The sequence below is a fragment of the Bacteroides sp. An51A genome, assembly GCF_002161565.1.
GTDB classification, from domain to species: domain Bacteria; phylum Bacteroidota; class Bacteroidia; order Bacteroidales; family Bacteroidaceae; genus Phocaeicola; species Phocaeicola intestinalis.
Genome location: NZ_NFIC01000001.1, coordinates 85001 through 142671, shown reverse-complemented (window position 1 = coordinate 142671; position 57671 = coordinate 85001). Strand labels below are relative to the sequence as shown.

Sequence of the window (57671 nt, the reverse complement as noted above, 5' to 3'; positions counted from 1 at the left end):
TGATATGGTGGATGCTCAAGAATGGATGACATTAGCCAATGAAATCAGTATGCATAAAGTAGACGGAGGAGGTTTGACTTATACAGATGCTGATTTTGAACCTTACCGTACTGGAGAGAAGCAAAGTACAGACTGGAAAGGAGCCGTAATGAAAAATACTGCTCCGCAAACGCAGCATGCTATCAATATCAGTGGTGGAACTGAGCGTACTCAGTATTTCACAAGCTTTGGATATCAGTATCAGGAAAGTTTCTTGAAGACGGATGATATGAATTATAAAAAATTCAATATCCGTAGCAATATCAATACAAAAATCACTGATCATTTAAGCGTGGATTTGAAATTGTTTGGAATGATGGATGAAAGAAATACTCCGACATATTCTTCTTTTGATATCGTGAGAGCCATGTGGTTGATGACACCGCTGGATCCGATTTATCAAGATGAAGCGGCAGGGAAATTTTATCAACCTTCCAACACTACCTTGATGAATCCTGTAGCCATTATGAATTCTGATAATGTGGGTTATTGTGTATATAAAAGTAAATGGTTTCAGTCCAGTATGGGAGCTACTTATGAAGTGCCCTGGGTCGAAGGACTGAGCATTAGCGGATTGTTCAGTTACGATTATATCATGAATGAGAACAAGCAATATCGTCAAACATGGTATAGTTATCGGGATAATCAGGAATATACTTGGTTGGATCCTTCTTATGTTCAGCGTAATTATTACGGAAAAGATAATATCCTGTGGCAGGCGAAGATTAATTATGCACATGATTTTAATGGGCACAATGTCGGCGGTATGCTGGTTTATGAAGAGTCGCATAAAGAAGGGGATAATTTTTGGGGTAGAAGAGATTTGTCATTGCCTATAGATCAAGTGTTTGCCGGTATGTCAGAAAATCAGCAGTTCAATCAGAGTACAGATTCTGGAGCTTTGTACGAACGTGCAAATAAAGCATTGATAGGTCGTTTTACGTATGATTATCTGTCTAAATATCTGTTCGAAGTGGCTTTCCGTTATGAAGGCTCTTCCATGTTTCCTTCTGATTCACGTTGGAAAGCCTTCCCGTCTGTTTCTGGAGGTTGGAGAATTTCGGAAGAAAAATTTTGGAAAAATTCAAAATTAAACTTCATTGACAATTTCAAGTTAAGAGCTTCTTATGGTATTTTGGGAGATGATAGTGCGTTGGCTTATCAATTTCTGCAAGGTTATACGTATCCCAGTGGAGGTAGCGTATTTGATGGAGCTTGGATTGGTGGTGTAGTCAATAAAGGTCCTGCAAATAGATCTATTTCTTGGGTAAAAGCGAAAACCTTGAATGTCGGTTTGGATGCAGATGCCTGGAATGGGTTGTTAGGAATGACAGTAGAGTATTTTCATCGGGAACGTACAGGTATATTGACAACAAGAAATGCTAGTTTGCCTGGATTGGTTGGTGCTTCTTTGCCTCAAGAAAACTTGAATGGAGATATCTCTCGTGGTTTTGAAATAGAATTAAGCCACCGTAATCGGGTTAATGATTTTACCTATGAAGTAAAAGGAAATTTGGCTTTTACACGTACATTAAATACCCATGTTGAAATGGCTCGTAAAGGAAACTCGTATTTGAATTGGAAGGAGAATACGAATGATCGTTTCAGTAATATCTGGTGGGGATATGAAGCAGGGGAACGTTTTACATCTTGGGATCAAATTTATTATAATCCTATTTATGTGGGAAGAGGGTCAGTTCTTGGTGATTACAATTATGTGGATTGGAATGGTGATGGATGGATAAATGATTTGGATGTTCATCCTATATCTTATAGCGGAGACCGTCCGATGTTGAATTTTGGTTTTACAATTAGTGCCCAATATAAAGGCTTTGATTTGAACATGTTGTTCCAAGGTGCCGGAATGCGTACCATTTCATATACAGAATTGTTATATCAACCTTTATGGGCGAACACCAATGCACTTGACCAGTTTATGGATCGTTGGCATCCGGTAGACTCAACTGCTGATCCTTACGATCCGTCTCAGCCATGGGTAGAAGGGTATTATGCTTATACAGGTTCATTACCCAATCAGAATTCGGAATTTAATATGCAAAATGCTTCTTATTTACGATTGAAAAATATCGAATTGGGTTATACATTCCCGAAAGCATGGTTGGAGAAAGTGAATGTAAAAGGAGCTCGTATTTATTTGAGCGCTTATAATTTACTGACATTCACAAAACTGAAATATTGTGACCCGGAATTCCCGTCCAGTAACTACGGATATAACTATCCGTTGAATAAAACAATAACAGTTGGTTTAAATCTTAAATTCTAATGTCATGAAGATGAAGAAAATAATATATTCTTACGTATTTATATCTTTATTTGCGGCTGCAATGGGGGGTAGTATATCGTCTTGTGTGGATTTGGAAATTCCACCGTTGAATATTGTTACAGATAATGAAATTCTGACCTCTCGTGATGGAGTGACTGCTTATATGGCACGTCTTTACAGCATGTTACCGATGGAAGATTTCCGTTATGTATATAATAAGGGATTCGGAAGTGGGGATGCTCCCCGTGAACAACCTTCTTGCTGGAGCGGAGAAGCTATAAGCCGTGATGTTACAGGAGTGAGATACGAAAGTTTCAATGCCTGGAATCATGCTTATACATTGATTCGTGAAGCTAATTATTTGATGGAAGAGTTGCCCAATTATGCATCAAATCACGATGCGGCAGATATACAGCATTGGATAGCTGAAGCTCATTTTGTTCGGGCTTATGCTTATTTTGCTTTGGCAAAACGTTATGGTGGAGTTCCTAAGGTGGATAAGTTTATTGATTATCCGGCAGAAGTGACTATTGAGGAAACACAACTTTATCGTGATTCGGAAGAAACTATTTGGGATTTTATTTCTTCTGATTTGGATTATGCCATAGAGAATCTTCCTCTTGTCAGCGACCAAAAAGGACGTGCCAATAAATATGTAGCTGCTGCATTCAAGTCACGCGCCATGCTGTTTGCTGGTTCTATTGCTAAATATAATGAAGTAGAATTAGAATATAATGGGGCTAGAGTGTGTGGTATTCCTGAAAATAGAGCCGCGGATTACTTCAAGCAAGCTTATGATGCTTCGTTGATAGTGGATGAAGGTGGTTATGCATTGTATAAAGGAGAATGGCAAGAAGGTAATTTGGAAGCTCAGTATAATAACTATGTGAATATTTTCTTGAAGGATACAGAAGAAAATATATTTGTGCGCTATTTCTTGTATCCGGATAATGTACATTCATTTGGAACGGTAGGACAATCTGTTCAGACATCTACAGGCGGAAGCCATTCAGAAATTTGCCCGACTTTGGAGTTTGTTGAAATGTTTGATGGATTTGATAAAGATGCAAACGGACATTTTGAGTGTTTTGACGAGAATGGTCATTATAAATTATATAATACGACGATGGAACCGTTTGCTCATTGTGAACCCCGTTTGCGTGCGACGGTGTTGCTTCCGGGTGATGAGTTTAAAGGAGAATCTATCGAACTGAGACGAGGTATTTATGTCGGTGAAGTGGAAGGAGGCATTGATCCTTTATTGGCTGTAGGGACAACAGGTTTTTATGACGACCAGCCTCAATACAGTAATGATGCAACCAGTTTGTTGAAACTTTCAAAAAATGATGTGAATAACAATGATGAAAGTACGTGGATTACTTTATCGGATGGAACAAGAATGGCCCGTTCTGGTAAGAGTGGTATGATGTACAATCCTTCTACGGGATGTGGTATTTCTGGTTTTCTTATCCGCAAATATATGGATCCTAATCAGACGAATACGGATTGGAACCAGTCATCAACGAATTGGATTGATTTGCGGTATGCAGAGGTTCTGCTGAATAGAGCTGAAGCTGCTGCGGAACTTGTTTCATTGAATGCAGAAAATGGTTCTGCTTATAAAACGGAAGCATATCGTTGCATTAATATGATTAGGGAACGTGCCGGTGCTGACTTGATGACATCTGAAAATGAGTTGACGATTGACCAAGTAAGAAAAGAAAGACGCAAGGAGTTAGGTTTCGAAAATAAAACCTATTGGGACTTAAGACGTTGGCGTATTTTGGATGATGAGCAAAATAGCAAGACTTATCGTACTTTACAAGCATTTATGGCTGCAAAAGCTACAAAATATTTTATGGATGTCAAATTGGTCGAACAGAATTATGTATTTACTTATGATAGTCGTTATTACTATCAACAGATACCTAACGATGAGATTCAAAAAGACCCTAACATCAAACAAAATCCTGGTTTTTAAAAATAGTTTATTATGAGATACATTAAAGATTTATTTATATTGTTTTGTGTGGCAATTTCATTGACCTCATGCAGATATGACAATTATGATGAACCTTCTGAAACGCTGAGAGGGGATATTGTGGACAAGGTGACAAAAGAACCTTACCAGACGGCTATCGGTCCTACAGGAGTGCGTCTTCGTTTGATGGAGTATAGTTGGAGCGATACACCGACTCCTTACGATTTTTATTGTAAAATGGATGGAACATTTCAAAATACAAAGTTATTTCCAGGAAGATATGGAGTAACTCCTACAGGGGCATTTGTGCCTATTGAAGAACAAATTGTAAATATTGAAGGTGAATGTGTGTTACATTATGAAGTAGAACCTTTCCTGCGCTTGGAATGGGTAGGTGAACCTGTGGTAAATGCAGAAGGAACTGCTGATATTCAAGTGAAAATTACAAGAGGAACAGATAATCCTGATTATCAGGATGACATAGCAGAAGTGTGGTTGTTTGTGAGTGAAACAAGTTATGTGGGAGATTTTAGCTATAGCCCTCGTTTTTCCACTCATTTGCTTGGCGAAAATGTAAGTGATATCTTGGATAAGACCATTACGATTCGTACGGGACAACCTCAAGGACCGGGTGAGGGTAATGCTCAAAATTTGTTCCCTACTTATGCACGTAAATTCTTTTTACGTGTAGGAGCCAGAATCAACAGACAAGTAGAAGGACAGAATGTATATAATTATACTACGGTAAAAGAGATTCAGACTGTTGACCGGGAATAACAAACAATTACAAAACTAAAATGTAAGATAAATGAATAAGAATCATATAGTTGTAACGTTATTTTTGATGGCTTGCATGGGTAGTACGGCTGCCCATGCAGCACATCACCTTTGGACGATTGGGAACAGTGACAATTCGGCTGAAGAGTTTGCCTTGGCACCTTCGGGATACAAGCAGTTCCTGGCTCATGACTTTGGGTATGAGGACCGCTATTATTTAATCAATCGTTCTGCTTTGAAATCAGATTTCCCCTATGTCTTGCCTGGACCGGATGATACGTGGGGAGGAACATGGGGAACTTCCGGATGGAGAACACACGATGTCAATATCTTGTTTAACTTGGATAAGGTACAACGTGGGCAGTGGAAACTGGTACTTGATTTGGTCGGTTCTGCTCCAAGCCGTTCGGTAGTGAAGATAAAGGTGAACAATAAGGAACAGAAGTATGAAATCAAGGGAAACTCGAAGGAGGTACTTGAAGGCAAATGGGCAACAGCCGAAGAGCGTGTGTTGGAATTGCCTTTACGTGCTGAGGATTTGAAAGCTGGAGGGAACCAGGTAACGATTTCGGTACTGGAAGGTGGCTGGATTGTGTTCGACCAAGTCCGTATGGAAGCACCTGCTTCTGCTCGGTTGGGAACGGACAATGAATATGCGTTTTTACGTAATGTGGCTCCTGCTGCCTATGAAGTGGAACAGGAAGGCAAGAAGTTTCAGCCTTTGCTGGTAGATGTCGAACACTTGTCTGGCAATCCGGAACTTTCTGTGAAATTGGACGGTGAGGATATTTTGTCTGCCCGGTTGGATACGGCACGTTATGTGTTGGAAGCTCCTATGCCTGCGGTCTTGAAAAGTAAGAAGAGCAAGTATCAGGTATTCGTTAACGGTCAATTACTGGAAGAAGGTAAGGTGACCCGTTCTGCACAACCTTTGCAGACGGCTGCGGATTATGTGGATACGCAATTGGGTACGGCTCATTCACGTTGGATGATTGCACCGGGACCTTGGATGCCTTTCAGTATGGTAAAGTTAAGTCCCGACAACCAGAACATGGGGTGGCAGGCTGGCTATCAGCCTACATTTGAGACATTGGGCTGTTTCAGCCATATTCATGAGTGGACGATGGGAGGATTGGGCATGATGCCGACCAACGGCAAACTGTTTACGAAAGTAGGAGACCAGTTCAGACCGGATGAAGGTTATCGTTCGCGTATTGATAAGACGACGGAAGAAGCACCGTTGGGCTATTACAAAGTATATTTGAGCGATACGCGTATTTGGGCGGAAGTAACAGCTACGGAAAGAGCCAGCTTCCAGAAATATACTTTCCCGGAAGATGAAGACGGGCGCGTGATGATTGATTTGCATATTCAGGCGGAGTATGATTATCTGTTGAAGGATGTGCAGATCCGGAAGGTCGGTGAAAACCGGATTGAAGGATATAGTCATCAGTTGTCTCCTCGTCCTACGGTATGGAGTAACGATGCCGATCAGGAGTATGTGGTGAATTTTGTGATAGAGTTTGATGCGCCGATAAAAAAGATTGGAGGTTGGAAGAACAATGAAGTGCTGGATGTGGATGCAATCAGTGGAAAAGACTTAAAGGACGCCGGACTGTTTGTCGAGTTTGATACGAAGTCGCATCCGGTGGTGCAGGCAAGAACCGGCATATCGTTGGTCAGCGTAGACAATGCGGCTGAAAATCTGAAAACGGAAATAACCGACCGATTCGGTTGGGACTTTGAGGCAGTAGTGCAGAACCAGAAGAATGTCTGGAATGAAATATTCTCGCGGGTACAGATTACATCGAATGACAGGATGGAAAAAGTACGTTTCTATTCGAATATGTATCGTGCAATGTGCCGCAACACATGGAGTGATGTCAATGGCGAGTGGATGTCACCTGATGAGAAGGTACGCAAATTCTCCAATCCCAATCATGTTGCGTTAGGTTGTGATGCTTTTTGGAATTCTTTCTGGAACCTGAACCAGTTCTGGAATCTGGTGACCCCTGAATGGTCATCCAAGTGGGTCAATTCACAATTGGCTTTGTATGATTCCAATGGTTGGCTGGCGAAGGGACCGGCAGGAATGGAATACATTCCCGTCATGGTGGCAGAGCACGAAATCCCTCAGATTGTATCCGCCTATCAAATGGGGATCCGTGATTTTGATGTCATGAAAGCGTTTGAAGCTTGTAAGAAGATGCAGACTACTCCTGCTACTCATGTGGCTGGTGGTTTTGCTGGCAATCGGGATTTGATACCTTATCTGAAGTATCATTATGTGCCGATGGAAAAAGGACGCTTTTCCAATACGATGGAATACTCTTATGATGATTGGACCGTAGGACAGTTTGCCAAAGCTTTGGGGCTTTATGATGACTATAAAACGTATAGCGAGCGGGGAGAGTGGTGGAGAAATGCCATGAATCCGGAGAATGGCTTTTGTCAGTTAAGGGATACATTGGGGCATTTTGTTCCGGATTTTGACCCGTTCAAGTCGGGAGCTAACCAACATTATGTGGAAGGTAATGCCTGGCAGTTAAGTTTGTTTGTTCCTCAGAACCTTCCTGCTTTGGTTGACTTTATCGGCAAAGACAAGTTTGTGGAACGGTTGGAATGGGGATTTCAGGCAAGCGAGTCGTGGAGGTATAATGCGCCGAACGACCAATATTGGGATCACCCTGTGGTACAGGGAAACCAGCAATCCATGCATTTCGCCTTTTTGTTCAATTGGGCAGGAAAGCCTTGGCTGACCCAAAAATGGTCTCGCTCCATCATTGACAGATATTATGGATATGGAATAGCCAATGCTTATCTGGGTGATGAAGACCAGGGGCAGATGAGTGCCTGGTTCGTGATGGCTGCTTTGGGACTGTTCCAGACCGATGGGGGTTGTCGGGTAGAACCTATTTATGAAATAGCCAGTCCTCTTTTTGAGAAGGTTGTTATCGATTTGGGCGGTCGCTATCATAGAGGTAAACAATTTGTGATAGAAGCCAAGAATGTTTCGAGGAAGAACAAATATGTGCAAAGTGCCATGTTGAACGGCAAACGTCTGGATACGTTCTTCTTTCCTGCATCCGAATTGTTGAAAGGTGGAGAACTGATTTTGGAAATGGGGGATACCCCTAATACTTCCTGGGGAGTTAAAACATTATATATAAAATAAGAGACCTATGAATTGGAAATATTTATTAGGTGTCATATTGGGAGTTTTATGTTTGCCGTTATCGGCAAACATAAAACATACCGAAATATATGTGCCAATTAAAAAAGAATTGATAGAAGTGAAAGCCAGTAGTGAGTTTAAAGGCTTTCCTGCTATAGAGACGATTAATGGGAGTGGATTAGTAAATCGTTATCATCATTCTCATAATTTGGGGCATATGATGTGGATTTCTGTTCCTTCTACTCAAGCGGTATCTGCAACAAAAGATACTCATAAAGGGGTCGTTTGGTTAATGTATACTTTTGATAAACCGCAGTCCGTTGATTTGTTGGAGATTTGGAATCATAATCAAAGTGACCATACAAATCGTGGATTGCAGAAAGTTTATTTGCAGTATTCGGAAAATGGTGAGAACTGGAAGACCTTGAAAAACGGGAGTAAAGATTATTTTATTATACCTGAATCTAAAGGCAAGAAACTGGAACCTGCGGATTTTGCTTTGGACCTGCATGGTATCACAATGAAATCGTTTGTGATTACAGCTGATTTGGAAAAAGGTAATTACTATCATGATGGTAATGAAAAGACGTTACAGGATGCCCGTCATAGTAATCAAAATATAGATTATTATGGATTAAGTGAAGTGCGTTTTTATAAGCTGAAGAATTGTAGTGTTAACACGTTGCCTCGTATCAATGATTTTCGTTTTACGGCGGCGCAGGCTTATGTACGTTCTTCTGAGGGACCTTGTAGAGAGTTTACGGTTGAGTGTGAGCAACCGATTTATGCAGGAGGAAAATTGATTGTTGAGTGGGAGGGAAAAAAGAAAATCTGTGAGATTCAGCCCTCTAAAACAGGTATTACTACATATACTTCTACTTTCCCGGCAGGTATGATGGAAAATAAGGCAGATGTTAAAGTGACATTTGTTTCTCCACAGGGTACTTGCGATAAGTTTTTTTCTGTTGAAGGAGCTAGAAAATGGACGGTATATTTTTTGCCTCATTCTCATCTTGATATTGGTTACACTCATAGACATGAAGATGTTTTGGCTTTACAGTGGAGAAATTTGGAGCGTGCTATGGATTTGGCAGAAGCGACAAAGGCTTATCCACAAGGTGCACAATTCCATTGGAATTCAGAGACAATGTGGTGTGTGGCTGAATATTTGAAAAAGCATCAAGGGACTCCCAAAGCAGAACGTTTGAAAGCTGCAATAAAAGATGGAGTAATTGGCCTGGATGCTTCATTGGCCAGCATGCTTACGGGAATTTGCAAACAAGAGGAAATGACCCATTTGTTTGATGATGCTTACTTGTTGGAAAAAGAATTAGGGATTACTATTAATACGGCGATGATGTCGGATGTCCCTGGTGCTTCTTGGGGTATAGTTACGGCAATGGCACAAAATGGAGTTAAATATTTTTCAATGGCTCCCAATTATGTTCCATTTTATCCACCTGTAGGGGGAAGTAGAGTGGGAAATGTGCATCGTGAATGGGGAGATTATCCTTTTTATTGGGAGTCTGCTTCTGGTAAGGAACGGATTCTTTTTTGGTCTGCAGGTAAAGGCTATTCTTTTTTTCATAGTTGGTTGACTGATAAGTTGTCGTCTTGTGGAACAGAACCTATTTGGGAATATCTTACTGAATTGGAAAGGAAGCCTTATCCATATGATATTGCGTATTTCAGATATACAATTCAAGGAGATAATGGTCCGCCTGATGATTTGATGCCGGAAATTATAAAAGAATGGAATGAAAAATATGAATATCCTAAATTCGTTATAGGTACGACAAAACAATTGTTTACTGATTTTGAGTCCAAATATGCGGATTGTTTGCCTATATTTAAAGGAGATATGACTCCTTATTGGGAAGATGGTGCCGCATCTACAGCAAAAGAATTGGCAATGAACCGTCAAAGTTCTGACCGGTTGAATCAATCAGAAATATTATGGTCGTTATTACGAAGAAATGATTGTCCGGTTCAGGATATGATAGAAGGTTGGAGAAATGTGGTTTTGTTTTCAGAACATACATGGGGAGCATCTGCCAGTGGTCCGGAGCCAGAGTCTGATTTTACGAAATTATTATGGAAACAGAAACGTGATTTTGCTGTAAAAGGTGATTCATTGTCTTCGTTAGTGTATCATAAGGCATTGAATACATTGCAGTCGTTCGGGAAAAATGATTTTGTTCAGGTTTTTAATACGCAATCTTGGACACGTTCAGATGTGGCTTTCCTGATTTCTGATGATGATTTGTCACAGAAGATTTTAGTAGATGAGCAGGGAAATCATATATTTCTTCAAAAAACGTCAGAAGAGAATAGATGGGCATTCATCGCTCAAGATGTACCTCCGTTAGGATCGAAGGTTTATAAAATTGAGAAAATGAATAAGAAAATGGAGTATCCGAGTCTTTTTTCTTTTCATGGAGATACATTAAAGAATGATGTGCTGGCTTTGTGCATAAACCGTAAATATGGTACAATTTCTTCTTTGAAGATGAAAAATTGTGATTGGAATTATGCAGGTGGAAATGGGCTGAATCGTTATTTTCATTCATCACGGAATGCGGAAAACTTGCAAATGGCTGAGGTGAAGGATGTGAAGCTGATACAGAAAGGACCAGTTTTTGCAACGGTGCGTATCCTGTCGGTGGCACCTGGGTGCAATTCCTTGACTCAAGATATAACGATTTATGCAGGACTTGATAAAGTGGACATAGTCAATACCTTGGACAAGAAAAAGGATTACGAGTATGAGAATATACGTTTTGAATTTCCTTTTAATGTAGAAAATTCTCAACTTCGGATGGATATTCCTTTTGAAGAAGTAGGGCCGGAACGAGAACAATTGGCAGGAGCGAATAAGAATTTTTATTCTGTAAATAATGGAGTGGCAGTAGAAGGTATGAAGCATGGAGTCTTTTTGTCCTTGATTGATACTCCGATTATGGAAATCGGTGAAATGACCGGGGAGGCTTGGTTGAAAGATTCTAAAGAATTTTTGGAATGGAGTAACTCGGCAAAATTATCTCCTGTGATTTACTCGTGGGTAATGAATAATTCTTGGAGAACAAACTACAAAGCTTCTCAAGAAGGTATTTGTTCTTTGAGATATACGATTGTACCTTTTGATCCGAATGTGCGTGACTTTAGAAATAAAGGTATTGAGATATCTCAACCATTGGTAGCATCTTGTTCGTCGGTTGGCAAGAATTTTGATAGTATGTTTACGTTGCGTGGCAATCATCATATAACTATTTCTACGATACGTCCGTGCAATGATGGAAAATCTTTGCTAATTCGCTTGATGAACCCTTCTCGTATGGTAGCTCATTCTGGTTTTGAATGGGGGAGTATAAAGCCAAAGAGAGTTTTTAAGTGTGATAATAAAGGGAATTTCAAGGATAATATCCCAGAGACGTCTTTCTGGATGAAACCTTTTGAAACATTGACTTTAAAACTGGAATTAGAATGAAACTGAATTTAAAAACATTTATAGCTGTAATTGGGATGTTTAGCTTGACAATAGATGGCTATGCAGAAGAAAAAGAGTTGATTGATTATGTGAATCCCAACATAGGAACGGCTCATTGTCGCTGGTTCTTTTATACTCCTGCTGCCGTGCCTTTTGGAATGGCAAAATTGGCACCTTCCACTGATGCTCATTTAGGAAATCCTGGGGGGTGGCAGGCTGTAGGATATGATTTTCGTCATACATCGATAGAAGGATTTGCTAATTTTCATGAGTTCCAAGTGGGAGGTGTCGTGATTGCACCAACTGTAGGTAAACTGCAGACGGTTCCTGGAGAACTTGATAATCCGGATGGTGGATACCGTTCTCGTTTTGATAAAAAAGATGAAGTTGCAGATCCGGGATATTATTCGGTTGTTTTGAAAGACTATCAGGTCAAGGCGGAACTTACCGTAACAAAAAGAGTCGGTTTTCATCGCTATACTTATCCGGAATCAGAACAGTCAAATCTGATTTTTGATATCGGAAACAAGCAAGGTGAAAGCGGAGAGGTTGTTGATGCATGTGTACGGTACACTTCTGATGGACGTGTAGAAGGGTATGTAGTGACCTCTCCTGTATATGTCAATATTTATCAGAAGGGTGCCAATGTGCGTATGTATTTTTCTGCTTTGATTGACAAGAAGCCTGATCAGGTTGGCACATTTATTAAAGATAAGATTATGCTTGGACAGTCGGAAGTGAAAGGGCCGGGAGCTGGGTTATATCTTACTTTTTCCACACATAAAGATGAGGCTGTAAACATTAAAATCGGATTATCTTACACTTCTGTGGAAAATGCTCGTTTGAACATGCAGGAAGAAGCGGCTGGACTGGATTTCGACATGGCTCATGCGCAAGCTTCCAAGATATGGAATGATGCGTTGGGAAGGATTGTTGTGGAAGGTGGCAAGCAAGATGATAAGGTGAAATTTTATACAGGACTGTTTCATGCTTTGCTTGGTAGAGGGTTGGCCAGTGATTGTAATGGATGTTATCCCAAGAATGACGGAAGTGTAGGGCGTATACCGCTTGGGAAAGACGGAAAGCCTTTGCATCATCATTATAACACGGATGCTATTTGGGGAGGATTTTGGAATTTGACTCAATTGTGGACCTTGGCTTATCCTGAATATTATTCTGAGTTTGTAAACAGCCAGCTGCTTGTTTATAAGGATGCAGGTTGGTTAGGAGATGGCATAGCTTGCAGCAAATATGTGTCCGGAGTGGGGACAAATTTTACGAGTCTTGCCATAGCTGCGGCTTATAATTGTGGTATACGTACTTTTGATGTGGATTTAGGTTATGAAGCTGCATTGAAAAATGAAATCGAATGGAGAAACCGAATTGAAGGTGCAGGGAAGATGGATGTGCGTCAATTTGTAGAACGTGGCTATTCTCCTTATGAACCTCGGTTTGATATGAAGACAACGAAAGAAGGCTCGGGGTTTGCCGCTTCGCATACAATGGAATATTGTTTCAGTAGCTATGCTGTCGGACAGTTTGCCAAGCATTTGGGTAAAATGGAGGATTATAAAAAGTTGCATAAATTATCAGAAGGTTGGAAGTTGTTGTTTGATAAAGAAACCCGTTTAATTCGTCCTAAAGATACTCAAGGCAATTTTATTAAAGATTTTAATCCTTTGGCTCCTTGGAAAGGATTTCAAGAAGGAAATGCGGTGCAATATACATTTTATGTACCTCACCAAATTGAAGATTTAGTCAATATGGTAGGAAAAGATGAATTTAATACCCGTTTGGACAGCATTTTTTTATTATCGCAAAAAAATGTTTTTGGAGGAGGACAGACGGTAGACGCTTTTGCTGGTTTGAATACAGTGTACAATCATGGAAATCAGCCCAATCTTCATATTTCGTGGTTGTTTAATTTTTCCGGCAAGCCTTATTTGTCGCAAAAATGGGTGCATGCCATATTGAATGAATTTTATGGTGTTGAGGGCATTCACGGATATGGTTATGGTCAAGATGAAGATCAAGGGCAATTAGGAGCATGGTATGTCATGTCTTCAATTGGATTGTTTGATGTGAAAGGTTTGACCGAAATTAATCCTCAGTTTCAGATTGGGGCTCCTTTGTTTGACAAAGTAACGATTCGTTTGAATAAAAAATACTATTCAGGTGATACGTTTACGATTCAGGCAGAGCGGGATGTTGAAGATGCCTGTTATATTCATTCGATTAACTTGAATGGCAAGACAAGAAATACGGTTATGCTGCCTTTTGAAGAGGTCGTAAATGGAGGGTATTTGTCGTTGGACTTATCACAGACACCAAATACACTCTTAACACATTGATATATGAAGGTTCGGTTTCCATTGGCATGGTTATCCGTGTTGCCTATGACTATGCTTGCACAACAAAGTGTTATGCCTCAAGGCAAACATCCTAATATCGTCTGTGTCTTTATGGAGGACCATGCATTTCAGACGATAAGTGCTTATGGACATCCTATTTCAAAGGTTGCTCCGATGCTGAATATCGATCGACTGGCAGAACGGGGAATGCTGTTTACTGAATCTTTCGTGTAAAATTCCATATCAGGAACTAGTCGGTCTACGCTGTTGACAGGGCTTTATAGTCATCAGTACGGGCAGACTCGGCTAGGGTGTTGTTTGGATAAGACTTTTTACCGAATTGTTGGAGAAAAAAGAGAAATTAAAGTAATCGAATAAATCGAATAAAATTGACGAGTGTATGAAAATCACGATGATAATAAAATCCTTCCCCGTCTTAGCAGCATTCTTCGTTATGGGGTTTTGCGACATAGTCGGCATTTCGTCCGACTATATGCAGCAGAGTTTCGGTTGGTCGTCCACGATGACGGGGTTCGTGCCTTCGATGGTGTTTATCTGGTTCTTGTTTCTGGGGATACCTGTCGGAAATAAAATGAATACTTGGGGACGGAAAAATACCGTTCTGATTAGCATGGGCATTACGGTGGTCGGGATGTTCTTGCCTTTGCTCAGTTATAGCAGCCTGACCTGTATTGCTGCTTATGTCTTGTTGGGAATAGGAAATGCCATTTTGCAGATATCGCTGAATCCTTTGCTGAACAATGTGATACGTGACCGAAATTTACTTACGAGCAGCTTGACGGCCGGCCAGGTCATCAAGGCTGTCTCTTCGCTGGTAGGACCGGAAATCGTGTTGTTTGCTACCTTGCACTTTGGTGGAGAACATTGGTATTATTGTTTCCCGATTTTGGGTGCGATAACGTTGTTTTTTGCTTTTTGGCTGATGCTTACCCCGATTGAGCGGGAGCAGCGTGCTGGCGAAACAGTATCGGTGCGGGATTCTTTTTCCTTGCTGAAAGACCGGACAGTCCTGGTATTGTTTCTGGGCATTTTCTTTATTGTGGGAGTGGATGTGGCCACGAATTATATCAGTTCGAAATTGATGGCTACCCGTTACGCTTGGGGGGAAGAACAAGTGAAATTTGCTCCGCAGGTGTATTTTATGAGCCGTACGATAGGAGCTTTGTTAGGAACATTTCTATTGGCGCGTATATCCGGTGTGCGTTATTTCCGATGGAATATACTTGTGTGCACGTTGTCATTGGCAATCTTGTTGGTTGCAGGTAATGCGGCACTGAGCCTGGTATGTATCGGAGGTATCGGTTTCTTTGCCTCTTCGGTATTTTCCATTATTTATTCTTATGCGTTTCAGGAATGTCCTTCTAAGATCAACCAGATGTCGGGTTTGATGATAACCGCCGTAGCCGGAGGAGGAATCGTGACTCCTTTCCTGGGGTTTGCCATTGACCTGGCGGGTATCACGGCCGGTTTGTGCGTCATTTTGGCATGTGTCTTGTATCTGGTATATTGTGCTTTTGCACTCAAGGCAAACAAGGAAAGATAGAAAATTTTTTGTGCCGGAGTGCTCGGCTTGCAGCTTCCGTATCTGTATACCTTTGGATAAGGGCAGGTGCGGAAGCTTTTTTGTTTGGTCGGTTTTGCCTTGCCGTTTTGCCTTGCCAATCATCTGTAAAAGAAAAAAATACCTAAATTCTTTGTGGGTTCGGATAAAAGCCGTACCTTTGCAAGCCGATTATTATCAAATAGTATAATTTAAAATCTGACACCTTCTTTTTTCTTTTGTCCGGGAAAGGAGGAGCGTGGAGGATAGTTTTTTAGTAGTTAACATTTTAAAACCAATTTAAGAGTGGATACTTTAAGTTACAAGACCATTTCTGCAAACAAGGCTACTGTGAACAAAGAGTGGGTCATAGTAGATGCTACCGATCAGGTTGTAGGCCGTCTCGGTGCTAAAGTTGCGAAACTTTTGAGAGGTAAGTACAAACCGAACTTTACCCCTCACGTAGATTGTGGCGATAATGTGATTATCATTAACGCAAGTAAAGTGAAATTTACAGGTAACAAATGGACTGACAAGATTTACCTGAGCTATACAGGTTATCCGGGTGGTCAGCGTGAAATTACTCCGGCTCGTTTGATGCAGAAGCCTAACGGTGCAGAAAAACTGATGAAACGTACTGTAAAAGGTATGCTCCCCAAGAACCGTCTGGGTGCCAAACTGTTGGGTAATCTGTATGTGTATGAAGGTGCTGAGCACAAGCATGAAGCTCAGTCTCCGAAGTTAATCGATATTAATTCACTTAAATAATCAAGCATGGAAGTAGTAAATGCATTAGGCAGACGTAAAAGCGCAGTTGCTCGTGTTTTCGTTAGCGAAGGTACAGGAAAGATTACTATTAACAAGAGAGACCTTGCACAGTACTTTCCATCTCCTATTCTGCAATATGTAGTAAAACAGCCGTTGAATAAATTGGAAGTGGCTGAAAAATATGATATCAAAGTAAATCTGAACGGTGGTGGTTTTACTGGACAGTCTCAGGCTTTGCGTCTGGCTATCGCCCGCGCATTGGTGAAAATTAATCCGGAAGACAAGAAGGCACTTCGTGCAGAAGGTTTCATGACTCGTGATTCACGTGAGGTTGAACGTAAGAAACCGGGTCGTCCGAAAGCACGCCGCAGATTCCAGTTCAGTAAACGTTAATTTGAGTTCTTAGTTTTTAAGTTTGTTAGTTCTTTAGTTTATAAGGCTTGTATGGAAGCTTAAACTCACAAAACTTAAAATCTTAAAAACTCAAAAACTTAAAAAGGCGTTTAGTATCTAAACTGTCTGGACTCTTCCTGCAAGGGGTTTGTGGAGAGACTACCCGGCAGTTGGTTCATTACAAACAAAAAAGAAAGTAAACGATTAAACAATTAAAACATGTCAAGAGTAAATTTTGATACTTTATTGGAGGCTGGTTGCCACTTCGGACACTTGAAAAGAAAGTGGAACCCTGCAATGGCTCCTTATATCTTTATGGAACGCAACGGAATACATATCATCGACCTGAACAAAACCGTTGCCAAAGTTGACGAAGCTGCTGAAGCTTTGAAACAAATTGCAAAATCAGGAAAGAAGATCCTGTTCGTTGCTACTAAGAAACAAGCAAAACAGATTGTAGCAGAAAAAGCTGCATCTGTAAACATGCCTTACGTTATCGAGCGTTGGCCGGGCGGTATGCTGACCAACTTCCCTACTATCCGCAAGGCTGTAAAGAAAATGGCTACTATTGATAAGCTTACCAACGACGGTACATATGCAAACCTTTCGAAGAGAGAAATCCTTCAGATTTCACGTCAGCGTGCCAAATTGGAAAAGAACCTGGGTTCTATCGCTGACTTGACTCGTCTGCCGTCTGCATTGTTCGTGATTGACGTGATGAAAGAAAACATTGCTGTCCGCGAAGCAAATCGTTTGGGTATTCCTGTATTTGGTATCGTAGATACTAATTCAGATCCGAACAATGTGGATTATGTAATCCCTGCTAATGACGATGCAACAAAATCTATCGAAGTGATTCTTGATGCTTGCTGCGGTGCCATGGCTGAAGGTTTGGAAGAAAGAAAAGCTGAAAAGGTAGATATGGAAGCTGCCGGTGAAAATGCTCCGAAAGCTCCGAAGAAGAAAGCTGCCAAGGCTCGTATGGACAAGGCTGAGCAAGATGCCATCAATGCATCAAAGGCTGCTGCGTTCATCTCTAAGGAAGACGAAGAAGCTTAAATATAATTTTTAATTGAGAGTTGAGAGTTGAAAGTTGAGAGTTACTAAATAAAGCGATTCTCAATTCTCTGTTCTCAGCTCTCAATTTGCATTAGAACGATTATTATTCATTTAAATAAAACAAGATTATTATGGCTGTAAGTATGGCTGATATCACCAAGCTCCGTAAAATGACAGGAGCTGGTATGATGGACTGTAAAAACGCTTTAACAGAATCTGAAGGCGATTTCGATAAAGCAATGGAAATTATCCGTAAAAAAGGACAGGCAGTAGCTGCAAAACGTTCTGACCGTGAAACTTCAGAAGGTTGTGTACTGGCTAAGTCTACCGGTGATTATGCTGCAATGATTGCCTTGAAATGTGAAACCGACTTCGTTGCCAAGAATGCTGATTTCGTAGCATTGACTCAGGCTATTCTGGATGCTGCTATTGCAAACAAATGCCAGACTTTGGATGAAGTGAAAGCTTTGCCGATGGGTAATGGTACGATTGCAGATGCAGTGGTAGAACGCAGTGGTGTGACTGGCGAAAAGACCGAGTTGGATGGTTACAACTTCGTATCGGGTGCTTGTACCGCCGTTTACAATCACATGAACAAGAACCAGCTTTGTACAATCGTTGCTTTCAACAAAGTATGCGATGCACAGGTGGCTCACGAAATCTGCATGCAGATTGCAGCTATGAACCCGATTGCTATTGATGAAGACGGCGTTCCCGAAGCTGTGAAACAAGAAGAAATCAACGTAGCCGTTGAAAAGACAAAGGCTGAACAAGTGCAGAAAGCGGTAGATGCAGCTTTGAAGAAAGCCGGTATCAATCCTGCTCACGTAGACAGCGAAGAGCATATGGAAAGCAACATGGCTAAGGGTTGGATTACAGCCGAAGATGTAGCCAAAGCAAAAGAAATCAAAGCGACAGTTGCTGCCGAGAAATCGGCCAACTTGCCTCAGGCTATGATTGAAAATATTGCGAAAGGCCGTTTGGGCAAATTCTTGAAAGAAGTTTGCTTGCTGAAGCAGGAAAGCATCATGGACCCGAAAAAGACGGTTGCAGAAGTATTGAAAGCTGCAGATCCGGAATTGGTGGTAACAGAATTCAAACGCTTCACTTTGCGTGCTGAATAATTGTTGTAGTTAAAGATTTTAAGAGCTGTCTTCAATATTTGAGAGGGCAGCTCTTTTTTATGCGAAATCTGTTTCTATATTCTTGTCGATGGAATCTCATCGGATATAAGGATTTGTCCGTCGTTTCATTTCATTTTGCACACTTACTTATGATTGCATTGGAAAAGGCAATTAATCATTTAGCCAGTCCTATATTACTGGGATTGCAGTTTTGATGCGTCAGGATTGCAGTCCTATATCTATTAGGACTGCAGTCCTAGTAGTACGCTCGGCATGAGCATTGTCTAACGGGTGTAAGTCCCGAGTGAGCCCTAATAGCGGGAATCACATAGCCCAAGGCAAGGGTGTCCATCGCGAGGTGGAATCTGAAGGAAGCCGGCGGCAAACATCTGGTCTAACGAACAGAAACTTCATACAAGGCATTTGACCGTGGGTAAGGTTTCTACACAAACCAAAGCCCGATAGCTATTCGGAACGGTCGGTGTAAATGAAGTAGGCATAAGATGGAAAGACAATGCCCTTATCCGAGGAGGTCTCACGGACGCATGGCGAAGACGTACCCATTCGATGTGCCCTGACGGAGTAAAGCTTGCCGTGAGAAGTCAGCAGAGGTTATAGTACCTAAGACACGTGTGTCTATGGGGAAGGACCGAATCGCGCAGTGCAATAGTAAATGACTGCTACCCTTGAGACTCTTTTGTAGTCAGATGTCCGAAAGGAGCTTCCCTACTCACCACGATAGGACGGAATCCGACAATAGAGTAGGAGTGACGCTAGTCCGAGGGATGGCTGAAAACAACTTGCCACACATCGTGAGATGAGAAAGCGCGAAACCGCCGTATGCGGAACCGCTTGTACGGTGGTGTGGGAGGTCGGTAAATGTGAAAGTAGGAGGCAAATGCCTTTCTATGATTAGCATTTACCTCCTACCCGATTATTAGGATTATGCGAGGACTGGTATGCATCTTGCTACGCAACCGGCTTATACAGGAAAAGCAAATGGTAAGGTGAGGGTATTATTTCCGTATCCTCGGCAAATTTTTATCAAATAAGCTGTTTTTGAATTTATCGTCCAAAGCACGCACGAAAACGGATACATCAAGCCAAGAAAAACTTTTTGTCGAAATTCAAAACAGTTTCTTGGCCTTCTTTCTTTACCGCATTCTATTCTGTTTCTTTTTCTGCTAATTGTTTCCGGTATTGTTTGGGAGAAACTCCAATGTAGCGCTTTACGTATTTCCCGAAGAAAGACATGTTGGGGAAGTCCAGCTCGTTGACGATTTCCTTGATACTTTTTTCTGATTTCTTCAACATGTAGAGTACATCCTTGATGACGTATTGGTTGATGATGTCGGAAGCGGTTTCTCCGGATATCTCCTTGCATACGGCAGAGAGGTATTTGGGTGTGACGTGCAGCTTGTCGGCATAAACCGCTACCATCCGCGGCTTGGGATACGATGAGACAAGCAGGTGCAGGAACTCTTTGAACAGCCGTTCGCTGGAAGAATAGGTAGGCGTTGCGAATTTCCCGAAGCGTTCCATGGCGTCATGAAATTCGTAAAGGAATGCTTGTATCAGTGAGTCGACGATTTCTTTTTGATGGCGTAGCGGAGTTCCGGTCAGTTTCGAACGGAGCAAGTCATAATACTGGCAAAACATGTCGGCTTCTTCGGGTTTTAGCGTGAGGATGGGGTTCTGCTCCAGGTATTTCAGGATATCCCAGCTGTTGTTCGAAATTACTGCAAGCTGGTTGATGTATTCCGGCGACATGCAGATGCAGCGGAACTGTACGTCTGCACTGACCATACTTTTTTCCAATATGATGTTGGGGTGGCAGATGAGCAGGTCGTATTCGTTCATCGTATAGGCTTCGCCGTTGATGTAGAGCGAGGCTCTTCCTTTGATGCAGAGGGCAGCTATGATGAATTCTACTCTGACGGCATTGGTTTGGCCTAATGTATGTAAGTCATCGATAAGGGCGAGCCGGTTGTCGCAATAGGTAGCGATGTGTTCTTTCGCTACTGTGTTCAGATTTCCTTGTGTGATATCCATGTTCTTATTTTCTTTTGTTTGCTGTGGCAAAATAAGTCATTATTTCTTGAAAAGACCTGATTCCAATCTCTTGAAGACTGTTCTGTTTGTCTTATTGGGCTGTATTGTTGGAAAATAGAACATTTATCAAGGAAAATAAAGCCATGTAATTTGGACTAAACTTGTTTCCTTTGCGCAGAATTTTAAAACAGTAACTATGGACAAAAAGGTTATTTTGCCGGTGTGCGCCGCTGTACTCTTGCTTGCAGGATGCGGTCAGGAAGAACAGCAGAAGACGCAAGATGTGGTTAAGGTAAAAACAATGCAGGTCGCTCCGGCGGCGATTGAAGGCACGCGTTGCTTTTCGGGTACGGTAGAAGAAACGGCAGGCACGCCGCTCAGCTTTCCGGTAATGGGAACGGTAGAGGCTGTTCATTTCCGGTTGGGTGACCGGATAGGGAAGGGGCAGCTTCTGGCTTCGGTAGACCCAACGTCGATGCAGAGCAGTTATGATGCGGCAAAAGCCACGCTGGTGCAGGCGGAAGATGCCTATCGGCGTATGAAAGAACTGCACGACAAAGGCAGTTTGCCCGAGATACAGTGGGTAGAGGTGCAGAGCAAACTCCAGCAGGCACGCTCGATGGAAGAAATGGCGCAGAAGAACTTGAAGGACTGTAAGCTGTACGCACCCTTTAGTGGTGTGATAGCAGATAAGTCGGTAGAGGTAGGGCAGAACGTAGTGCCCGGCATGGCAGTGGGTAAGTTGGTGGGAGTGAGCCAGCTGAAAGTGAAGATAGCGGTGCCCGAAGCCGAGATAGGCAGCATCGCCTTGCGCCAGCAGGCGGTCATTAAAGTGCCTGCGCTGGGAGATAAGGTGTTCGCAAGTGTGGTGAGCGAGAAAGGCATTGTTGCCAATCCGATGTCGCGCTCTTACGAAGTGAAGCTGGATGTGACGGATACAGATGGTTCTCTGATGCCGGGCATGGTAGCAGAAGTCAGTCTGGCGGGTGGAAACGCAGGAGCACAGGTGGTGATACCGGCACGTATTGTGCAACTTGATGAACAGAACCGTTCGTTCGTATGGGTAGACAATCAAAGTGTTGCAGAAAAGCGGGTGATTGTCTGCGGCGATTTTTCCGGAAACGGGGTCATTGTCACTTCCGGGCTGAATGCCGGCGACCGCATCATTGTGGAAGGCCAGCAGAAGGTATGCAACGGAACAATTATAAATGAAGAATGAAGAACAAAGGATGAAGAATATGCTGTTTTCATTCTTAGAAGCTGTTTTGAATTTATCGTGCGATGATTTGGGATGAGTTTTTGAGGCATTTTCGCTTCTGTGATGAGGAAGATAGCGGGCTATCTGACGAAGAACAGGAGCGGAAAGGACCAAAAAATCGCCCAAAGCACACACGAAAAAGGATACATCAAGCCAAGAAAAACTTTTGGGAGAAATTCAAAACAGCTTCTTAATATAAGAGACTTATGGAAAAGAAGAAACGTAACTTTGTGGAATGGGCGATGCACTACCGGCAGATTGTTATTCTTGTAGTGACCTGTCTGGTGGCATTCGGTGTGTACAGTTTGCCCGAAATGCGTAAGAATGAGTTTCCCGACTTTACCGTGCGGCAGGGAGTCGTGGTAGCTGTGGCTCCCGGAAATACGGCGCAGGAAATGGTGGAGCAGGTTACCAAACCGCTGGAAGAATACATTTTCACTTATAAGGAAGTAAAAAAGGAGAAAACTTTTTCGAAAAGCCGCGACGGCATTGTTTACATACAGGTGGAGCTGAACGATGACCTGACGAACAAAGACGAGTTCTGGAGCAAGTTCAAGCATGGCGTGTCGCAGTTCAAGGCGCAACTGCCCGGCAACGTGCTGGCACTGGTGGTGCAAGACGATTTCGGCGATACTTCCGCCCTGCTGATTACGATGGAGAGCGAAGACAAGACCTATCGTGAACTGGATGACTATATGGACTTACTGCAAGGTCGCCTGCGCCGCATCAACTCCGTAGGACGCATGACGGTGAGCGGGATGCAGAACGAACAGATATCGGTTTATCTTGACCACGACCGTCTTTCGAAGTACGGGCTGAACGAACAGACGCTCGCCCTCAGCCTGATGCAGAAAGGCTTTATTACCGGCGGAGGGCGCGTGAAGAACGGCACGATGGTAGAGCCTATCTACGTCAGCCGCTCACTCAATACCGTGCGCGATGTGCAGGAACAAATAGTCTATACCGATCCGCAGGGCAACACCGTGCGGCTGAAAGACGTGGCACGGGTGGTGCGCGAATATCCCGACCCAGACAGCTACATCACCAACAACGGCCGTAAGTGCCTCCTGCTCTCCGTCGAGATGAAGAAGGGGCAGAACATCGTGGCAATGGGCGATGAAATCAATAAGGTGCTGGACGAGTTTCAACAGGAATTGCCGACGGATGTCAGCATCTTCCGCATTACTGACCAGCCGAAGGTGGTGGACGACAGTGTGTCGAACTTCCTGCACGAACTCATCATTGCTATCGTGGCGGTGGTCATCGTGGTGATGCTCCTGCTGCCCTTGCGTGTGGCATTGGTGGCTGCATCTACCATCCCGATTACCATATTTATATCGTTGGGACTGTTTTATGTTTTCGGTATCGAGTTGAATACCGTGACGTTGGCTGCGTTGATAGTCACGTTGGGTATGATTGTGGATAACTCCATTGTCATCATCGACAGCTACTTGGAGAAGCTGGGCGAAGGGATGTCACGCTGGCATGCTTCCATCTACAGTACCATGCACTTCCTCAAGTCCATTTTCTCCGCTACGCTCGCCATCAGCATCACGTTCTTCCCGTTTCTGTTTACGTTGACGGGTATGCTGAACGAGTTCGTGCTGAGTTTCCCGTGGGCGGTTTCCATCGTGTTGGGCGTGTCGTTGCTCGTGGCTACGCTACTTGTGCCTTTCATGCAGTTCTGGTTTATCCGCAAGCCTATGGGAGTAAAGGTGAATAAAGACGGCAAGAAGCCGTTCAACTTCCTCGACCTCTTGCAGAAACATTACAACTGGCTGTTCGGCAAGTGCTTCGCTCATCCCAAGATAACGGTGGCTGTCGGCGTGGTTTCTATCGTGGTGGGTGCTGTGATGTTGGCTGGTTTGCCCCAACGTATCCTGCCTGTGGCAGACCGCAACCAGTTTGCCGTGGAGATATACCTCCCTACAGGTACGGATGTGGATGTGACGGCACAGGTGGCGGACAGCATGGAACACATCTTGAGCCAAGATCCGCGTGTGGTCAGCATCGCCTCTTTCAAAGGATGCGCCTCGCCCCGTTTCCAGACGGCATACGCACCCCAAATACCTGGCACCAACTATGCACAGTTCATCGTAAACACTACCGGTGTGAAGGACACCGAGGCACTTTTGGCGGAATACACACCGAAGTACACCGAATACTTTCCCGGTGCCCGCGTGCGTTTCAAGCAATTAAGCTATAGCGAGGCTGTCTATCCCATCGAGGTGCGCCTGTCGGGCGAGGATTTGGAGGCAATCAAGCATGACGCACAGGCAGTGCTGGAGGAGCTGAAGCGGATGCCGGGACTTATCCTTGTGCAGACCGATTTCAACGAGCCGTTGCCTGCCATTGCCGTCAATCTGAAAGAAGACGAGGCAACCCGCTTAGGCGTGACCAATCTGGGGCTGGAGTCTACCCTTGCCATGCGTTATGGAGACGGGTTGGCGATAGCTAATGTATGGGAGGGCGATTACGGCATTCCCGTCAAGCTGAAAAGCGAGAAGGCGGATCGTGCCTTGCCTGTTGAGGTGAAGGACGAACTGATACCTGTTGCTGCCGGACTTGCTGATGTGCCTTTGCGGCAGGTAGCCGATGTGGTGCCCACGTGGAAGGAGGGACAGGTAGTGCGTCGCAACGGAATCTACACCGCTACCGTGCAGGCTGACTTGGCTGTCGGAGAAAATGCCCTGAAAATGACTGCCAGGGTGCAGGAGATGATGAAAGGTGTCGAACTGTCTGAGGGGGTGACGGTCAGCTACGGCGGTGAGATGGAGAAAACCGGTGAGATGATGCCGCAAATCATGGGCGGACTGATGTTGGCAGTTGCCATCATCTTTTTCATCCTTCTGACTCACTTCCGCAAGATCAGCATTGCCTTGCTTATTTTCGGCAGCATGACACTCTGTGTCTTCGGTACTGCTTTCGGTGTATGGATTCAAGGTGTAGACTTCAGCATCACTGCTATTCTAGGCGTAGTGAGCCTCATGGGTATCATTGTGCGCAACGGCATTATCATGATAGACTATGCCGAAGAGTTGCGCGCTACGGAGCACATGACTGCCAGCGAAGCTATCTATCATTCCGCCCTGCGGCGTATGCGTCCTATCTTCCTCACGTCGGCTGCCGCCTCGATGGGTGTTATCCCGATGATATTGGGCAAGTCGAGTCTATGGATGCCGATGGGTACGGTCATTTGTTACGGTACACTCATCACGATGTTGTTCATTCTTACTGTCCTGCCGTGCCTGTACCTGCTTACTTTCCGAGGCAGCAGCAAGAAACGTGAAAAATGGGATGCCTTGGAGCAACAGTGATACTCTTGTTAGGGTGTTGATGATATCCCATGTATGGGGTCGGATACACCTTATATTATATATAGAATGCAAAACAGAAATTGAATATCCGTAAACATCTCCTGTAGGAACGTATCGCATACGCCCGAATGCGCCAACTGATCCACGTGGATGTTTTCAGGGCGTATGCGATACGCCCCTACAGGGCAATTGGGTAAAATGCGGATATTCATTAAACAGAAATAACGTTGAAAGATGAAACATACAAGTAAATGCTTTTTGATGGTTTGGGTATGGGGCTGCATGGCTGCCCCGCTTGCCGCCCAGCAGGTTTACACACTGGACGAATGTATAGAAAGCGCTTTGCTGAACAATGCTCGTATGAAAAATGCCGCCAATGACCTTGCTTCCGCCCGGCACCAGCGCAAGGAGGCGTTCACCAACTATTTCCCCAGCATCAGTGCTACGGGCGGAGGCTTCCTGTCCTCCACCCATTTGTTGGGTATGGAGATGGGACCCGGTATGTCGTTGGGATTGATGAAGGATGGTCTAGTGGGTGGCGTTACCGCTTCGATGCCCCTCTTTACCGGAGGTCAGATTGTGCAAGGCAACAAACTCTCTGAGGTGAACGTGGAGAAATACCGCCTCTTGGGCAGGCAGGCGGAGAACGAAGTGAAGCTCACCGCCGAGCAATATTACTGGCAGGTGGCGATGCTGAAGGAGAAGCTCCGCACGCTGCACGTGGTGGAGGCGCAGCTGGCGGAAATCCTGAAGGATGTGGATGCCGCCGTGCAGGCAGGTGTGACCAACCGTAACGACCTGCTTCAGGTGCAGCTGAGGCAGAACGACACGCGCAGCACACGCATCAATGTGGAGAACAGCCTCGCCTTGTCGCGCCGTCTGTTGGCGCAATACATCGGTACGCCGGGTGACAGTGTGGATGTAGACTTCGTAGTGGCAGATTCGCTACCCGAACCGCCTGATGCGCTTTACCGTCGTCCCGATGAGTCGCTTGCCCTTACTCCCGAATACAACTTGTTGCAGGCAAAGCTGAAGGCAAGCCGCATTGAGCGGAAGATGACGCTTGGCAAGCAATTGCCTACGGTAGCGATAGGCGGCGGATTTGTTTATGATAACCTGCTGGACCGCGACCGCAATTATTGGGTGGGATTCGCTACGGTAAGCGTGCCTCTGAGCGGCTGGTGGGAAGGCAGCCATAGTCTGAAGCGCAGCAAGCTGGCGGTGCGTACCGAGGAAAACAACCTGCGCAACGGCAGCGAACTGCTGGTCATTAACATGCAGAACACATGGAATGCCGTGACCGATGCCTATAAGCAAGTACGTATAGCTATCGAGAGTATCGGGCAGTCGGCAGAGAACCTTCGTCTGCAAACCGACTACTATCATGCCGGTACCTGCACTATGAGCGACCTGTTGGAGGCGCAGACTCTTTTCCAGCAAAGCCGCGACCGGTATGTGGAAGCATATGCGCAATATGCAGTGAAGAAGCGTGAGTATTTGCAGTCAACAGGACGTTGACGGTCAGGAACGTAATGGCTTTTTAACCAAAAATTCTGATGAAAGGAACATTGCTTTTCACAAAGAAACCTTAACTTTGTGTGCAATTAAATTAGAACCAGCTAAAATTTCGTATTATGGACAAAACAACAATTGGAACAAATGCAGGCATTGTCTGGCGCACGATAAACAGTAGCGGCAGATCCTGGAAGTATGAAGAGTTGAAGAAAGAAACACAACTTTCCGACCGCGATCTGAATGCGGCTATCGGATGGTTGGCGCGTGAGAATAAGATTGAATTTGACTCCGAAATGCCCGATGGCGAAGAAGTGATGCACGTAGAGATGAACGTGTACTTTTGAAAACAAAGACACAATGAATAGTCCGGTTTGTGAATTGTATAAATCGGGCTATTTTTTATTTATGCGTATCGCACACTCATGGCACAGAACCTACTTCTTCTGTGCCAGTGGCATAAACTCCAAAGACCCCCTCAAACGAACATAAGTGATACGACTGACTCACTTATGTGAAACGCTCGGGTTACTTATGTTAAACGATCCACTCACTTATGTTCATCAGAAAGTATGCTTGAACGCATGTCAAACCAAGAAAACTTTTTGTAGAAATTCGAAACTGTTTCTTATTTTGTTTGTGTGTAGCCTTCAGTGTGCAATATGTCTATAAGGCGTTGTTTCATATCGCCTTGTATCAAGATTTCTCCGTCTTTTACAGAACCGCCTGTTCCACATTTTGTCTTGAGAAGCTTGCCTAAAGCATTCAGGTCGGTTTCGGTACCGATGAATCCTTTGATTACGGTTACGGTTTTTCCTCCTCTTCCTTTCCGCTCGATGTTGACACGCAAAGGTTGCCGGTTTTTCTCAAGGGTAGGTGTCTCTTCTTCACCTGTTTCTTCGTACTTGAAATCAGGATTTGTGGAGTATACAATGTTCAGCCGGTCTTTCCAATCGTTCTTTTTCATGTGTGATGGTTTAGAATGTGTCCAAAGTTAAGTACATTTTTCAATATTCGTGTAATATTTACAAATAAATCGCTTATTTTTGCGGAAAGAGAATAATCGATTAACTGAAGTTGGATGGCAATATGTACGCATAAAAATACAGACAAGGTTCCGGAACCTACCTTGAGGCGGCTTCCTTGGTATCTTTCGTGTGCGAAGCTGATGCGGGAGAAAAATGAAAGGTTTGTTTCGTCTACCCAGATTTCGAAACAAATCAATATCGATGCGTCGCAAATAGCGAAAGACCTTTCGTATGTAGACATTGCCGGACGTACAAGGGTAGGTTATGAAATAGATGTATTGGTCCGGGTGTTGGAGGACTTTTTGGGATTTACCAATCTGCATCGTGCTTATTTGTTTGGTGTCGGAAGCCTGGGTGGTGCTTTGTTGCGCGATTCGGGTCTGGTGCATTTCGGCTTGCAGATAGTGGGAGCATTCGATATCAATCCCGACTTGGTGGGCACCGAAATCAACGGCATTCCTATTTATCATACCGATGAGTTTGAAGCACGTATGCAGATTGACCTCGTAAATATCGGTGTGCTGACAGTACCTATTTCCATATCGCAGGAGATAACCGACAAGATGGTGGCTGGGGGCATCAAGGCAGTGTGGAACTTTACTCCTTTCCGTATCCGGGTGCCCGAACATATCGTGGTGCAGAACACATCGTTGTATGCTCATCTGGCGGTGATGTTTAATCGGTTGAATGAGATGAATACTTGAACTCACTACAGATTGCACAGATTTTTAAGCCGGAGTGCAAAAGCAAAGATACGGTCTTTATTCTTTTATCTGTGTAATTTATGGTGAAAAGAAAAATATGTATGAAGATTATAGCAGTAGGAATGAATTATCCGTTGCATTGCAAAGAACTGCACGCCACGGAACCTTTGCCGGAAGAACCGGTCATCTTTATGAAGCCAGATTCGGCTCTTTTGAAAGACAGCAAACCTTTTTTTATTCCTGATTTTTGCCGGCAGGTAGATTATGAGACGGAACTGGTAGTGCGTATCTGCCGGTTGGGAAAGAATATAGCCGAGCGTTTTGCCTGCCGTTATTACGATGCCGTAACGGTGGGCATTGATTTTACGGCACGCGATTTACAACACCGGTTTCGTGCAGAAGGTAAACCGTGGGAGCTTTGCAAAGGTTTCGACAATTCGGCGGCTATCGGCGATTGGGTTCCGGTGGAGCAATTCCCCACAATTCAGAATATCCGTTTTCACCTTGATATTGACGGACAGACGGTGCAACAGGGAAACACGTGTGATATGATTTTCACGGTCGACCGGATTATTGCTTATGTGAGCCGGTTCTGTACGTTGAAAATAGGCGACTTGCTCTATACAGGTACTCCAGTCGGGGTAGGACCGGTAGCGATAGGCAATCATTTGGAAGGATATTTGGAAGACAGGAAAGTATTAGATTTCAATATACGATGAAGATACGTACAGGATTCGGATTTGATGTTCACCGTCTGGTGGAAGGACGTGACTTGTGGTTGGGTGGAATTTTGGTCCCGCATACTTTGGGCTTGTTGGGTCATTCAGATGCCGATGTATTGATTCATGCCATTTGTGATGCTTTGCTTGGAGCAGCCAATATGCGCGATATCGGGTATCATTTCCCGGATTCGGCAAGTGAATTTGAAAATATTGATAGTAAAGTGTTGCTTCGGAAAACTGTTGGACTCATAGCATCGAAAGGATATCGCATCGGGAATATCGATGCCACGGTATGTGCCGAGCGTCCGAAACTGAAAAACTACATCCCACAGATGCAGAAAGTGTTGGCAGAGGTAATGAACATTGATGTGGATGATGTGTCCATCAAGGCGACCACAACCGAGAAATTGGGCTTTACCGGTCGTGAGGAAGGCATCTCGGCGTATGCCGTAGTGTTGATTTCGAAGGATTGATTTTTGAACACAGATATACGAGGGCACAGAGAGTTTTTTTATTCTTCTCTGTGTCTTCGTGTTGGGGTCGTAAGTGAAACAAAAAACTTGTCACCTTGCCAACTATACTTCGATGCCTTGAAAATCAGAGCAGCAAACCGGCAGAGAGCAGGATGCCGAAGAAAAACATGTTGCGGGAAGTTTCACCTAAAATAGCGTTCAGGGCCTTGCCTTTGCCGATGCGTGCCATACGGACTGTGGTAAGGATGTGTATCAGCAGGTAGAGCTCGGGTAGGATGCTTGCCCATAGTTTTCCTTGACCAACAAAATAAAAGCAAAGCCAGCAGGCTGTCAGCCCCAATAGGAAATAGACGATAAGTCCTGTTTTTGCTCCGAAGCGGACTACCAGCGTACGCTTGCCACTGATGGCATCTTGTTCGCGGTCGCGGAAATTATTTACCATCAGCAGGGTGTCTATCACCAGTCCACAGGCTAGTGAAGCGATGGTGACAGAGCCGTTCCACGTGTGTGCCATTACATAATATGTGCATCCTACAGGCACGAAGCCAAAAAACACCAGTACCAGTATATCGCCCCATCCGTGGTAGGCCAGGGTGGTATAGAGGTAAGCGAACACCAGACAGGCAATGCCCACCGGAATCATCTCCCATCCGCTATAGTAAAGCAGGCAAAGTCCGCACAGGGCTGCCAGTGCAGTGGTGAGGAGGATGCCTTTCTTCATGTTTTGAGGCGTTATCCAGCCTTGTGCACAGGCACGTTCCGGTCCAAGACGGTCTTCGCGGTCGCTTCCTTTCAGAAAATCGTATAAATCGTTGATGAAGTTGGCATCTATTTGCATCAGGAAGGCAAACAGGAAACACAGAATGGCTGGAGTAGCCTGAAAATGTCCGTGTGCTTCTGCCAAGGCACATCCTATCATCACCGGGATGGATGCTGCCGTCAGGGTCTTGGGACGTGCAGCCAGTATCCAGGCTTGAAGTGAGTTGGGTTTTACATCTTCGTTCATAGCTTGTTTCATATTATGGGTGTATCTCCGACTCTTTATGGTAGATAATCATTTATATGAATGTCCGCAATTCACCAATAAGAAGTTATTTCAAGGAGTTAAAGGGAGTTAGAATAATGGAAATTCTAACAGAACGATTGTCCTTTAACTCCTGTGAGCGAAGCGAGCATAACTCCTTTTAACTCCTTTTCATCCCATTGGCATTTTGCGGTATTCATAATCTCATTTATTCGACAACGCGTCTTCTATCAGTGCCTGCAGGTTTTCGTAATGACTCTTGGCAATGCCGGTCGTTTGGGTGGCTGCGCTTTTCACAATACGTTGCAAGGCGATAAGTTCTCCGCGGGCAATAGCCGGAGATTCCGAGTAACTCAGGCGGCGGTTCGCTTTTTCGGCTGCTTCTTCTTGTGCTTTGTCTAAAAGTCCTATTAAATCTTTTATGTAGGCTTTTTGCATATTCCGGCGGAAAATATCCGAACGCGACGGATTGTTCCAAATAGTCGTGTGCAGGTCGGCGAAAAGTTGCGAAGCGGTGTATGCCTGTTTGCCGTTCAAGGCTTCGTTTTCGCTCATCTTGTCGAACGTGGTCTTGTTGAGCAGACGGGCAAGGATATTTGATTGGAGCGAGCAGATAGCGTTGACAGGCAAGATGCGCGCTTTAGCTATCAAGTCACGGTCGATAAGCCATGTGGGTGTGGTAAAGAGCTGTTCGTTAAGGAAAGCTACGGCACGCCGTTGGATGTCGGCAGGTACGAATTCGCGTGCTACGGCATTGGTCTGTTCTACGGTGATGGGAGTAGAATAGATTCCTGCCACGTTTTTTGCCACGTGTCCCATATAGCGTGCCAGCTGGTTGATTACTTGTGTATAGATTTCAGCGGCACCGGCATACGATTTATTGGGTTCATGACTCCATTTTTCTATTTGCGGTACAATCCGTTTCAGATTTTTGATACCGTATGCACTTGCCAGCATTGAGTCGTCTCCCAAGTCTTCACTTTGGTTTCGAGGGTCATTAGGGTCTGATTCCGTGCCAAAAGTATAACGTATGTCTTCGTTCAGCTTGGCGATGATGGAGCTGTTGGAGTAATCTGTTTCTTCTTCGGGAGTCTTAAACCGGGGAAGCCAGCGGTAGCCCCATTCGATTGCCCATTTGTCGTATATACCGATACGTGGAAAAATACCCTTTCGTGTGATGCTGTCTTCAGGTTGTGCTACGTAGTTGAAGCGTGCATAGTCCATGATGGAAGGTGTGTGTCCGTTAGCTTCCACCCATGCCTTGTCGCGGAGTTTTTCTACCGGAACGGTGTGCGAAGAACCGAAGTTGTGGCGTAGTCCGAGGGTATGCCCTACTTCGTGTGAAGAAACAAAGCGGATGAGTTGGCCCATCAGTTCATCATCGAACTGCATTTTCCGGGCAGCTTCATCAATGGTTCCTGCCTGAATCATATACCAGTTGCGCAAGAGGCTCATAACATTATGATACCAATTGATGTGTGTCTCCAGAATTTCTCCGGTACGCGGGTCATTGATGTGCGGTCCGCTGGCATTAGGGATGTCCGAAGGTTTGTAAACGATGGCTGAATGGCGGGCATCTTCCAGACTCCATGAAGGGTCATCGGTGGGGGCTTCTTGGGCATAGATGGCGTTTTTGAATCCAGCTTTTTCGAATGCAACCTGCCAGTCGTTTACCCCTTGTATCAGATAAGGTACCCATTTCTTCGGTGTGGCAGGGTCGATGTAAATGACAATGGGTTTCTTCGGCTCTACCAGTTCGCCGCGCAGATAAGCGGCTTCATCTTTCGGTTCCAGTCGCCAGCGCGTGATGAGTTGTTTGTATTCGATGCCTTGTGGGTTTGAGTCGAAATCGGTATAACGTACGGTGAAATATCCCACACGCGGATCGAACAGGCGTGATTTCATCGGTGTTTCGGGCAGGAGCACCAATGAGCTGTTCAGTTCATAGGTAAGTGGAATGTCCGAACTTCCAGTTTCCAGGAAACCGGCTCCTTCGGCTTTTTTGCGGCTATAAGTCATTACATTGCTTATCTCGATGTTTTGCGGGAAGGCTTTCAGCGTGTCTACATACGAAGCTTCGGCGTTGAGAGCCTGCAAGCCGATATAGTCTTTGTCGCCTTTTTCAAAAGTGAAGAGCGGGTTTTCTTTCTTCAAGTATGTTCCGATGTTGAATACATAACTTCGGTGAAGCGAATCTTTGCGTACACTTTCCAGCTTGAAGCTTGCCACGATGGGCTGGATGTTCGAGTTTAGTACCGACTGGTACATTCCTTCTTTGTCTGCGGAACGTTCGCGATAGGATATTTCGCGTACCAGCAGGTTGTTTTCCGTACCAGTCTCGAAACGTACGACCTTGCTTCCTATGATGTCGCCCGGATAACCCACGCGTGATTTCTGGCGCGAGGCAGGCGCTTTGCTGATGCGGTTTACTATCAGAATGTCGCGCCCGAGCATGGAGTCGGGGATTTCAATGAAATAATTGTTAGCTACCTTGTGTACGGTCAGAAATCCGTGTGTGCTCCTGGCTTTGTCGGTGATGACTTGGCTGTAAGGTTTCAGTCCGTTTTGAGGAGCCGGTTTCTCTACTTTTTCAGTTTGTGCTTTTTTTACCTTCTTCTTGAATATTTTGGCTTCAGCTGGCGATGAGGCTATCAGGAGAGCCGCCATTATCCATATAGGCAATATTGCTTTTTTCATATGTTTATGGTTGGTTAGAAGATTGATACAGATGTTTCTCTTGAATAATGCGGTATACTTCCGGATGTACGAAATAACGGATATCCCTTCCTTCGGCAAGTGCTTGACGGATGAAGGTGGAGCTGATTTCGAGTAGGGGCGTTTCTACCGCCTTGACTTGTGTGTACGAGGCAGGAATTGTCAGGTCGTATCCACGGCGGGGATAAACTCTGATGGAGTGGTTGCGCAGGATTTCTTCGGGGGCACGCCACTGGGCAAACTTAGCCCAGTTGTCTGCCCCGATGATGAGGATAAAGTCCCGTTCGGGATAAGTTCTGGCAAGTTGTCGTAGCGTATCGACCGTATATGACGGGCGAGGCAGTCCGAACTCGAAGTCGGAAGCACGGAAATGTGGATATCCGGCTATGGCGGCTTCTACCATTTCCAGCCGGATATAGTCGTCCAGCAGATGATCACCTTTCTTGAATGGGTTTTGTGGTGTTACCAGAAACCATACCTCATCCAGGTCTTCATATTCGCACAAATAATTGGCAAGTGCCAGGTGCCCGATATGAATGGGATTGAATGTCCCTCCGAACAGTCCGGTCTTTATACGAGTTTTTTCCATTTGAAAAAGTTTACTACTTGCCATACGGCTACAAGAAGCATGGCTGCGGCAATGATGTACTGCTGTTTGGCAAGAGCTACGATGCCTACGGCAAGAGCTGCCAATGCTATCACGATAGCTACAATCATTAGGATACTCAGGAGTTTTTTCGGGTCTTTAGGCATAATGTTTGAGCTTTAGTTTAAACTCACCATGGAAGTCTTTTAACTCTTAAGAAGAAGCTGTTTTGAATTTCTCCAAAAATTGATGTATCCGTTTTCGTATGTGCTTTGGGCGATAAATTTAAAACAGCTTCTTAATCATTAAATTCTTCCGTGGTAAAAGAGATTTATTTTATTGTGCCAAGAATTTCCGGATAGCTTCCAAGGCTTGGGTTTCGGCTGCCTCCAGATTGTCGTTTACGATGACTAGGTCGAACTTGGGTGCATAACTTAGTTCGAAACTGGCTTTGGCTATCCGGCTTTCTATCGTTTTGGGTGAGTCGGTGCCACGTCCTTCCAGACGTTTGCGCAGTTCGTCTATTGAAGGAGGCTGGATGAATACCGACAAGGCACGTTCTCCGTAGAACTGCTTGATGTTGCATCCTCCTACCACATCCACATCGAAGATGATGTTCTGGCCTTCGGTAAGCTGTTTTTCCACTTGCGATTTCAAGGTGCCATAGAACCGGTCGGGATATACCTCTTCGTATTCTACGAATTCACCGTTGGCAATGCGCTGTTTGAATTCTTCCGGTGTGAGAAAGAAGTATTCCACTCCGTTCTGTTCGGTTCCGCGTGGCGGGCGGCTGGTAGCGGAGATGGAAAATTGCAGGTTCAGGCCTTGTTTCAGCAGGTAGTTGATAATGGTCGATTTACCCGAGCCTGAGGGTGCTGAGAATATGATAAGTTTTCCGTTCATGTTTTTATTCTTTTTTAGTTGACAAGGTAACAGGGTGACAAGTTGACAAGGTTCTGAATAGTTTTACTTAATGGCATTTAAAGCCTTGTCAACTCGTCAACTTGTTACCTTGTCAACTTGCTTTTTACATTACGTTCAACACTTGTTCCTTGATTTGTTCCAGCTCGTCTTTCATCTGCACTACGATGTTCTGCATCTGTGCGTGGTTTGACTTGCTTCCGGTGGTATTGATTTCGCGGCCCATTTCCTGGGCGATGAATCCCAGTTTCTTGCCCTGTCCGTGTCCGCCGGCAAGCGTTTCACGGAAATAGTTCAGGTGATTGGCCAGACGTTGTTTTTCTTCGTTGATGTCCAGCTTTTCAATGTAATATATCAGTTCCTGTTCCAGCCGGTTCTTGTCGTAGTCCACTTTGACCGTCTTTTCCAGTGCATCGGTGATGCGTTCGCGTATTTTGTTCACCCGTTCCTTTTCATAGTTTTCCAGCGTGTGCAAGAGACGTTCGATGTTGTTCACTTTCTCGATGAATTTCTTTTCCAGTGCGGCTCCTTCCTGTTTACGGAAGTCTGTCAGGTGTTGCAGGGCTTCGTCGATGGCTTGGCTGGCTGCTTCCCATTCTTCGTCTGTCAGTTCCTGCACTTCCACCCGTGTCAGGACGTCGGGCATGCGCAATAGCGTGGCAAACCAGTCGTTAGGTACCGGTATGTGATACGTTTCGGCAATGGAAGAAATTTGTTTGTAATAGTTTTCTACCAGTGCAGCATTGATGGGTGTAGCTGTTTCGCCGGCATCTTTCTCTATCCAGATAGAAAAGTCTACTTTTCCCCGTTCCAATGTTTTGGCAATGCGGTTGCGTATTTCCATTTCCTTTTCGCGGTAGAGTGGGGCGATGCGTGTCGACAGGTCAAGTGCCTTGCTGTTGAGAGATTTGATTTCAACGTTTATTTTTTTGTCTCCGAATGTTACGGTCGCTTTGCCGTATCCGGTCATTGATTGTATCATACGGTTCGATTTTGTTAAGTCTTGCAAAGATAGGGAATCTCTGCCAACCTGCCAAATCTCTCTCCCCGTCTAACAGGGCAAACGCATCTAATTTTTACTAATTTTTGCAGAGCACCGTTCCCTGCACGTACGTCTTCGGGATTCCCAAACAGTTTGCGCGAAATGGCAAAGTAAGTATATCTTCATTTTTTTATACCTTTGCTGCCGTTATGATAGCTAAGAAACAAATTGTAAGTGATGCCGATTTCGGGCAGATATTCATCGTGACCCGCCGTACGGTGCGCAATGTCACGATGCGGATGAAAGAAGACGGGCTGCATGTCACCACGCCTCCTTTCCGGAGCGTGAAAGCGTTGCTCGACGTAATCCGCCCTTTCCGTGAGCGCTTGCTGAAGTTGAAGGCAGATGTGTCTCCCAAGCCTTTCGATTGGGATTATAGGCTGGAGGCGGAGTGCTTCCGGTTGTGGCTCGAACCCGGCCGGCTGAAGCATTTCACCGTGCGCTCCGCCGAAGAGGGAGTAAAGATTTGTTGTCCCGAAGATACTGACTTTTCGGACAAACGGGTACAGACGTTGGTGCGGAATGCCATAGCCCGTGCCTTGAAGAAACGGGCGGAAGAGTATCTGCCTCCGTTGGTGGCATGTTGGGCAGAACGGTACGGATTGTCGTATCGGACGGTGAAGATTACCAAGGCACGCTCCCGGTGGGGAAGTTGCTCGTCGGAACGTCATATCAGCCTGTCGTATTACCTGATGCTGCTCCCGGCGCATCTGATGGATTACGTGGTATTGCACGAGCTGGCACACACCCGTGAGATGAATCACGGTCCCCGCTTCTGGGAGTTGCTCGACCGGATGACGGAAGGGCGTGCACTGGCATTGCGCAAGGAGTTGCGTGCATATCGTCCGGTGTTTTGAGCTTGTTGTGCCTTGCTGTTGATGTATGTCAAAAAATGCGTATGCTTTGTGTTCCCAGCCGTTTATGTTTGATGAATTTCCTTTACCTTTGCATCCGTTTTGAATATTCACCACAGATTACACAGATTAAATCAATTATAAAATCTGTGTAATCTGTGGTGAAAAAACACAATCAGGATAATCCGTATGAAGAAAAGTTTGATGGCATTGGCTTCCGGCACGCTGGGCTTAGGAATTGCCGAGTTTGTAATGATGGGCATTCTGCCCAATGTGGCCCATGATTTGGGCATTTCTATCCCACAGGCAGGACACTTTATTTCGGCATACGCCATTGGGGTGTGCGTAGGTGCCCCGTTGACCGTAGTGGTGGCACGTACCCGTCCGTTGAAGCAGATATTGTTGGGACTGGCGATGATTTACATCGTAGGGAATCTGTTCGCTTCGATGTCGGTGAATTATTGGATGTTGCTCCTGATGCGCTTCGTTTCGGGATTGCCTCACGGGGCATTCTTCGGCGTAGGTTCCATCGTGGCGGAACGGGTGGCAGAGAAAGGGAAGGCTTCGCAGGCGGTGTCGCTGATGATAGCGGGGATGACCATTGCCAATCTGTTTGGTGTGCCTTTCGGCACGATGTTGAGCAATCTGGTTTCGTGGCGTTTCCCCTTTGTGTTCAATACCCTTTGGGGAGTCTTGATATTCTACCTCATTTGGCGGTGGATTCCGTATATGCCCGCTTTGCCCGATGTGGGGCTGAAAGGTCAGTTCCGTTTCCTGAAGCGGCTGGCACCGTGGCTGATTATCCTGACTACGATGTTCGGCAACGGGGGCATCTTCTGCTGGTTCAGCTATGTCACACCGCAGATGATTCACGAAGCAGGTTTCTCGCCCCATTCGATGACTGCCGTGATGATGCTTGCCGGATTGGGCATGACCATCGGTAATCTGGTGGGAGGCAAGTGCGGCGACCTTTACGGGCTGGCTCCGGTAATCCGTGTCACGCAGATGGTGATGGTATTGTCATTGCTGGGCATCTTCTTCTTTACCCGCAATCCGTACCTGTCCGTCATCCTGATGTTTGTCTGCACGGCTTGCCTCTTTGCGGTCTCTCCTCCCCAGCAATTATTGCTTTTGCAGAACTCGCGCGGCTCGGAGATGATGGGAGCGGCGTGTGTGCAGATAGCTTTCAACCTGGGCAATGCCGTGGGTGCCTATCTGGGCGGATTGCCGATAGATGCCGGTATGGGTTACCGTTATCCGTCGCTGGTAGGTGTCTTCATCGTGCTTCTGGGGCTGGGGTGCATCTCGGTGTATGTGAGACGGTATGGAAAGAGTGCCATCGGATGATAATACGGTTTTTTCTGCCCTTCGTTTCTTTTGCTTTTCAGATAGATGTCTTAACTTAGGAGCTGTAATCCAAAAAAAGTTATAGCATGATGAAGAAAAGAATTTGTTGGGTATTGTTCGTTTGTCTGTGTTTTACGCTGGGATGGGCGCAATCTGTCCGTTCGTACCGGCAGGCAGAGGATAGTTTGACTGTGGTGTTATCGGAAGGGGAAATCCGACTTTATCCGTTGGCAGACAATGCCGTACGTGTGAAATATGTGCGTCAGGAGCCTGTGTTGCCCGATTGGGTGTATGTGGGGAATGACAAGCCGGCCTGGTCGGTGAAGGAAACCGGTGAAGAAATTACGTTGGGTTTGCCCGGACTGGTGGTACGGATAGACAAGGAAAAAGGAACGCTTGCTTATTTTACGCCAGAAGGGAAACCGATATTGCAGGAAAAAGAGCGGCAACTGGTGGCTTCATCGGTACAGGGAGAACCTACCAGGTGTGCCGCTCAGTGTTTTTATTCGCCTGCTGATGAAAATCTTTTCGGACTGGGACAATTTCAGGACGGGCAACTGAATGTGCGGGGACTTTCGCGCCGGCTTACACAGGTCAATACCCAGATAGCGGTTCCTTTCGTATTGTCGGATAAAGGCTACGGCATCTTGTGGAACAATTACGGCTTGACCGAATTCAATCCTGCAGACAGCTTGATTACGTTGACGCGTACGGTTTCAAGCGGTGATGCCGAGACGGTAGATGTGACTTCTGCTGAGGGAGGAAAGCAGGAGGTGCGTGAGCGGTTTGTCTTTGCTTCATCACTGATTATTCGCGAGTCTGGGCGCTACGCCGTGATGCTTGATGTGGGGCAGACAATGGCACGCAGGCATCACTTGAAGATAGGCAATCAGACCGTATTCGATATGAAGAATCTGTGGTTGCCTCCTACGACTTCTGCCATTGTCGAATTGGAGGCTGGAGTGTATCCGGTGGAAGCCGAATTGGAAAAAGAAGACCGGCCGAAAGTGTATTACCGGAAAGTAACAGATGAAACCGTGTTCCGTTCGCCTGTAGCAGAGGCTGTCGACTATACCGTGTTTGCCGGAAAAGCTGATGAGGTGATTGCGGCATACCGTCGGGTGACAGGTGAGGTCCCGATGATGCCTCGATGGGCACTGGGCTATATTCATTGTCGGGAACGTTTCCACGGTCAGGATGAAATAGTTCAGACCGCTACACGCTTCCGTAACGATAGTTTGCCGATGGACGTCATCGTGCAGGACTGGCAATACTGGGGAAAGTATGGCTGGAATGCCATGCGTTTCGATGAATCCGGTTATCCCGCCCCCAAGAAACTGGTGGACGATGTGCATGCATTGGATGCCCGCCTGATGCTTTCGGTATGGTCGAAGATAGACCCGGCATCGGAGGTGGGCAAACTGATGCAGGGCAAGGGCTATTACATTCCGCAGACTTCGTGGATTGACTTCTTCAATCCCGATGCAGCGGCTTATTATTGGGAGAACTTCAACAAACGTCTTTTGAAACCTTACGGGATAGATGCCTGGTGGCTGGATGCGACGGAGCCGGAGAACGACGACTTGCTGGGGCGGAAGGTGTGGAACCAGACAGTGCCGGGCGAGGTGTACCGCAATGTCTATCCGCTGCTGGTGAACCGTACCGTATACGAAGGGTCACGCCGTGAGATGCCCGACCGGCGGGTGATGCTGTTGACGCGAAGCGGTTTTCCCGGCATGCAACGGTATGCTACGGCAACTTGGTCGGGCGATGTGGGGCATGATTGGGAAACGCTTCGCCGGCAGATTGTGGGCGGTCTGGGCATGGTGGTGTCGGGACAGCCTTGGTGGACATACGATGCAGGCGGTTTCTTCCGTCCCGGGCAAAGCCAGTACACCGATCCGGCTTACCACGAATGTTTCCTGCGCTGGCTGCAGGCGGGCGTGTTCCTGCCCTTGACCCGTGTGCACGGTTATCAGTCGGATACCGAGTTCTGGAATTATGGCGAGGAGGTGGTCGCTCTTGCCCGTCGGGCGTTGGACACCCGTTATAGCCTGTTCCCTTATATTTATTCGGAGGCTGCACGCACCCATTACGGGGGAGGAACCCTGATGCGTCCGTTAGTGATGGACTTTGCCGGCGATTCGCTTGCCTTGGCGCAGAAATACGAATACATGTTCGGACCTTCGTTGCTGGTAGCTCCGGTGGTGGAGCCGGGCAAGAACCGTTGGGAGGTGTACCTGCCGCATGTGCAAGGCGGATGGTATGACTTTTGGACCGGTGCGAAAACCGCTGGGAACGGGACTTGGGAGACCGTGCCGGTCACACTGGAACAAATTCCGGTCTTTGTCAAGGCTGGAACCATTCTGCCATTGGCTTCGGGCAAGCCGCAGACTACCCGTGAGGCTGCCGATGCCGGCTGGACCGTCCGGATATATGCCGGAGCCGATGCCGCTTATACCGTTTACGAAGACAATGGCGTAGACTATGCTTACGAGCAGGGTGCGTATGCGCTTGTCCGTATGGAATGGGACGAAGCGAAGGGCGAACTGACCATCCATCCCCGTGAAGGTTCGTTCCCGGAGATGAAAGCTGTCCGTCCCCTGCGCATCATCCGCTATGCGGGCGACAGACAGGAAAAACAAGTGACATACGAAGGGGAGAAGCTGACGGTGAAATTCTGAGAGGTTGTTTTTTCTAATAAGTTTGCTTGGCAGATACGAACCAATATATGATTGAACGGTTCAGTATCTGTTCCAAGTTGTCTTCTTTTTATGTTCTCCAATTGGAGAACGTACGGTTTCCATATCGAGAACGTACGGTTTTCAATTGGAGAACGTACGGTTTTGATATGGAAACCATAAAAGGATGATGTCTGGTGGGAAAAAGGATATTCATTTTTAATTATTTAAATCCGTGTAATCTGTGGTGAGGTAGTATTCTATATCCAAATCGACTTTGCCTGCATATTCTTTTGGAATGACGTAGGCGACATACCAAGGCTCCATAACATCTGTGAAGTCTGTTTGAATCCGGATAGACAAGTGATAACCGTCATCCGATTGAATCAGATTTTTTTGTAAATCCACAATTCCTCCATTAGCTATACCCTTTACCACCGCCAGCACACCCTCTGAGAATGGTATGCTTGCTTCGGGCTTCGTCTCTTCATCAGCAAACAGTTGGTCAAATTCGGCTTGGCTTTCGATATAAACCACGGTGTCTAAAGGTATGTCAAGGTCATAACCACGTCTGTAACTGATTTCATCGTATGCATACGGCAATTCCGCAAACTCATCGCTGCACGAAGCGAACGGCAAGCATACGGTTAATGTAATCAAGTAGAATAAGAAATGTTTCATAAGCATGATGTGTAAAGAATGTCCGCCATTCTCTTTCAGTAATAAGACAGACGGACATTCCGGATGGTTGTTAATTTAATCTCGCTTTTGCTTCTTGTACGGCTGCATAAGCATCAAGCAGACCGTATCCCATTTCCGTATTCCAAGTACCGTAAGGATGTGTACTTGATACGGAATACGTATAGCCGCCTACTTTACGTGCGGTTTCCGCTAATATTTCGCCTACTTCTATTTCGTCCACTTGGTTGGACATCCGCTTAGGTTGGTGGGTGTCGCCAGTCCGATTGCATTTGCAATAAAAAGAAGTTTTTTCATACGCTGTTTTTTATTTAAAGATTTAAGGCAAAGGTAAACAATCGTAAGCGATTCCTTTTGCACGTATGTTACAAATATTGTCACGTATGTTACAAATTTGCACAATAGCCAAAATATTGCTTTAAATGACGCTGGATTTGCCATCCAGTAAACAACTAAGCTGCCGTTTTCTGATAGGTATTTGTTGAGCGGATTAAAATTGACTTCATCGACCTTCGGTTCAGAGCTTGAAAACGATATAGCAAGGCTTTCCGTCTATATAAAAGGTAAGACGGTACAGCCCTTTTTCTATCGAATCGGTCGTGCCGTTGTAGAGCGAAAAGGAGAAGCGTGCCGTTTCGTTCGGACGGATGGTTCGTATGAGTTTCACCAAATTATACCCTATGAGTTCCCTCTCCTGCTGGGGGAAAGGATACATACGGCGGGGGGCATCAGGAGCGCTTTCCCGAAGAAAATCGAAAGGATAGGACGTGGAGGCTTCTTTCTTTTTATAATGTTGTTCAGGCGGAACGAGTTGGGTAGTTGTGTTTTCCCATTTCCCGTTTTCGTAATGAAAAACCTCGCAAGGGAAAGAGCCATAATACATTTGTAGCTTGCTGTCTTTTTTATTGGTATTCAGAAACGCCACATATACCATACTATCTTGTAGGCTGACCCGCCACGCCTTCTTAATGTATTCCGGGAATTCGGACGCGCTAAAAGCCAAGGCATTCGTTTTCTGCTGTTGCGCAGAATCGGCAGCAACGTGATTCTTTTGCGCCTTGCCTCCACAGCTGAGGAGGCAGAGGCATAGAAGAATCTGTAAGAGTTTAGTATCTTTCATAATAGAATCTGTTTTTAATTTCGGATGACCGTTTCCGGCGTGACGGTATTCGGTTCAGAGTTCGAAGACAATGTGGCAACGCCTGTCTGCCAGCAAAAAGGTGAGGCGGTACAGCCCCTTTTTCACCTTGCCTTCCGTGATATTATAGAGCGGGATGTCGAACCGGACCGGTTTGTCCGGACGAAGGATTCGCCAAGCTTCAATCTTTACCAAATCCCTGCCTTCAAGCTCTTCCTCCGATTGTGGGTTTGCCTCCACATAATTTTTCTCTCTTTTCTTGTGCGCGGACGGACGGGGCAGTTTCATTTGTCCGGTCACTTCTTTCCACCCTTCATGGTCTTGATAATAAATATAGCAAGGGTACTCCGGCAGGTAGTCGTGCATCAGCAGTGTGCAATCCTTTTCCGACTTGTTGACCATTGCCACAATCACTGTCGTGTCCTCTTGGCTGACGCGCCACGCCACCTTTATCCATTCCGGGAAACCGGACGCGCCAAGGGGATATGTTTCGGCTTTCTGTGTTTTCTTGCCACCGCAGCCCAGCAGGCAGAGGAGGCACAGGAGCATCCCTAAGATTCGTGTCTTCATCGTTGTTCCGATTTATAGTTTCCGGCAATAAAGATAGTTTTTTTCCGGCATAAACGGATAAGTCATGCCGGATTTTATTCCGTTCTTGCGGATTATACTTCACGCGGCATTAATTTGTGCATTTGTATATGCCACATGGCAGAGACGATGTGTACATCGTCTTTACGGAAGCAGTGCGACGTATATTTAAGCACTCTTTTTGATGAACATAAGTGAGTGGGTCGTTTCACATAAGTAACTCGGGCGTTTCACATAAGTGAGTCAGTCGTTTCACTTATGTTCGTTCGAGGGGCTTGGGAATTTGTGTGTATGCTTATGTTTTTTGATGACAACGACAAATGCACAAATCCATACCGTGCATAGTATAAAAATCCTTATACTCATTTACGCCGGATTGCAAATCCGGCGTGACGGAATTTATGGTGAAGAGTAATCACTCTTCCTTTCCCTTTCGCTTCAGCTGCGCCATGCACGTTTCCCGATACTGGAGCAGGGTGGCAAAAACAAAGCCCACAGGTGCGGCAGGCTTTAACTGCTGAATCTGTGGGCTTGTTTCAATGAAAAGCAAACAGGTCATTGCTCAGTAAAAACATTCCAGCGGGTATGGTCCCATGCCACAGTGGTTCGCTTTCCGCTAGAAATTTGAAAGCCGACTGTTTCGAATGTCATCGAAGGAGCCGACAAGGTATAGCTGCCGGTAGCCAATTCTATGCCATTTACCAATGCCTTGCCAGTTGTTTCCAGTTCTGTCCCTCCATCCGTACGGATATATACAGTTTCGGGAATGGTTTCGTTCGTCTGGAAAGTGGCATAAAGCCAGCCCGTAGTTTCATCATCGGAACAGGCGGAGAGTGTCAGCAGGGTGAACAGCCCGCAGAACAAGAATACTAAGGTCTTTTTCATAAATGTAAACTTATTATTAGTTAATTATTTCTGCTCTTTCCCGTTAAAATAATTCTTCGTATGGTCTACTCTGTTCAATAAAAAAGTCTTTACTATCAAAGAGGAAGGGCTTCCATCGTGCGGAGTTACACGGACTGCAAATCTTACACCGCAACGTCCCGGTGATGTCCCATTATGTGATGTCTCCGGATCATAAGTTTTATAGAAATGCGTAGAGTTTATACTTATTTTTTCATATAAATAATTCCCTGTATCTTTATAACTAGGACCGAAAGTGCTATATTCTACAATTAAATCCTGACTTTCAATCTCCACATCAGCAATCTTCAAAACTTCAGGATTTATTTGTAAATAAGACGAATAATCTTTTTGTTCTATATCATATTGATCTTGAGTGCGCCACAAATCTAAGACTGTACTTCCATCATTATATGTATATGTTTCTTCAGAATGAATATGATTTACAATAATGTCAGGTTTCCCATTAAAATTGATAACTCCTAACGGTTTATTGTATAACGGTATATAATTGGGAGCAGATGTTATGCCAATGGTTCCCGGCACCCAAAAGGTGATAGGGGTAGACGGGAAAGCTCCTTCTGAAGTTACCGTTCCTTCCAAAGCCATATTAGCACTTAAATCGAAACTTATAGGAATGGCTTGACTACTGCTTCCACCTATAATGGCACTCAATAGATTGACAGCTCCGCCTACAAAGTTTCCCGTTGCGGCACTAAGCGCGGCATTGACCCCTTTCATCACATTGTCGAAAACGGAATTTGGCATTCCTAATTTATTGTTCGATGCCGCCCCTGCAGCATTGTTCTTGTTCTTTTCTAAGAAATCGGAACCGATGCCAGCCAATACTCCCTTGCCTGCAGTTGTAATTAGATCCGACAATTTATTGTTGGATGAAGAGGATGCCGCCCCTAACGTACCGACAAGGTCTCCTTTGACTTCACCCCGTATATTAACAAACAATTCATTATGATACTTCAAATTCCAATAGAAATTGATGTCATTGTAACGGTATTGAGAGATGGTGGGGTCATAAGCCAATTCATATTGCATCATATACCATCTGTTGGAAGCCAACGGAGGGGTATTGTTCACGGTTTTCAACTGCGAATGAACGTATGATTTTGTTATTTGACTTGCATCGATGAAATCTTTTCCCATAAAGTTCAGCAGGCTTGACGGCTTGCTTGAGAGAACTGAAAGTTCGGCTTCCAATTGTGAAGAAGGGGTTATGGTTTCTGTTGTTAGATAGAAGAAAATCCGCATCAGTCCTCTATATTTATTATAGAGAATGAAATAAGGATTCACCAACGGTGCGGATGCATTGGCATCGAATGTAGAATATAACAATTCCCAACCATCAGAAGCCTTTATGTCTGTCAAGACATCATCTCCATACATGTAAGCCAATGAACCCTGTCCGTGCCATGGTGGGTCAATTCGTGCTTGCCCTTTAGGGGTAGGCATGAAGTCAGCTGTTTCCCAATCAAAATAAGCAGGAGTAACACTCCTTGATTCCAGATTCACTTCTTGACTTGAAGTCTCGGTCAATTCAACACTGTCTTGGCATGCACTAAGCGAAAAGATGCCTGCTAAAATGAACGAAATGTAACTTTCTTTTTTCATAACTTTTGTAATTAAAGGTTTCCCAAAAGTACAAACGATGTATTACATCGCAATTGCAAACGTATTACGTTTTTTGTCATTTTGTCACGCCGGATTGCAAATCAGCCGTAATAAAGGAACACAGACAACGCAGACAAGCACAGATAAAAATAAATTTCTGTGCCCTCTGTGTTGTCTGTGTTCAATCGTTCTTCGTTCTTCATTTACTCCGTCCGCAGGTTCTCCGTAGGATTCATCCGGGCGGCTTTCAGGACGAGGGCGGACGAGACTGCCCATACGATGAGGAGCACCGCGAGGGCGCAGCCGGTGAAGAGCCACCACGTCAGCTCAATCTTGACGGCGAAGAGCTGGAGGAGCGAAATGCTTGCCCGCCACGCTATCAACGCGCCGATAAGGGTGGCAGGGAGCGCAATCTTCAGCAGATCGAGCAGGAAGAGGCGTTGTACGTTGGCTACCGTGGCTCCGTGGATGATGCGGATGGCTATCTCGGCGTGGCGGCGGCTGATTTCGTCGCGGATGTAGGCGATAAGCCCGATGAGCGCGATGAGCAGGATGCACGCGCCGGTGAAGAGGATGCTGTTGCGCACGTGCAGGATGCCGTCGTAGAGGGCGTTCATTTCCAGTGCCAGGCTATAGGCGTGCTTATCCCTGTCGGACATCGTTTCCTCCACCACTTTTTGCACGGCTTTCATCCCTTCGGGTGAGAGTTGGCGCAGGCGGATAAAGAGATTGGTAGAGTAGGGCACCGGAGCGTAGAACATCACCGAGGGACGTTCGTCGGCATCTTCGGCTATCTGCGAGCCGAAATGAATTTCTTCGTACACGCCGCAGACGGTGAGCGGGCCTTTGTGCTCGGTGATGTTCACCGTCTTGCCGATGGGCGAGCCCGTCCAGCCCGCCAGTTCGCGCATCCGTTCCACAAACTTGCGGCTCACCATCACCTGACGTGCCACGGTGTCGCTCAGGTGAGGCGTGAAGGTGCTGCCTTCGATGACGGGAATGTCGAACACCTTGTGGTAATCGTCGCCCACGAGGTACATGTCGGCGATGTTCATATACTCTTGTCCCGTCTCAGGGTTGTATACATTGTTTCCGCTGCAATGTTCGAAAGGCTCCTGATAGCCCCACGTCACGCCCGCCACTTCGGGCAGCTTTTTCAGTTCCTGCACGCAACGCTGCTGCTCGGTCTTCGTGGTGCCGGACAGGGAGACGTAAAGCATGTCCTTGTATTCGAAGCCCGGGTCGTAACTGGTCAGCGCGCGGTATTGCAGGCTGATGACCGTCAGCACGGCGACGAAGAACGTGGTGAGGAGGAACTGCACGAAGAGCAGCCCTAACTTCCAGTGCCGCTTGCTCTCGGTGTAGCGGCGGTAGGCGTAGGTGACGGGGATGCGGGTGTACAGATAGCCGGGCATCACGCCGCAGACGAGAACGATGAGGGCGGTCACCGCCACGCATACGGCAATCGTAGAGGGCGGGAAGAGCGAGCGGAGGCTGTGCCCGATTTGTTCCTGCACCACGTCTTGAATCCCGAAGATAATCAGCACCGCCAGGGCGAGGCTCAGCAAGCCGTGCAGCGCCGATTCGCTGAGCACCATCCGGTAGATGTCGCCGCTCTCCGCCCCGTAGCAACGGTAGGTGGCGATGCTCTTGGCGCGGTTCACCATGCCCGAAATGACCAGCAGGATGTAGTTCAATACCGCCACCGCCAGCATCAGCACGGCGAAGGCGAGGAAGACGATGCGCATGATGCGGTTGTAGTCCGACGAAGAGAAGATTTCGCCGACGGGCTGGAAGTCGATGCTGTAATCCGCTCCGTTTTTCCGTAGGTCTTCCATCGGAAGGTTGGTCTCCAGCATCCGCTTCACGTTGTCCGTCAGCTGCTCGGGCTTCGCGCCGGGATAGAGGCGGATGTAGCTCTTGTAGCTGTCGTTCCCTATCCAGTTGTCGCGCCCGTCCCAGCGCACTTGCCCGATAGTGGGCAACGCCACCGCCACGTCGATGCGGGGCAGGTGGGTGTTCTCCGGAAACTCCTCGAAGATGCCGACGACGTTCAGCCTGAAGTCGGGAAACTCTTTCCACGTCAGCGTGTGTCCCACGATGTCGGTGCCCAACGTCTCGGCAAGGCGCGACGAGATGTAGGCGTTGTTCTCTTTCTCCAGTCCCGTATGCGGATTCTCGCCTATCAGGATGCGGCGGGGGAAGACTTCGAAGAACGAACTGTCGCACAGGAGGGCGTTGGCGGTCACTTCGCGCCGGTCTTCCGCCACGAGGTGCATGTCGTCTTGCAGCCACGTGAAGCGTGTGGCAGCCTCCACTTCGGGGCAATAGCGCTTCACGCCCGGCGCGGTGGCTCCCGGTGTTTGCGTATAGGGACGCCACGTGTCTTCTTGCGACGATTTGTATTGCTCGGTGATGCGGTACGTGTCTTCCAACCGGGGCAGGAAGTTGTCGTAGCTCTGCTCGAAGATGACTTCGGCAAGCATCGTCAGCCCGATGGCGAGGCCGACACCGAGGCAGAGAATCTTGATGGGGTTCGCTTCGCCCCTTCGGAACAGGTTGTTTAATGCTCTTTTCATCTGGTTTATTTATTATTTAATTGTTTGTTTGGAAACGCAGATTAACGCGGATTTTCGCAGATTCAAATTTAATCATCTGTTTAATCTGCGTTAATCTGTGAAAATCTGCGTTTCTTCACAGTATATAGTTACTGTTTAGAGCTTGTTTCCCACCTCGGAAAACGTGCAAAATGTCCGCCGAGGGGTCGCCGCAGGCTTTGCAAGTGTTGCAAAGTGCGCGGCGAGGGTCTAAAACGCGTCTCGCAGTCGTGCAAAGTGTCCGCCGAGGGGTCGGCGCGGACTTTGCAAGTGTTGCAAAATGCGCGGCGAGGGTCTAAAATGCGTCTCGCAGACGTGCAAAGTGTCCGCCGAGGGTCTAAATTGCATTTTGCACGTTTTTCAAGGTTTGTTTTCACCACAGATTGCACAGATTTATAAAATTATTATTCGCCAAAGACACGAAGAAATAAATAATAAAATCTGTGTAATCTGTGGTGAAACCTGGATTCACTCCGTCTTCAGGCTGTCCACCGGATTGGCGGTCGCCGCGCGGTAATTCTGCACGGTGATAGTCACTTCGGTGATGAGGCAGATGACGGCGCACGCCCCCACAAACACCCACGGGCTGAGCGGCACGCGCTGGCTGAACTGCTCCAGCCACCGCGTCACGCCATACCACGCCACGGGGGTGGCGATGACGGAGCTGACGAGGCTCAGCACGAGGTACGAGCGGCCGAACATCCAGAGTATCTGACCCGTCGAGGCTCCGTACACCTTGCGCACGCCGATTTCCTTGCGCCGGTGTTCCGCCTCGAAGATAATCAGCCCGAACACGCCTACCAGCGAGATGACAATGGCGAGCAGGCTGAAGAGCGTAATCATCTGCTGTTGGTCCGCCTCACGCTGGTAGAGCGAGGCGTAGACCTGGTCGTAGAACTTCACGTCGACGGGGAAGCCGGTGAAGCATTCTTCTGCCGCCTGGCGCACGCGGCGCAAGGCGGTGTCCATGTCGCTTCCGGCACGCACGCGGATGTAGACGTAGGGCAACTGGCCGTTGGTGTACTTGGCGTTGGGGCAGAACACGTAGGGCAACGCGTTGGTCTTGAACGAGGTGAACTGGGTGTTTTGCACGAAGCCCTTGATGCGTGCTTGGTTGCCCCAGACGAAGTCCACCATTTCGCCCGCCTCGATGCCTGTCTTCCGCTGCAAGTCTTCGGTGGCAAGGAATATCATCGGGTCTTTGCTGATAGAGTCGGAGGGCAGGAATCCGGTGCCCGACGTGAGCTTCATCCCCATTACGTCGGGAAAGTTGGTGCTCACTTCGATGAAAAAGTGTCCGTACTCCTCGCCTTTGTAGTCGAACGCGTAGCTGGTATATCCTTCGTTTGCGCCTAATTCCCACTTGGCGAACGCCACGTCGGCTATCTCGGCATAGCTTTTCAGCTTCGACTCGAAGCTATGGTAGGGGCTGCTCTGGTAGGGCATTTCGGGCAGGCTTGCCACGAGCAGCTGGTCGCGGTCGAAGCCCAATGCGCGGTTGCGCATGTAGCGGTTTTGCAGGAAGATAAACGCCGCCGACACGATGAGGGCGAACGACACCACGTACTGGAATCCGATGAGTAGGGTGCGCAGCCGCTTTCCCTTGCCGCTCAGGGCGTAGTTGCCCTTTAGCACCAGTGCGGGCGGGAAGGAGGTCATATACCATGCCGGATACAGTCCTGCGATGATGCCCACGGCGAGGGCTATCATTCCCGTACCCGCCACATATTGCCAGTAGGTGAGGAGCGAGGGCGTGAAGCCCATGAACGAAAGCACGTTCAAATGGATGAGTGTCGCCGTGATGCCCAGTGCAATCAGCCAACCTACAAGGACGGTGCATACCGATTCGAGGGTGAGGGCGCGGCGCAGTTCGCCGTTGGTGCTGCCCAGTACTTTCTGGGTGTTGATGCTGCGCATCCGCATCGGGGCGAGGGCGGTGCTGAAGTTGACCAGGTTGATGCAGGCAATGGCGATGATGAGCATCCCGATGACCACGAGCAGGGCAGTGGTGCTGCGGCTTCCGGTCTTCAGGTAATAGGGCGAGTGCATCGTGTAGTAGAAGTCGCGGATGGGGAAGACGTAGAGGGCGGTCTTGTCGTCCTTGTCCACGTTCATCCGGTCGATGGCTCGGGTGGCGGCTATCTGGCGGTTGGCTTCTTCTACGCTTACGCCGGGTTTCAGGCGGAAGAAGGCGAAGTAGTTCTGGCTTCCCCAGTCATCCTTCTGCACCCGTTCGCCCATGGTCACGAAGAGGTCGTTCTTGAACTGGCAGTTCTCGGGCAGGTCTTCGTAGATGCCGCATATCCGGTACTTGGTGGCGTCGGGCGTCAGGAAGTTGCTTCCTTCGATGTAGAGGTATGCTCCCAAGGCGTTGCCGTCGGGGAACAGCTTGCGGGCATAACTCTCGGAGACGATGATGCTTTCGGGCTGCCCCATTTCGGCATCGCTTCCGGCAATGAACTTCAGCCCTACCACCTTGGCGAAGCCGGGCGATACCGCCCAGGGTGTTTCGTAGAAGTATTGCGGGTTCTTGGGGTCGGTGTAGAGGGCAGTCTTCCCCCATGCCGGCGCATAGATGGTACCGTACTCGAAGCCGGGTACTTGTTCCATTAAGTAGTCGATGGGTCCGCGCGGCAGGTAGCCCATGGTATGGTTATCGGGGTCGCCCAGGTTGAGCATCACCAATCGTTCGGGCTCTGGGTAACAGGAGTCAAAACCGCGTTCGTAGTTCACCTTCATCATAATCACGATAAAGGCGGCAAAGGCGAACGAAAGCCCGAAGAGGTTGAGCACGGAAGCCGTGCGGAAACGCTTCAGCGTATAAAACAGGTTGCGTAATATCGTATAGTTCATAAGTGCTTGAGTGGGTGTTTAGGATTCTCACCACAGATTACACAGATTTTATCATTTATTTCTTCGTGTCTTTGGCGAATAATAATTTTATAAATCTGTGTAATCTGTGGTGAAAAATAAAGAGGAAACTACATTTCGGCAATGGAAGCCACAATCTGCCCGTCGAACAGGTTGATGATGCGTCCGGCATATCCGGCATCGCGCTGGCTGTGTGTCACCATCACGATGGTCGTGCCTTCCTTGTTCAGTTCGGTCAAAAGCTCCATTACCTCTTGTCCGTTCTTCGAGTCGAGGTTACCGGTCGGCTCGTCGGCAAGGATGATTTTCGGGTTCGATACCACGGCACGGGCGATTGCCACACGTTGTTGCTGACCTCCGGAGAGCTGTTGCGGATAGTGCTTGGCACGATGGCTGATATTCATCCGCTTCAAGATGTCTGCCACGCGTTGTTTCCGTTCGGCGGCGGGCACGCCCAGGTAGGTGAGGGGAAGCTCTACGTTCTCCGCCACATTCAGTTCGTCTATCAGGTTGAAGCTCTGGAATACGAAGCCGATGTTGCCTTTGCGCACGTTTGTGCGGTCTTTTTCTTTCAGGTGTCCCACTTCTTTTTCGTCCAGATAATAATCGCCTGATGTCGGGTTGTCGAGCAATCCCATAATGTTCAGCAGGGTAGATTTGCCACATCCCGAAGGCCCCATGATGGCTACAAATTCTTTGTCGGCTATCTCGAAACTGACATTGTTGAGCGCGATAGTTTCTACTTCTGTAGTACGGAATGTCTTGCAAAGGTTTTCAATCTTAATCATAATAGTATGTTTTTTGTTGGTTAATAATATTTGTATGTCTGTTTGTTGAAACGCAGATTTCCGCAGATTAACGCGGATTTTATTTATATGATTTTCGTGCTTTTAATTGATGATTATCGAATAATCTGCGAAAATCTGTGTTAATCTGCGTTTCAAAATGGTGTCACTCTGCCCGTACGCAATCTATCGGGTTGCTGTTCGCTGCACGGTAACTCTGCACGGTCACGGTGACGAGGGTCATCAAGATAATCAGCAGGCAGGCGGCGACGAACACCCACGCCGAGAGTGGCACACGCTGGGTGAACGACTGGAGCCAGCTATCCATTACGTAATAGGCAACCGGCATCGCCACTGCCGAGCAAAGGATGGCGACTTTCAGACTGGCACGGTTGAATTGCCACAATATCTGGCTCGTGCTGGCACCGAACACCTTGCGCACCCCGATTTCCTTGCGCCGGTATTGCGTCTCGAAAATGGTCAGCCCGAACACACCCACCAGCGAGATGAGGATGGCAAGCACGCTGAAGGCGATGACTACCTGTTGCTGGTTGGTCTCGGCGGTATAGAGTTTCTTATATACGTTGTCGAAGAAATCAATCTCGGCGGCATAGCCGGGGAAGCTCTTCTCGAAGGCTTCGCGGGCGTGGCTCAGGGCTTGCGCAGGGTCGCTTCCGGCTTTTACACGGATGTAGCCGAAAGGAAGCACGTCATCATCGTATAAATTAGGAGTAAATACGAAGGGTGTACCGCTGAAGGCGGTGATGCGGTTCGAGGTGAACGCCACGTTGTCCACGTAGCCCGTGATTTCGGCTTTCCCCATCCAGTCGGCATTCAGTTCCTGTCCGGTGGGCAGGTTATACATCTTCTTAAATTCTTTAGTGGCGATATAGTGCCTTACGTTCCGCCCTACGGAGTCGCCGGGCAGGAAGTCGCGCCCTTCGGTCACCTTCATGCCCATGACCTTCGGGAAGTTGGTAGAGACGCGGACATAGAAAGGCTGTACGTGTTGTTCGGCTATGGTAAATCCCTGGATGTTGTACACGTTTCCGCCTCCCATCCGATCGTTGGCATACGCCACGCCTTCAAACTCCGGATAGCCCAATAGTTGCTGGTCGAATGCCTTGTAGGGCTGGCTCAGGAAAGGTTTTTGAGGCATTTGGGCGATGAGTAGCATGTCGCGGTCGAATCCGGTGCGGATGTTCTTCTGGTATTCGTTCTGCATGAAGATGAAGGTGGAGCACACGATGAGGCATGCCGAGATGAAATACTGGAAGCTGACCAGTGCGGTGCGGAGCCGTTTCCCTTTTCCACTCAGGGCGAAGTTGCCTTTCAGCATCAGTGCGGGTGGGAACGAGGTCATGTACCATGCCGGATAAAGTCCGGCAAGTACACCCGTCAGTAGGGCGATGCCTACGCTTCCGAAAATGACGGGCAGATAGTCTTTCAGTGCGGGATTGAAATCCAACGCATCCAGTGCCTGTGTCTGCGTGAGGCAAGCCACGATGCCCAGCGCAATCAGCCAGCCCAGCAACACGGTGCACACGGCTTCCAGCACCAGTCCCGTGCGGAGCGAGCCGACAGAGCTTCCCAGCACCTTTTGCGTGTTGATGCTGCGGATGCGCATCGGGGTGAGGGCGGTGGTGAAGTTGATAAGGTTCACGGCGGCGATGCCGATGACCAGTATGGCGATAAGAATCATCAGGCGCGTGTGCTGCAGGTCGCCCGTCTTGAAGTAGAACCACGGCTTGGTGTGGTAGTACACGTCACGGATAGGAATAACCATGGGTTTGACTTCCTTGAAATCAGATGACTTCTCCATCTTATCGTTGATAATCTTGTTCTGAACCAATTGGCGGTTGACTTCTTCGTAAGTGACTCCGGGTTTCAGGCGGACGAAAGCCAGATAGCTCCAGCTTCCCCATTGGTTGAGGTCCCATTTTTCTCCAATGCGACAATAGATGTCATTGGTGAGTTGGGCATTTTTCGGGAATTCCTTGTACACTCCGCTAATTCTGAATTGTGTTTCCTCGGTAGCTTGGTGTGGACTTTCCAAATAGATGTATTTACCTATGGCGCTTCCGTCAGGGAAAAGCCGTTTGGCTTGGCTTTCCGAGATAATGGCTCCGTTGGGGGTGTCCAGCCCTTCGTCATTGCCTTCCACGAAAGTCATTCCGATAGTCTTTGCAAAATCGGGATATACAGCTGCAACGTTTTCCTTGATGTATTTCGGATAGTGCGGGTCAGTATATACCAGATTACTTCCGAATTGTATCGAAAGCAGGGTGCCGCATTCGATTCCCGTGGTCTCTTGGATGGCAGCATCTACAAACGGGCGAGGCACCACCACCAGCTCGTTGTCTTTCCCGTCAATGGAAAGGTTCAGCACCGCCAGCCGTTCGGGTTCGGGATAGCAGGTGTCGAATTGTTGTTCATAACGGGTTTTCATCATAATTACGATGAAGGCGGCAAAGGCGGCGGATAGTCCTAATAAATTTAGGAATGAAGCCGTGCGGAACCGCTTCAGCGTGTAAAACAGGTTGCGTAGAATCGTTTGGTTCATGTTCGTTGTATGTATTAATTTATTAATTCTCTTTTTTACAATTTCAAATGCTATATGTCGTATGCTGTCTCTTTTCCTTAAGCAAATATCGTGCCAAATAAAATTTTAATTGATAATCAGGTGATTACATAATAAGCATTTTTTTGAAGTGTCAAAAAATTAGACACTTGGTGTCAAAAAATTAGACACCTTATGCTGGTATTGGTTTCTCACTTATGCATTTGTCTTGTCTGCTCTTTTAGTCCCATTATTCTTGTGGATTTCCCAGATTCAAGCATGCCTTTTGATGAACATAAGTGGGTTGCCCGTTTCACATAAGTACCCCTGCCGTTTCACATAAGTGGTCCTGCCTTACCACTTATGTCCGTCAGGATGTGTGGGGATGTTTTTTTTGTCCTGTGTGCCCCTCGCGCGCGTATAATTATATTAATGAGTACCCGTTTCAGCCATTTTTCATCAGTTTTAAGAATATTCGTCCTGTAATATGTTGTATGGCAGCATTTTGCGTTTATATGTGTAAAAAAGTTCAGAAAAAAGTTTCCATATTGCTTGCAGTTCCGGTAAAAAGGCGTACCTTTGCAACCGCTTTCCGAAAGGGACGCCGCCTGAAAGGGTGACGGTCGGCGGGGCGGCGAAAAAATATTCCGAAAAATTTGGAGGAATGGAAAAAACGCCTTAACTTTGCAGACGCTTTCCCTCAAAAACGGGAGCAAGATCTTTGATATGATTTGGATACAGGAAACGCAGTACGAAAAGTGAATGACGTGAAGGTTAGAAAGATGTAACCGGACCTGGACAGGAAAAAAAGCGCCTTGCCTTTCTTTTTTTGGGGAGGCAGGCGATGAAAAGATATTTTACAATGAAGAGTTTGATCCTGGCTCAGGATGAACGCTAGCTACAGGCCTAACACATGCAAGTCGAGGGGCAGCATGGGCTTAGCTTGCTAAGCCTGATGGCGACCGGCGCACGGGTGAGTAACGCGTATCCGACCTTCCGGCGGCCCGGGTCCAGCCTTTCGAAAGAAAGATTAATCCCCGATGGTGTCAGGCAGTTCCATGACAGCCTGACTAAAGAGTTATCGGCCGCCGATGGGGATGCGTTCCATTAGCTTGTTGGCGGGGTAACGGCCCACCAAGGCGACGATGGATAGGGGTTCTGAGAGGAAGGCCCCCCACATTGGGACTGAGACACGGCCCAAACTCCTACGGGAGGCAGCAGTGAGGAATATTGGTCAATGGGCGCGAGCCTGAACCAGCCAAGTAGCGTGGAGGATGACTGCCCTACGGGTTGTAAACTCCTTTTGCAGGGGGATAAAGTGTGCCACGTGTGGCATATTGCAGGTACCCTGCGAATAAGCATCGGCTAACTCCGTGCCAGCAGCCGCGGTAATACGGAGGATGCGAGCGTTATCCGGATTTATTGGGTTTAAAGGGAGCGCAGACGGCCCCTTAAGTCAGCTGTGAAAGTTTGCGGCTCAACCGTAAAATTGCAGTTGAAACTGTGGGGCTTGAGTACGGTCGCGGCATGCGGAATTCGTGGTGTAGCGGTGAAATGCATAGATATCACGAAGAACCCCGATTGCGAAGGCAGCATGCCAGCCCGCCACTGACGTTGAGGCTCGAAGGTGCGGGTATCAAACAGGATTAGATACCCTGGTAGTCCGCACGGTAAACGATGGACACCCGCTGTCGGCGATATACAGTCGGCGGCCAAGCGAAAGCGTTAAGTGTCCCACCTGGGGAGTACGCCGGCAACGGTGAAACTCAAAGGAATTGACGGGGGCCCGCACAAGCGGAGGAACATGTGGTTTAATTCGATGATACGCGAGGAACCTTACCCGGGCTTGAACTGCGCCTGAATGTGCCGGAAACGGTGCAGCCGCAAGGCAGGCGCGGAGGTGCTGCATGGTTGTCGTCAGCTCGTGCCGTGAGGTGTCGGCTTAAGTGCCATAACGAGCGCAACCCCTTCCGGCAGTTGCCATCAGGTGATGCTGGGTACTCTGCCGGTACTGCCATCGTAAGATGCGAGGAAGGTGGGGATGACGTCAAATCAGCACGGCCCTTACGTCCGGGGCTACACACGTGTTACAATGGGGGGTACAGAGGGCTGCCAGCCGGCGACGGCGCGCGAATCCCGAAATCCCCTCCCAGTTCGGACTGGAGCCTGCAACCCGGCTCCACGAAGCTGGATTCGCTAGTAATCGCGCATCAGCCATGGCGCGGTGAATACGTTCCCGGGCCTTGTACACACCGCCCGTCAAGCCATGAAAGCCGGGGGTACCTGAAGTGCGTAACCGCAAGGGGCGCCCTAGGGTAAAACCGGTGATTGGGGCTAAGTCGTAACAAGGTAGCCGTACCGGAAGGTGCGGCTGGAACACCTCCTTTCTGGAGCGTCCGGTCTCATGTTTCTTGCGTGGTTCCTTTCGTTTCCGTTTCCTGTACCTGACATATCCGACTCTATGGGCGTTGAATCGCACAGGGCTTGAAGATGCCAGTCCTATAGCTCAGTTGGTCAGAGCGCCACACTGATAATGTGGAGGTCGGCAGTTCAACTCTGCCTGGGACTACGGTCTTGGGGGATTAGCTCAGCTGGCTAGAGCACCTGCTTTGCAAGCAGGGGGTCAACGGTTCGAATCCGTTATTCTCCACACGAAGGAGATCTGTGAC

40 protein-coding genes, 2 tRNA genes and 1 rRNA gene (1 of these 43 cut by a window edge) are annotated in these 57671 nt (G+C 46.9%); 25 read left to right on the top strand and 18 right to left on the bottom strand.

The window, feature by feature from the left end; all coding sequences use genetic code 11:
• The 11 genes from B5G04_RS00520 to tsf all read left to right on the top strand — a co-directional run.
• Positions 1-2323: the 3' portion of a TonB-dependent receptor gene (locus B5G04_RS00520; protein ID WP_087395097.1), read on the top strand. 746 nt of this gene lie to the left of the window's left edge; only the last 2323 of its 3069 coding nucleotides appear in the window; its start codon lies beyond the left edge, outside the window; the stop codon is at positions 2321-2323.
• A gap of 4 nt (positions 2324-2327) precedes the next feature.
• Positions 2328-4304 carry a RagB/SusD family nutrient uptake outer membrane protein gene (locus B5G04_RS00515; protein ID WP_087395094.1) on the top strand — a complete coding sequence of 659 codons (1977 nt, stop codon included), beginning with the start codon at positions 2328-2330 and terminating at the stop codon, positions 4302-4304.
• Between the two features lie 12 nt (positions 4305-4316).
• Positions 4317-5081 (top strand): DUF3823 domain-containing protein, encoded by a 765-nt coding sequence (locus B5G04_RS00510; RefSeq protein ID WP_087395090.1) that lies wholly within the window; start codon positions 4317-4319, stop codon positions 5079-5081.
• 31 nt (positions 5082-5112) lie between these two features.
• Complete coding sequence (locus B5G04_RS00505; protein WP_087395087.1) at positions 5113-8256, top strand: GH92 family glycosyl hydrolase; 3144 nt, start codon at positions 5113-5115, stop codon at positions 8254-8256.
• Between the two features lie 7 nt (positions 8257-8263).
• On the top strand, positions 8264-11743 hold the full coding sequence (locus tag B5G04_RS00500) for a glycoside hydrolase family 38 C-terminal domain-containing protein (protein WP_087395084.1): 3480 nt from the start codon (positions 8264-8266) through the stop codon (positions 11741-11743).
• Positions 11740-14094 carry a GH92 family glycosyl hydrolase gene (locus B5G04_RS00495; RefSeq protein ID WP_087395082.1) on the top strand — a complete coding sequence of 785 codons (2355 nt, stop codon included), beginning with the start codon at positions 11740-11742 and terminating at the stop codon, positions 14092-14094. The genes B5G04_RS00500 and B5G04_RS00495 overlap by 4 nt, the downstream gene beginning before the upstream one ends.
• Before the next feature lie 412 nt (positions 14095-14506).
• Positions 14507-15658: an MFS transporter gene (locus B5G04_RS00490; RefSeq protein ID WP_239413992.1), complete on the top strand. Its 1152-nt coding sequence runs from the start codon at positions 14507-14509 to the stop codon at positions 15656-15658.
• 303 nt (positions 15659-15961) lie between these two features.
• Positions 15962-16423 carry a 50S ribosomal protein L13 gene (gene rplM / locus B5G04_RS00485; protein ID WP_022039235.1) on the top strand — a complete coding sequence of 154 codons (462 nt, stop codon included), beginning with the start codon at positions 15962-15964 and terminating at the stop codon, positions 16421-16423.
• A gap of 6 nt (positions 16424-16429) precedes the next feature.
• A complete protein-coding gene (rpsI, locus tag B5G04_RS00480; protein WP_087212153.1) occupies positions 16430-16816 on the top strand; it encodes a 30S ribosomal protein S9 in 387 nt (128 codons plus the stop codon).
• A gap of 219 nt (positions 16817-17035) precedes the next feature.
• The gene (rpsB, locus tag B5G04_RS00475) at positions 17036-17875 is read left to right on the top strand and encodes a 30S ribosomal protein S2 (protein ID WP_087212155.1); all 840 of its coding nucleotides are present in this window, start codon (positions 17036-17038) and stop codon (positions 17873-17875) included.
• A 131-nt stretch (positions 17876-18006) separates the two neighbouring features.
• Positions 18007-18999, top strand: a complete 993-nt coding sequence (gene tsf / locus B5G04_RS00470) for a translation elongation factor Ts (protein WP_087212158.1) — start codon at positions 18007-18009, stop codon at positions 18997-18999.
• Positions 19000-20163: 1164 nt separating this feature from the next.
• On the opposite strand, the gene B5G04_RS00460 is transcribed toward tsf, so the two are convergent.
• Positions 20164-21051, bottom strand: coding sequence for a helix-turn-helix domain-containing protein (locus B5G04_RS00460; protein ID WP_087395076.1), 888 nt, complete (start codon positions 21049-21051; stop codon positions 20164-20166).
• A 196-nt stretch (positions 21052-21247) separates the two neighbouring features.
• Between B5G04_RS00460 and B5G04_RS00455 the strand changes: the two genes are divergently transcribed.
• From B5G04_RS00455 to B5G04_RS00435, 5 genes are all read left to right on the top strand, one after another.
• On the top strand, positions 21248-22270 hold the full coding sequence (locus B5G04_RS00455) for an efflux RND transporter periplasmic adaptor subunit (protein WP_022038725.1): 1023 nt from the start codon (positions 21248-21250) through the stop codon (positions 22268-22270).
• A 62-nt stretch (positions 22271-22332) separates the two neighbouring features.
• Positions 22333-22503 (top strand): hypothetical protein, encoded by a 171-nt coding sequence (locus B5G04_RS19550; protein ID WP_158100009.1) that lies wholly within the window; start codon positions 22333-22335, stop codon positions 22501-22503.
• A 12-nt stretch (positions 22504-22515) separates the two neighbouring features.
• Positions 22516-25626 carry an efflux RND transporter permease subunit gene (locus B5G04_RS00445; RefSeq protein ID WP_087395070.1) on the top strand — a complete coding sequence of 1037 codons (3111 nt, stop codon included), beginning with the start codon at positions 22516-22518 and terminating at the stop codon, positions 25624-25626.
• 234 nt (positions 25627-25860) lie between these two features.
• Positions 25861-27144, top strand: a complete 1284-nt coding sequence (locus B5G04_RS00440) for a TolC family protein (protein WP_087395067.1) — start codon at positions 25861-25863, stop codon at positions 27142-27144.
• 116 nt (positions 27145-27260) lie between these two features.
• The gene (locus tag B5G04_RS00435) at positions 27261-27485 is read left to right on the top strand and encodes a winged helix-turn-helix domain-containing protein (protein WP_022039793.1); all 225 of its coding nucleotides are present in this window, start codon (positions 27261-27263) and stop codon (positions 27483-27485) included.
• Between the two features lie 281 nt (positions 27486-27766).
• On the opposite strand, the gene B5G04_RS00430 is transcribed toward B5G04_RS00435, so the two are convergent.
• Positions 27767-28105, bottom strand: a complete 339-nt coding sequence (locus B5G04_RS00430) for a translation initiation factor (RefSeq protein WP_022039794.1) — start codon at positions 28103-28105, stop codon at positions 27767-27769.
• 114 nt (positions 28106-28219) lie between these two features.
• Between B5G04_RS00430 and B5G04_RS00425 the strand changes: the two genes are divergently transcribed.
• From B5G04_RS00425 to ispF, 3 genes are all read left to right on the top strand, one after another.
• Positions 28220-28870, top strand: a complete 651-nt coding sequence (locus B5G04_RS00425) for a redox-sensing transcriptional repressor Rex (RefSeq protein ID WP_087211531.1) — start codon at positions 28220-28222, stop codon at positions 28868-28870.
• A 101-nt stretch (positions 28871-28971) separates the two neighbouring features.
• Positions 28972-29589, top strand: coding sequence for a fumarylacetoacetate hydrolase family protein (locus B5G04_RS00420; protein WP_022039796.1), 618 nt, complete (start codon positions 28972-28974; stop codon positions 29587-29589).
• Positions 29586-30065 (top strand): 2-C-methyl-D-erythritol 2,4-cyclodiphosphate synthase, encoded by a 480-nt coding sequence (gene ispF, locus B5G04_RS00415; RefSeq protein ID WP_022039797.1) that lies wholly within the window; start codon positions 29586-29588, stop codon positions 30063-30065. The genes B5G04_RS00420 and ispF overlap by 4 nt, the downstream gene beginning before the upstream one ends.
• Before the next feature lie 124 nt (positions 30066-30189).
• Here the strand turns inward: ispF and menA are convergent, their stop codons facing one another.
• The 6 genes from menA to B5G04_RS00385 all read right to left on the bottom strand — a co-directional run bounded on the left by menA (position 30190) and on the right by B5G04_RS00385 (position 36293).
• Complete coding sequence (gene menA / locus B5G04_RS00410) at positions 30190-31071, bottom strand: 1,4-dihydroxy-2-naphthoate octaprenyltransferase (protein WP_022039798.1); 882 nt, start codon at positions 31069-31071, stop codon at positions 30190-30192.
• A gap of 222 nt (positions 31072-31293) precedes the next feature.
• Positions 31294-33786 (bottom strand): zinc-dependent metalloprotease, encoded by a 2493-nt coding sequence (locus tag B5G04_RS00405; RefSeq protein ID WP_087395064.1) that lies wholly within the window; start codon positions 33784-33786, stop codon positions 31294-31296.
• Between the two features lie 4 nt (positions 33787-33790).
• Complete coding sequence (gene nadD / locus B5G04_RS00400; protein ID WP_022039800.1) at positions 33791-34393, bottom strand: nicotinate-nucleotide adenylyltransferase; 603 nt, start codon at positions 34391-34393, stop codon at positions 33791-33793.
• Entirely contained in the window at positions 34375-34557 is a 183-nt protein-coding gene (locus B5G04_RS00395; protein ID WP_022039801.1) for a hypothetical protein, read from the bottom strand. Before B5G04_RS00395 ends, nadD begins: the two co-directional genes overlap by 19 nt.
• 169 nt (positions 34558-34726) lie before the next feature.
• Positions 34727-35293: a guanylate kinase gene (gene gmk / locus B5G04_RS00390; RefSeq protein WP_087395060.1), complete on the bottom strand. Its 567-nt coding sequence runs from the start codon at positions 35291-35293 to the stop codon at positions 34727-34729.
• A gap of 124 nt (positions 35294-35417) precedes the next feature.
• Entirely contained in the window at positions 35418-36293 is an 876-nt protein-coding gene (locus tag B5G04_RS00385) for a YicC/YloC family endoribonuclease (RefSeq protein WP_087250674.1), read from the bottom strand.
• Between the two features lie 212 nt (positions 36294-36505).
• Here B5G04_RS00385 and B5G04_RS00380 point away from each other — a divergent pair, with 212 nt between their 5' ends.
• The 3 genes from B5G04_RS00380 to B5G04_RS00370 all read left to right on the top strand — a co-directional run bounded on the left by B5G04_RS00380 (position 36506) and on the right by B5G04_RS00370 (position 41238).
• On the top strand, positions 36506-37210 hold the full coding sequence (locus B5G04_RS00380; protein WP_087211547.1) for a SprT family zinc-dependent metalloprotease: 705 nt from the start codon (positions 36506-36508) through the stop codon (positions 37208-37210).
• A gap of 186 nt (positions 37211-37396) precedes the next feature.
• Complete coding sequence (gene araJ / locus B5G04_RS00375; RefSeq protein ID WP_087395058.1) at positions 37397-38554, top strand: MFS transporter AraJ; 1158 nt, start codon at positions 37397-37399, stop codon at positions 38552-38554.
• An 86-nt stretch (positions 38555-38640) separates the two neighbouring features.
• The gene (locus tag B5G04_RS00370; protein WP_239413991.1) at positions 38641-41238 is read left to right on the top strand and encodes a TIM-barrel domain-containing protein; all 2598 of its coding nucleotides are present in this window, start codon (positions 38641-38643) and stop codon (positions 41236-41238) included.
• Between the two features lie 216 nt (positions 41239-41454).
• On the opposite strand, the gene B5G04_RS00365 is transcribed toward B5G04_RS00370, so the two are convergent.
• The 10 genes from B5G04_RS00365 to B5G04_RS00320 all read right to left on the bottom strand — a co-directional run bounded on the left by B5G04_RS00365 (position 41455) and on the right by B5G04_RS00320 (position 55005).
• A complete protein-coding gene (locus B5G04_RS00365) occupies positions 41455-41916 on the bottom strand; it encodes a hypothetical protein (protein ID WP_140406961.1) in 462 nt (153 codons plus the stop codon).
• A gap of 70 nt (positions 41917-41986) precedes the next feature.
• The gene (locus B5G04_RS19545; RefSeq protein ID WP_158100008.1) at positions 41987-42157 is read right to left on the bottom strand and encodes a hypothetical protein; all 171 of its coding nucleotides are present in this window, start codon (positions 42155-42157) and stop codon (positions 41987-41989) included.
• 294 nt (positions 42158-42451) lie between these two features.
• Positions 42452-43054, bottom strand: coding sequence for a hypothetical protein (locus tag B5G04_RS00355; RefSeq protein ID WP_087250682.1), 603 nt, complete (start codon positions 43052-43054; stop codon positions 42452-42454).
• Between the two features lie 54 nt (positions 43055-43108).
• Positions 43109-43642, bottom strand: coding sequence for a hypothetical protein (locus tag B5G04_RS00350; RefSeq protein WP_140406962.1), 534 nt, complete (start codon positions 43640-43642; stop codon positions 43109-43111).
• A 573-nt stretch (positions 43643-44215) separates the two neighbouring features.
• Positions 44216-44545 carry a hypothetical protein gene (locus B5G04_RS00345; protein WP_087250687.1) on the bottom strand — a complete coding sequence of 110 codons (330 nt, stop codon included), beginning with the start codon at positions 44543-44545 and terminating at the stop codon, positions 44216-44218.
• A gap of 24 nt (positions 44546-44569) precedes the next feature.
• Positions 44570-46189 carry a hypothetical protein gene (locus B5G04_RS00340; RefSeq protein WP_087250689.1) on the bottom strand — a complete coding sequence of 540 codons (1620 nt, stop codon included), beginning with the start codon at positions 46187-46189 and terminating at the stop codon, positions 44570-44572.
• A gap of 203 nt (positions 46190-46392) precedes the next feature.
• Positions 46393-48768, bottom strand: coding sequence for an ABC transporter permease (locus B5G04_RS00335; RefSeq protein WP_087395054.1), 2376 nt, complete (start codon positions 48766-48768; stop codon positions 46393-46395).
• Positions 48769-49254: 486 nt separating this feature from the next.
• Positions 49255-51639, bottom strand: a complete 2385-nt coding sequence (locus tag B5G04_RS00330; protein ID WP_087395050.1) for an FtsX-like permease family protein — start codon at positions 51637-51639, stop codon at positions 49255-49257.
• A 128-nt stretch (positions 51640-51767) separates the two neighbouring features.
• Positions 51768-52445 (bottom strand): ABC transporter ATP-binding protein, encoded by a 678-nt coding sequence (locus tag B5G04_RS00325; RefSeq protein WP_087212869.1) that lies wholly within the window; start codon positions 52443-52445, stop codon positions 51768-51770.
• Between the two features lie 163 nt (positions 52446-52608).
• The gene (locus B5G04_RS00320; protein WP_087395047.1) at positions 52609-55005 is read right to left on the bottom strand and encodes an FtsX-like permease family protein; all 2397 of its coding nucleotides are present in this window, start codon (positions 55003-55005) and stop codon (positions 52609-52611) included.
• 856 nt (positions 55006-55861) lie between these two features.
• Here B5G04_RS00320 and B5G04_RS00315 point away from each other — a divergent pair.
• The 3 genes from B5G04_RS00315 (at position 55862) to B5G04_RS00305 (ending at position 57652) form a co-directional block, all read left to right on the top strand.
• Positions 55862-57389, top strand: a 16S ribosomal RNA gene (locus B5G04_RS00315).
• A 108-nt stretch (positions 57390-57497) separates the two neighbouring features.
• A tRNA-Ile gene (locus tag B5G04_RS00310) sits at positions 57498-57571 on the top strand.
• Between the two features lie 7 nt (positions 57572-57578).
• Positions 57579-57652 (top strand) — tRNA-Ala (locus B5G04_RS00305).
• The last annotated feature ends 19 nt before the right edge of the window (positions 57653-57671 follow it).

Coding starts and splice junctions, on each gene's coding strand:
- B5G04_RS00515 (WP_087395094.1), top strand. CDS start 2,328: ATGAAGATGAAGAAAATAATATATTCTTACGTATTTATATCTTTATTT.
- B5G04_RS00510 (WP_087395090.1), top strand. CDS start 4,317: ATGAGATACATTAAAGATTTATTTATATTGTTTTGTGTGGCAATTTCA.
- B5G04_RS00505 (WP_087395087.1), top strand. CDS start 5,113: ATGAATAAGAATCATATAGTTGTAACGTTATTTTTGATGGCTTGCATG.
- B5G04_RS00500 (WP_087395084.1), top strand. CDS start 8,264: ATGAATTGGAAATATTTATTAGGTGTCATATTGGGAGTTTTATGTTTG.
- B5G04_RS00495 (WP_087395082.1), top strand. CDS start 11,740: ATGAAACTGAATTTAAAAACATTTATAGCTGTAATTGGGATGTTTAGC.
- B5G04_RS00490 (WP_239413992.1), top strand. CDS start 14,507: ATGATAATAAAATCCTTCCCCGTCTTAGCAGCATTCTTCGTTATGGGG.
- rpsI (WP_087212153.1), top strand. CDS start 16,430: ATGGAAGTAGTAAATGCATTAGGCAGACGTAAAAGCGCAGTTGCTCGT.
- rpsB (WP_087212155.1), top strand. CDS start 17,036: ATGTCAAGAGTAAATTTTGATACTTTATTGGAGGCTGGTTGCCACTTC.
- tsf (WP_087212158.1), top strand. CDS start 18,007: ATGGCTGTAAGTATGGCTGATATCACCAAGCTCCGTAAAATGACAGGA.
- B5G04_RS00460 (WP_087395076.1), bottom strand. CDS start 21,051: ATGGATATCACACAAGGAAATCTGAACACAGTAGCGAAAGAACACATC.
- B5G04_RS00455 (WP_022038725.1), top strand. CDS start 21,248: ATGGACAAAAAGGTTATTTTGCCGGTGTGCGCCGCTGTACTCTTGCTT.
- B5G04_RS19550 (WP_158100009.1), top strand. CDS start 22,333: ATGATTTGGGATGAGTTTTTGAGGCATTTTCGCTTCTGTGATGAGGAA.
- B5G04_RS00445 (WP_087395070.1), top strand. CDS start 22,516: ATGGAAAAGAAGAAACGTAACTTTGTGGAATGGGCGATGCACTACCGG.
- B5G04_RS00440 (WP_087395067.1), top strand. CDS start 25,861: ATGAAACATACAAGTAAATGCTTTTTGATGGTTTGGGTATGGGGCTGC.
- B5G04_RS00435 (WP_022039793.1), top strand. CDS start 27,261: ATGGACAAAACAACAATTGGAACAAATGCAGGCATTGTCTGGCGCACG.
- B5G04_RS00430 (WP_022039794.1), bottom strand. CDS start 28,105: ATGAAAAAGAACGATTGGAAAGACCGGCTGAACATTGTATACTCCACA.
- B5G04_RS00425 (WP_087211531.1), top strand. CDS start 28,220: ATGGCAATATGTACGCATAAAAATACAGACAAGGTTCCGGAACCTACC.
- B5G04_RS00420 (WP_022039796.1), top strand. CDS start 28,972: ATGAAGATTATAGCAGTAGGAATGAATTATCCGTTGCATTGCAAAGAA.
- ispF (WP_022039797.1), top strand. CDS start 29,586: ATGAAGATACGTACAGGATTCGGATTTGATGTTCACCGTCTGGTGGAA.
- menA (WP_022039798.1), bottom strand. CDS start 31,071: ATGAACGAAGATGTAAAACCCAACTCACTTCAAGCCTGGATACTGGCT.
- B5G04_RS00405 (WP_087395064.1), bottom strand. CDS start 33,786: ATGAAAAAAGCAATATTGCCTATATGGATAATGGCGGCTCTCCTGATA.
- nadD (WP_022039800.1), bottom strand. CDS start 34,393: ATGGAAAAAACTCGTATAAAGACCGGACTGTTCGGAGGGACATTCAAT.
- B5G04_RS00395 (WP_022039801.1), bottom strand. CDS start 34,557: ATGCCTAAAGACCCGAAAAAACTCCTGAGTATCCTAATGATTGTAGCT.
- gmk (WP_087395060.1), bottom strand. CDS start 35,293: ATGAACGGAAAACTTATCATATTCTCAGCACCCTCAGGCTCGGGTAAA.
- B5G04_RS00385 (WP_087250674.1), bottom strand. CDS start 36,293: ATGATACAATCAATGACCGGATACGGCAAAGCGACCGTAACATTCGGA.
- araJ (WP_087395058.1), top strand. CDS start 37,397: ATGAAGAAAAGTTTGATGGCATTGGCTTCCGGCACGCTGGGCTTAGGA.
- B5G04_RS00370 (WP_239413991.1), top strand. CDS start 38,641: ATGATGAAGAAAAGAATTTGTTGGGTATTGTTCGTTTGTCTGTGTTTT.
- B5G04_RS00365 (WP_140406961.1), bottom strand. CDS start 41,916: ATGAAACATTTCTTATTCTACTTGATTACATTAACCGTATGCTTGCCG.
- B5G04_RS00355 (WP_087250682.1), bottom strand. CDS start 43,054: ATGAAAGATACTAAACTCTTACAGATTCTTCTATGCCTCTGCCTCCTC.
- B5G04_RS00350 (WP_140406962.1), bottom strand. CDS start 43,642: ATGAAGACACGAATCTTAGGGATGCTCCTGTGCCTCCTCTGCCTGCTG.
- B5G04_RS00345 (WP_087250687.1), bottom strand. CDS start 44,545: ATGAAAAAGACCTTAGTATTCTTGTTCTGCGGGCTGTTCACCCTGCTG.
- B5G04_RS00340 (WP_087250689.1), bottom strand. CDS start 46,189: ATGAAAAAAGAAAGTTACATTTCGTTCATTTTAGCAGGCATCTTTTCG.
- B5G04_RS00335 (WP_087395054.1), bottom strand. CDS start 48,768: ATGAAAAGAGCATTAAACAACCTGTTCCGAAGGGGCGAAGCGAACCCC.
- B5G04_RS00330 (WP_087395050.1), bottom strand. CDS start 51,639: ATGAACTATACGATATTACGCAACCTGTTTTATACGCTGAAGCGTTTC.
- B5G04_RS00325 (WP_087212869.1), bottom strand. CDS start 52,445: ATGATTAAGATTGAAAACCTTTGCAAGACATTCCGTACTACAGAAGTA.
- B5G04_RS00320 (WP_087395047.1), bottom strand. CDS start 55,005: ATGAACCAAACGATTCTACGCAACCTGTTTTACACGCTGAAGCGGTTC.